Genomic DNA, 57671 nt, shown 5'->3' with positions numbered 1-57671 from the left:
GCGGGCCGGCATCAGAACCCGGTGCCGTTCGCCGACGTGGTGACGTCCACCACGCACAAGACGCTGCGCGGCCCGCGCGGTGGCTTCATCCTGACGAACCACGCCGAGGTCGCGAAGCAGATCGATTCGGCGGTGTTTCCGGGCTTGCAGGGCGGCCCGTTGATGCATGTCGTCGCCGGCAAGGCGGTGGCCTTCGCGGAAGCGCTTCGTCCAGAGTTCACCCGCTATATCGACCAGATGCTGCGCAACGCACAGGCGCTCGCGCACGTGCTGGCGGCCGGCGGTCTGACGCTCATCACGGGCGGCACCGACAACCACCTGCTGCTGGTCGACCTGCGGTCAAGACGCATTACCGGCACGCAGGCCGAGAAGGCACTGGAGCGCGCCGGCATCACGTGCAACAAGAACGGGATTCCGTTCGATACGGAAAACCCGTCCGTCACGTCTGGCATTCGGCTCGGCACGCCGGCCGGCACGACGCGCGGCTTCGGAACCGCGCAGTTCGAGCAGATCGGCGAAATGATTCTCGACGTGCTGGCAGCGCTGGGGCGCAATCCGGACGGCGATGAGGCGGTCGAGCGGGCGGTCCGGACCCGCGTGCGCGACCTGTGCAGCCAGTTCCCCATCTACGCGCCTGCGGAGGCGTTTGCCTGATCCTGGAGTCGGGCCTGGCGTAGGAAATCATACGGATCACGTATCGAATCGATCGGAAGCTGGCTGCGCGAATGCAGCGGCGTACCGATGACGTTTTGTCGAATTGCCGGTTTCATGCCTGACGGCTGAAACCTGGCGCAACCACTTGATTGAGGAATCGAAAATGAGCTTCGAGGGCGTACACACACCGCTGGTCACCCCGTTCGACGCGGATGGCGAAATCAACCACGAACTGCTGGGTCGCCACGCGGCCGATCTCGCCGGCCGGGTATCCGGTCTCGGCATCGGCGGGACGACAGGCGAATACTACGCATTGAGCTTCGACGAGCGTGTGCGCACGTTCGACACGGTTGCCGCCGCGGCCGGTGGCAAGACATTCCTGATCGCGGGTATCAACGCGACGACGACGAAGGAAGTGCTGCGCCTCGGCCGCGAAGCGAAGCGCGCGGGGCTGAACGCGCTGCTCGTTGCAGCGCCGTACTACGCGCAACCGACGCAGCAGGAACTGCTCGCGCACCTGCTCACGGTCGACGACGCGCTCGACATGCCGATCATGCTCTACAACTTCCCGGCCCGCACGGGCACCGAAATCGGAGACGACATTCTCGAGCAATTGCTCGAGCGAAAGAATTTCGTCGCGATGAAGGAAAGCACCGGCGACATCGCGCATCTGCATCATCTGTCGACGCACTTCAGCGGCCGGCTCGTGCTGAGCTGCGGGATGGACGACCAGGCGCTCGAGTTCTTCGCGTGGGGCGCGCGCAGCTGGGTCGGCGGCGCATCGAACTTCCTGCCCGAAGCGCACACCGATCTGTTCGACGCATGCGTGGAGCGCGGCGATTTCGCGACCGGTCGCAAGCTGATGGCACAACTGCTGCCGGTGCTCGAACTGCTCGAGCGCAGCGGCAAGTTCATTCAGTACGTGCGCTACGGCTGCGAGCTGGCCGGCTTGCCGGTCGGCGTCGCCCGTGCGCCGCTCGGTGCGCTGTCGGACGACGAGCGCGATGCGTTCGCGAAGCTCGTGAAGCCGCTGCTGCGCGACGGTCGGTAATTCACCATGAGCTCGACTCTGGAATTCGCGCGGTTTCCGGCGCCGGACGGGATGAACGGCTGGTGGGAGAGTCTGCCGCCGGCGCCGGAAGCGAGGACCGTGACGTCCGACAGCCGGTTCGACTGGGTGGTCGTCGGCGGCGGCATCACCGGGCTTTGCGCGGCGCGGCGGCTGGCGGAACTGGCACCCGGCGCGTCCGTCGCGCTCGTGGAGGCCGACCGGATCGGCCGCACGACGGCCGGGCGCAATTCCGGATTCTTCGTCGATCTGCCGCACGACATCAGCAGCGAAAGCTACTCGCGCAGCATCGAGGAGGATCGTGCGGACGTGCGGTTTCAGCGGCATGGCATCGACTATGTGCGCGAGATCGTGCGGCGCTTCGGCATCGATTGCGACTGGCGCGACGACGGCAAATTCCACGCGTCGGTCAACAAGAAGGGTGCCGCCGCGCTCGCGCATTTCGCCGACGGGCTGGCCCGCATCGGCGAAGCGTGCGAATGGCTCGACCAGGCCGGCATCCAGGGGGTGACCGGAACCGACTTTTACACGAGCGCGCTGTTCACGCCGGGCTGCAGCACCGTGCAGCCGGCGGCGCTGATGCGTGGCCTGGCGGCGACGCAACCGGACAACGTGACGGTGTTCGAACTCAGCCCGGTGACGCGGATCGAACCGCGCGGCGACACGCGCGTGCTGCATTTCGCCGGCGGCACGATCGTCGCGAAGCAGGTGATCCTGTGCACGAACGCATACGCGGCGACCTTCGGCATGCATTCGAACGGCTTGCTGCCCGTCTATACGTTCGCGTCGCTCACGCGCCCGATGAACCCCGACGAAGTGGCGAAACTCGGCGGCACGCGGTCGTGGGCGCTGATTCCGGCCGATCCGATGGGCACGACGGTGCGGCGTCTGATCACGAATCGCATTTGCGTGCGCAACCATTTCGCGTTCCGGCCGGACGTGAAGATATCGCAGGCCGATCTCGCGAAGTCCCGGCATCTGCATCAACGCTCGTTCGAGCGACGCTTCCCGATGCTCGGCGGCGTCGAGCTCGAATATACGTGGGGCGGGCCGCTGTGCCTGTCCGCGAACAACGGTGCGCTGTTCGGCAGGCGCGACGACGGCCTCTACGAGGCGATCGGCTGCAATGGCCTCGGCCTGAGCCGCGGGTCGGCCTCCGGCAAGCTGATTGCCGAATATGCGCTCGGCGAATCGAACAGCCTCGTGCAGCAGTTGCTCAAGCAGCCGCATCCGCGCCCGCTGCCGGTTCGACCGATCGTCGACCTGGCCGTGTCGGCGACAATCTGGGCCAAGGAATTCTCGGCCGGTGCCGAGCTTTGATTATTGAGGAAACAACATGACGACCCATCAGGATTGGAAGCAGAAAGCGAACGCGTTGTCGCTCGACGGTCGCGCGTTCATCGCGGGGCAGCGCGGCGCGTCGGCGTCGGGCGAGACGTTCGCGACGCTCAACCCCGCCTCCGGCGAGGTGCTCGCCGAGGTCGCGCGATGCGGCGAACGCGACGTCGACCGCGCGGTCGCGGCCGCGCGCGACGCGTTCGAATCCGGCGTCTGGTCGAAGGCCGCGCCCGCGCACCGCAAGGCGGTATTGCTGCGGGTCGCGCAACTGATCGACGAGCATGCCGAGGAACTCGCGCTGCTCGAAGCGCTGGAAGCCGGCAAGCCGATCGGCGAATGCCTGGGGCTCGACATTCCCGAGTCGGCCGCGTGCATTCGCTGGCACGCGGAGGTGACCGACAAGCGCTACGACGCGTTGTCGCCGTCCGGTGCGGGCGTGGTGAGCATGATCACGCGCGAGCCGATCGGCGTCGTCGGCGCGGTGCTGCCGTGGAATTTCCCGGCACTGATGCTCGCGTGGAAGATCGGCCCCGCGCTGTCGGTCGGCAACAGCGTGGTCGTGAAGCCGGCCGAACAGACGTCGCTGTCGACGCTGCGGATCGCCGATCTCGCGCTCGAAGCGGGCGTGCCGCCGGGCGTGTTCAGCGTCGTCACCGGGTTCGGCGGCGAGGCCGGCGAGGCGATCGGCCGCCACCGGGACGTCGATCTCGTCGCGTTCACCGGCTCGACGGCCACCGGCAAGCGGTTCCTGCACTACTCGGCCGATACGAACCTGAAGCGCGTCGTGCTCGAATGCGGCGGCAAGAATCCGCAGGTCATCCTGCCGGACGTCGCGAACCTTGACGCGGTGGCCGAGCAGGCGGTCGCGGCCGCGTTCTGGAACATGGGCGAGAACTGCAGCGCCGGCTCGCGGATCATCGTTCCGGCGAGCCGGAAGGCGGAACTGCTGGAGAAGGTCGAGGCGGTGCTCGCCGGGTGGAAGACCGGCGATCCGCTCGACCCGGACGTGAAGCTCGGCGCGCTGATCGAGCAGAAGCATTACGAGAAGGTGCTCGGCCATATCGAACAGGCGAAGGCGGAAGGCGCGCGCGTGGTGTGCGGCGGGCGCGCGATCCTCGCGGAGACGGGCGGCTGGTTCGTCGAGCCGACGATCTTCGATCAGGTGACGCCGGAGATGAGCATCGCGCGCGACGAGGTGTTCGGGCCGGTCGTGTGCTTCATCGAATACGACGACGTCGACGATGCGGTGCGGATCGCGAACGACACGTGCTATGGGCTGGCCGCGTCGCTGTGGACCGACAACGTGAACAGCGCGCACAAGGTCGCCGCGCGGATTCGTGCCGGAACCGTCACCGTGAACTGCTTCGGCGAAGGCGACCAGTCGACGCCGTTCGGCGGCTTCAAGCAGTCGGGTTTCGGCGGACGCGACAAATCCGTGTACGCGCACGATCAATATTGCGAGCTGAAGACCACCTGGCTGAAGCTGGACTGAGTGCACGCGCGGGCCGCGCGGCGGGGCCGACGAACATGCCGATCCGCCGTGCGCCTTGCAGTCCCCGTCATCGCTTCCGATAATGGCGACGCAGTGCACGATCGATCGAGAATGGCGTCATCGCAACGCTGCCCGGCCGACTCGCGAGCCGTAATATTCAGACAATCGAAAGGCTTGCGATGAAACTGTCCGCGGGCAGCCGATGGGGACGGTCGTCGACGAATGCGTCGACGCTGCGTCCGACCTCCGTTTTTGAGAGTGAACGCCATGTTGAAGAAGCAATTGTTTGCAGACCGACTCCTCGCGCAGATGCCGTCGCTTCGCGCGCTGCGGTGTTTCGTGACGGCGGCGCGCTACGAGAGCTTCACTCAAGCGGCCGAGGTGCTTTGCGTGACGCAGGCCGCGATCAGCCGGCAGATCAAGGAGCTCGAGGATTCGCTCGACGTCGCGCTGTTCGAGCGAACCGGCCGGCATATCGCGCTGACGGATGCGGGGCGCGTCCTCTACAACGCGTCGTACCTGTCGATCATGAACATCGCCGAGGCGGCGGAGGCCGTGCGCCGGACCGACAAGCATGCGTTGATGGTCTGCGTGTCGCATACGTTCTCGGCGCTGTGGCTGTCGTCGCGGCTGCCCGCGTTTCGCGAGCGGTTTCCGGATATCCGGCTGAACGTGATCGTCACCGAGCACTTCATGGAACTCGACGGGCTCATCGAGCCCGACGTGATCATCACGAAGAACCCGCCGCGCGAGCCCGAGTTCGAGGCCGAGCCGCTGTTTCACGACATCGTGTATCCGGTGTGCAGCCCGTCGTTTCACGAGCGGCATTTTCACGGCCGGTCGCTGAAGCCGCTCGACCTGCTTTCGAGCCCGACCCTGAACCTGTCGATGCTCGGCCGCGCGCAGGTCTGCGAGCACGTGGACTGGCGCGTGTGGCGCAACTGGTTCCAACAGAGCGACGGCACCGACATGCTGACCGGGAACAAGTATCTGGAAAGCAACGACTACCGGCTGCTCGTCGCGCAGGCCGAAGCCGGCGAGGGCACGCTGCTGGGCTGGCACCACCTCGTGCACCGTCAGATCGACCAGGGCATCCTGATGCGGCCGGTGCAGGACGTGCTGGTGTTTCGCGATCGCCATCACTATCTGATCACCCACCGGAATGCGCAGCCGCGCGAGGAATACCGGCTGTTCCGGAAGTGGCTCGGCGACGAGGTCGGCGTGATGATGCGCGGCTGGCTCGATGCCGGCGTCGAGATCGCTCAATAGCACGCCGCCCCGCATCGCGCGTTCGTCAGATGAAAGCTGCGTTGTCATCGCCCAAAGGTTATCGTCGTCTGATCCCGTCCGTGACCGCACTCGTCGAATTCGAGGCGGTTGCCCGCCTCGGCAGCTTCACGCTGGCCGCGCACGAGCTCGGCGTCACGCAGGCCGCGGTGAGCCGGCAGATCAGGTTCCTCGAGGAAGTGCTCGGCACGCGCCTGTTCCATCGGCTGCATCGCTCGATCGCGCTGACCGAAGAGGGGGAGGCGCTGTACCGGGTGGTCGCCGAGTCGATGCAGAAGATCGCCGGCGTGTTCGATCGCCTGACGAGCGGCCCGATCCGGCAGGAACTCGTCCTCGCGGCGACCTCCGCGTTCTCGCATTTCTGCCTGCTGCCGCGGCTTGCCGCGTTGAAGACCGCGCAGCCCGAACTGCAACTGCGTCTCGCGACGCTGATGTTTACCGCCGATCTTCGACACAACGAAATCGATATCGCGGTGCGCTACGGGAATGGTCGCTGGGCCGGTGGCACCGCGATCCTGCTGTTCGACGAGGAAGTATTTCCCGTCTGCTCGCCGGCCTGGCTGCGGCAGCACGGCACGCCGGAATCGCTGACGGAACTCGCCGCCGTCGCGCTGGTGGAGTCCGATTCGACATCGGAGGGCTGGATGGGGTGGGAGGCGTGGTTCCATGCCGTCGGCTTCCGGCCCGACCGCCTGAATTACGCGCTGCGCTGCAGCCTGTACACCGATGCGATCGACGCCGCGCGCTACGGTCATGGTGTCGCGCTCGGCTGGGGGCGGCTCGTTCATGACCTGCTCGACGCTGGGGAACTGGTGCGATTGCCGGTGGCATCCCTGCAGATGACGGACGCCTACTACATCGTGGTGCCGCACGGAAAGAGGATCACGCCGGCGATCGGCGGCCTCGTCGACTGGCTGCGGGCCGACGGCGGGCAGCGCTGACCCGGCTCGGTGACCGGATTTCCCCGGCACTTTTCCGCACACCCGATTCGCATGACGCAAGGTAATGCCAGAACGAAAATAAAGCGCGTTGATGCTCCTTTTCGGCAATCCAATACTGAAATCGACGCGGAACATTCGAAGCCGCGCGATTCCATCAACACCGGATTGGAGAAAGACGATGTCCGAAGTACAAGTCAAGACGCATGGCGAGCTGGTCCGCGGCCGCCAATCGGGCCACGGGATGCCCGGTGAGCTGTTCGGCCGTCAGGACGTATTCGAAACGGATGTCGAAGTCTTCTTCCGGAAGCACTGGATCCTGGTCGGCGTGACCGCCGACGTTCCGGAGCCCGGCGACGTGTCGACCGTCGACATCGGAAAGTCGTCGATCCTCATCGTGCGCGACGACGACGAGAACATCCGTGCCCACCGGAACGTGTGCCGCCACCGCGGCGCGCGCCTTAAGGAGGCCGGGAAGTCGACCGTCGGAATGCTCGTATGTCCTTATCATCAATGGACCTACGATCTCGATGGCACACTGCGCCACGCGACGCACATGGGCAAGGATTTCGACACGAAGTGCCGCAGCCTGATTCCGGTGAAGACCCGGATCATCGGCACGCACATCTTCGTATGTCTCGACGACGATGCACCCGAAGATATCTCGAAGCTCGAGGAGACGATGGCGCCACGCTTCGCGCCGTACGACCTGCGGCATACGAAGATCGCGTTCGAGCAGGAGATCGTCGAGAACGGCAACTGGAAGCTGGTGATCGAGAACAACCGCGAGTGCTACCACTGCGCTGGCACTCATCCGGAGCTGACCGCTTCGTTCCTGCCCGAGGATTTCGGCATCTGCCCGGAAAACCTCACGGAAGAACAGCGTCAGGCGTTCGAGGAATACCAGGCGCGCAATGCCACCTGCCAGGCGAACTGGGAGCGTGAAGGCTTCGTCGGCTCGACCGTCGAATGGCTCGACGAGGATGCCGTCACGCAGTTCAGGACGCAGCAGCTCGTGATCGCCGGCGAGGGGGAATCGCAGACGATGAGCACGAAGGTGGCGAGCACGAAGCTGTTCGGCGAGCTGGAGCGGCGCGATCTCGGCGATATGCATCTGTGGACGCACAATTCGTGGACCCACGTGATGAGCGACCACGCGGTGATCTCGTACATCATCCCGCTCGCACCGGACAAGACGCTCGTGCGCACGAAATGGCTCGTCCATGCCGACGCGGTCGAGGGCGTCGATTACACACTGTCGGATCTGACCGAGGTATGGGTCGCGACGAATACGCAGGACAAGCACCTCGTCGAGATCACGCACGCGGGCACGCAGGACCCCGCGTATGCGCCGGGTGTGTTTTCGCCGTTCACCGAGGCTTACGTCGATCGGTTCTCACGCTGGTATTCGGCGCGGTTGAGCGCACATGGAGTCTGACGCCGGTTGGACGCGCCGAGAGAGGATCGGAGTCGATCCGTCCCGGCGCGCAGGATTTCAGAATTGAAACTTCGATTCCATATCTGAGCCGATATGGCGCCGCGCTTCGCGTTCGGTCCCCGACCATCAACGCTGTCCGTTCGATATCGAACGTGGCCTGCTTTTTGCGTTAACCGGACGACATGCTCGATGTCCTCTCGTCTGACCGGTCTTTCCTGATGAAACGAAGCGGACAGTTCGAGAGGCGACTCGCTTTTCAATCGTAAGGTGAATGCAATGACTGGCAGCGGTAAACGAAACACGGTACCGGGCAACGACGCGCGCTGCGTAGCGCCGGAGCGCGAGGCGGACGCAGATCGATCCGCGACGACGCGCGAATCGTCCGGTGAACGACGACCCGATACGAACTGGGCATGGGCAAAGGGAACAGCGGGCTACGACTGGATGGATCACGCACCACTTTTCGATCACCGCGATTGATCCTGTCGCGAACGCAGGTCGTGCCACGGGATCGCCCCGTGGTTCGACCGACGACGATCGATGATCGACCTGCGAGCCGGTCCCTTATTTCCCGCTGGTCGGCTGGATGCTATTCGTCGTCGCGATGTCGATAGCGGCCATCCGGCGATCTGGCGAACATGTCGACTGGCGAAAGCCAGGGACGATGCAACCTCGAATGACCGACGCGCGAATCCGCACGCCGCCCAGCGAAGCAGGCGGGTGGAGGACGGCGCGTCGGCGAGCTCAATTCAACCATTCACTTTCCATGGCCGCCGTGACGCCTACCCCCATCCAGTCCATCCTGATCGCGAACCGCTCGGAAATCTCGATTCGCGTGATGCGTGCCGCCGCCGAACTGAACATGCGTACGGTCGCGGTGTATTCGAAGGAAGACCGCCTTGCGCTGCACCGCTTCAAGGCGGACGAGAGCTACCTGATCGGCGAAGGCAAGAAGCCGCTCGCCGCGTATCTCGACATCGACGACATCCTGCGCGTCGCGCGGCAGGCGAAGGTCGACGCGATCCACCCCGGCTACGGCTTCCTGTCGGAGAACCCCGATTTCGCGCAGGCGGTGATCGATGCCGGCATTCGCTGGATCGGTCCGTCACCGGACCTGATGCGCACGCTCGGCAACAAGGTGGCCGCGCGCAATGCGGCGATCGCGGCCGGCGTGCCCGTGATGCCGGCGACCTCGCCGCTGCCGGACGACCTCGACGCCTGCAAGGCGCTGGCCGCGGAAGTCGGCTATCCGCTGATGCTCAAGGCGAGCTGGGGCGGCGGCGGGCGCGGGATGCGCGTACTGGAAAACGATCAGGACCTCGAAACCCTGCTGCCGGTCGCGCGTCGCGAGGCGCTTGCCGCGTTCGGCAACGACGAGGTGTACGTCGAGAAACTCGTGCGCAACGCGCGGCACGTCGAGGTACAGATACTCGGTGACCTGCACGGCACGGTCGTGCATTTGTACGAGCGCGACTGCACGGTGCAGCGGCGCAACCAGAAGGTGGTCGAGCGCGCGCCGGCGCCGTATCTTGACGACGCAGGCCGGCAGGCGCTGTGCGAATCCGCGCTGCGCCTGATGCGCGCGGTCGGTTATACGCACGCGGGCACCGTCGAATTCCTGATGGATGCCGACACCGGCCAGTTCTACTTCATCGAGGTGAACCCGCGCATCCAGGTCGAGCACACGGTGACCGAGATGATCACCGGCATCGACATCGTGAAGGCGCAGATCCGCATCACGGAAGGTGGCCGGATCGGGCTTGCGGAGGACGTCGTGAACGGCGACGGCGCGATCGTCGAACGTGCGGCCGGCGTGCCCGCTCAGCAGGCGATTCCGCTGAACGGCAATGCATTGCAATGCCGGATCACGACCGAGGACCCGGAGAACGACTTCCTGCCCGACTATGGGCGGCTCACCGCGTACCGCAGCGCGGCGGGCTTCGGCGTGCGCCTCGACGCCGGCACTGCATACGGCGGCGCGGTGATCACGCCGTACTACGACTCGCTGCTCGTCAAGGTGACGACCTGGGCGCCGACGGCCGCCGAATCGATCCACCGGATGGATCGCGCGCTGCGCGAGTTCCGGATTCGCGGCGTCACGTCGAACCTGCAGTTCCTCGAGAACGTGATCAATCACCCGGCCTTCATCGCGGGCGACGTGACGACGCGCTTCATCGACAAGACCCCGGAACTGCTCGAATTCGCGAAGCGCGGCGATCGCGCGACGAAGCTGTTGCGCTATCTCGGCGAGCTGAACGTGAATGGGAACGCCGAGATGAGCGGCCGCACGCTGCCGGCATTGCCGTTGTCGAAGCCCGTGCTGCCGAAGGTCGATACGGCGATGCCAATTCCGGCCGGCACACGCGATCGCTTGCGCGAGCTCGGCCCCGAGAAATTCGCGACCTGGATGCTGGACCAAAAGCAGGTGCTGCTGACCGACACGACGATGCGTGACGCGCACCAGTCGCTGTTCGCGACGCGCATGCGCACCGCCGACATGCTGCCGATCGCGCCGTTCTACGCGCGCGAGCTGTCGCAGCTGTTCTCGCTCGAATGCTGGGGCGGCGCGACCTTCGATGTCGCGCTGCGCTTCCTGAAGGAAGACCCGTGGGAACGCCTTGCGCTGCTGCGCGAACGCGTGCCGAACATCCTGTTCCAGATGCTGCTGCGCGGCTCGAACGCGGTCGGCTACACGAACTACGCGGACAACGTCGTGCGTTTCTTCGTGCAGCAGGCCGCGAGCGCGGGCGTCGACGTGTTCCGCGTGTTCGACTCGCTGAACTGGGTGCGCAACATGCGTGTGGCGATCGATGCGGTCGGCGAGAGCGGGATGCTGTGCGAAGGCGCGATCTGCTACACCGGTGACCTGTTCGACACGTCACGTTCGAAGTACGACCTCAAATACTACGTCGGCATCGCACGCGAGCTGCAGCAGGCCGGCGTGCACGTGCTCGGCATCAAGGACATGGCCGGCATCTGCCGCCCTCAGGCGGTCGCCACACTTGTGAAGGCGCTCAAGGAAGAAACCGGGCTGCCCGTGCATTTCCATACGCACGACACGAGCGGGATCGCCGCGGCGTCGGTGCTCGCGGCAGTCGGTGCGGGCTGCGATGCGGTGGACGGCGCGCTCGACGCGATGAGCGGGCTCACGTCGCAGCCGAACCTGTCGAGCATCGCGGCGGCGCTGGCCGGCGGCGAGCGCGATCCGGGGCTGGACCAGGACCGCCTGCACGAAGCGTCGATGTACTGGGAAGGCGTGCGCCGGTATTACGCGCCGTTCGAATCGGAGATCCGCGCGGGTACGGCCGACGTCTACCGCCACGAGATGCCCGGCGGCCAGTACACGAACCTGCGCGAACAGGCGCGCTCGCTCGGCATCGATCACCGCTGGACCGAGGTGTCGCGCGCGTATGCGGACGTGAACCGCCTGTTCGGCGACATCGTCAAGGTCACGCCGACGTCGAAGGTGGTCGGCGACATGGCGCTGATGATGGTCGCGAACGACCTCGCCGTGGACGACGTGCGCAACCCGGACAAGGACATCGCGTTCCCCGAGTCGGTCGTGTCGCTGTTCAAGGGCGAGCTGGGCTTCCCGCCCGACGGCTTCCCGGCGGACCTGTCGCGCAAGGTGCTCAAGAGCGAGCCGCCGGCGCCGTATCGTCCCGGCGACCAGATTCCGCCGGTCGATCTCGATGCGGTGCGCAAGCAGGCCGAGGCCGCCTGCGAGCAGCCGCTCGACGACCGGCAACTCGCGTCCTACCTGATGTATCCGAAACAGACGGTCGACTATTACGCGCACGTTCGCGCGTATAGCGACACGTCGGTCGTGCCGACGCCGGCGTTCCTGTACGGACTGCAGCCGCAGGAGGAAGTGGCGATCGACATCGAGCCGGGCAAGACGCTGCTCGTGTCGCTGCAGGGCCAGCACGCCGATGCGCAGGACGGCATCGTGAAAGTGCTGTTCGAGCTGAACGGCCAGTCGCGTTCGGCGCTGGTCGAGCAGAAGAGCGTCGTGCAGGCGGGCAAGGAGCGTCATGGCCTGCAGCGTGCCGACCCGGCGAATCCGCTGCACGTGGCCGCGCCGATGCCGGGCTCGGTCGTGACGGTGGCCGTGCAACCGGGGCAGCGTGTGTCGGCCGGCACGACGCTGATCGCGCTCGAGGCGATGAAGATGGAAACGCACATCGCGGCGGAGCGCGACTGCGAGATCGCGGCCGTGCATGTGAAGCCGGGTGATCGGGTGGCGGCGAAAGATCTGCTGATCGAGTTGAAAGACCCGACGCAATGAGGGTTGCCGCGATCGGTCGTGCGTGGTGACCGAGCGGTGCATCGCAACCGGCATGCCGCCTGGCGGGGGAGGCGTGCCGAACTGTCCGGCGTCGGCTGGCTGCGCGCCGATGCGCGGCCAGCCGGCCCGCCACCGGTCAGTACGCCGCGTCGGTGCCGCCCTGGTCGGTGACGATCGCCACGCCGGAACTCGTGCCGAGCCGCGTCGCGCCGGCCTCGAGCATCGCAAGCGCGGTGGCGCGGTCGCGCACGCCGCCCGATGCCTTCACGCCGAGCACGGGGCCGACCGTGCGGCGCATCAGCGCGACGTCCTCGCGTGTCGCGCCGCCGTGCCCGAAGCCGGTCGACGTCTTCACGAACGCGACGCCGAGGTCGCGGCACATCTCGCACACGCGCACCTTCTCGTCGTCGGTCAGCAACCCCGTTTCGAGGATCACCTTGAGCGGCACCGTCCCGCAGGCGCGGTGCACCGCGTCGATGTCGGCCTTCACGTCGTCGTCGCGGCCGCTCTTCAGCGCGCCGAGGTTGATCACCATGTCGATCTCGCGTGCGCCCGCCGCGATCGCGGCCGACGCTTCGAACGCCTTCGCGGCGGACAGGCCCGCGCCGAGCGGGAAGCCGACCACCGCACACACGAGTACGCCGGTGTCGGCCAGCTCGCGCGCGGCGAGCGGCACGTTCGCCGAATTCACGCAGACCGAGTAGAAGCGATGCTCGGCCGCCTGGCGGCAGAGTTCGCGGATCTGCGCGTCGCTCGCGTCGGGCGCGAGCAGCGTGTGATCGATGGTTTGGGCGAGCTGGGCGTTGGAAAGCGGCATGTGTCGGGACTCCACGGATCGTGTGCCGAAAAGGTACACGGAAAGTTGATCTTCTCACATCGGTTTGTGACGAACGCGACATCGCTGATGAGGGTGCTGCGAGGGCATTCGTCGTCCCCGACGACCGTGCTCAGCCGAGGCTGACGCTGCATGAGGCGACGGTGTGAAAGATCGGGCGCGCCGCCGCTACACGTCGACGACCCCGCGCCCGAGTGCCACCACACGGCCGCCGACGCCGATCGCGCCGTGCTCGCTGACCGACAAGCGAAGCAGGCAAGGCCGGCCGACGGCTTCGCCTTGTTCGACCTGAAACGCGGCGGGCAGCGGATGGCCGGCTGCAAGCAGCCAGCCGCCGAGATTCGCGCAGGCCGACCCGGTACCCGGGTCTTCAAGAATCCCGCCGCCCTGTTTCGCAAAGAAATAGCGGGAGACCACTTTCCCGGGGCGATTCGCGTCGAACGCGAACACGTAGGCGGTCTTGCGGCCGAGGCTGCTGGTCGGCCAGATATCCAGGCAGGCGCTGTCGGGCCGGGCGCGGCGCACGGCAGCAGGGTCCTTGACCGCGACCAGCAACTGATCGGCGCCGGTATCGACCCAGCGGGGCGGCGCGAGCAAATCGTCCTGCGTCAGCCCCAGCATGGCGGCCGTTTCGGCATCGGACAATGCGCAGGGTGCCGTTTTCGGCACGCCGGCGTGCGGCGCGGTGAACGTCCACACGTCGTCGCTGGCCTTGACGTCGACCACGCCGGCCTTGAATTCGAGCGAGAACTCGTTGCCGACATTCAGCAGGTCGCGCACGACATGCGCGGTGCCGAGCGTCGGATGGCCCGCGAACGCCATTTCATGGCCGGGCGTGAAGATGCGCACGCGTGCACGCGCACGCTCCGACGGCAGCACGAAGGTCGTTTCCGACAGGTTGAACTGCACGGCCAGTGCCTGCATGGTCGCGTCGTCCATGCCGCGCGCATCCTCGAACACGCAGAGCGGGTTGCCGCCGAACGTGGATTCGGCGAATACGTTGAGCAGGCGGAACGCGTACTGTGTCATTGGGATCTCGCGTAGGTGGGTCTTGCCGGTCGGGACGCGCGAGCGTCGACGGCGTGTCGGGCTGCTTCGGCGCGATTCCGTATTTTGCCGGACGCATCGCGCCGATCGATGCGCGACCGATCGGAATTTCAGTTTTCATGCATCATCGGGTCTGTCCGATTCGTCGACGGCGATCGGGCCCGGGCATTCTCGAATACGCAACGATCGCGGATATTTTTTCGCCGGAGCACGAGGTCGCCCGAGAATCCGCAATCATTCGATTCGATCACGCCGCCGCCGTGCCCATGCAACGCACGACACTTGCCGAATCAGTCAGGCTGGAGGAAGACATGGCACTGCTGAATCCCCGATCTGCCGCGGCAATACCGTGACGGGGAACGCGCTGGCCCCCGGTACTGGGTGAACCAGACGCAGGACATCCGGGGCGTGACCGCGCTCATCCTGAAGTCGCTGGCGGGTCTGGTGCGCGACGCCGCGCGCGGCTCAGCCATTCAGTGCGACGACACGAACACCGCATCGTCGAACGCCGCCGGAATCGCGAACTGCGCGCGCATGCGCTTCGTTTCCTGCGCGGGCGTCTGGCCGAACAGCCGTTTGAATTCCCGGCTGAACTGCGACGCGCTTGCATAACCGACCGCATGGCCGGCCGCCTCCGCGGTCAGGTCCTGACGCACCATCAACAGGCGCGCCTGATGCAGCCGCGTCGACTTCAGGTACTGCATCGGCGACACCTGCGTGATCGCCTTGAAGTGGGCGTGGAAGCTCGGCACGCTCATGCCGGCTTCCGCGGCCAGTTGCGTCACGTCGAGCGATTGCGCGTAGTCGGCGTGGATCATGCGCAGCGAACGGCCGATCCGGCCGAACTGTCCACGCATCGCCAGCGCGTTCCTCATCGCGCCGCCCTGCGCGCCGGTGAGCACACGGAAATACAGTTCGCGCAGCAACCCGGGGCCGAGCACCGCCGCTTCGAGCGGGCGTTGCATCGCCTCGACGAAACGCAGCACGGTCGCGTGCATCGCGTCGTCCATCGGCGTCGACATCATGCTTTTCGGCGCCTGCACGGGTTCGGCGATTCCCTCGCGATCGATCCGCGCGGCCAGTTCGGCGGCCATCGCGAAATCGAGGTGCAGATACAGCGCGAGCAGCGGGCGCTCCGCCGTTGCGTCGGTTTCCATGCTGAACGGCACGGGCACCGATACGGCCAGGTAGTGATCCTCGTCGTACAGATAGCGTTCGCCGCCGAAATAGCCGCGCTTGCTGCCCTGGCACACGATCACGATGCCCGGGTCGTACAGCACCGGCGTGCGGGATAGCGCGCGGTTCGAACGCAGGATGCGCACGCTCGGCAGCGCGGTCAGGTTGTAGCCCTCGTCCGGCGCCAACGCATGCAGCAACGCGATCAGGCGTTTGCGGCCGCGCGCGGGCAGCGACGGCGAGCGGGGCGAGGAGGGTGCGTCGCTCATAATTTCAGGCAAGAAATTCAGCGGAATCGGGCTTATTCGACGTGGTTCGTCAGACTAGCATGCATGCTTCGATCGACATTCGGGAGAAGTTCACATGGCATCCGGCAACATCATGCTCATCACCGGCGTCAGCAGCGGCTTCGGCCTTGCGCTCGCGCAAGCGGCCCTGGCCGAGGGTCATACGGTGGTCGGCACCGTGAGAAGCGAAGCGGCAAAACGGGCGTTCGAGGCGCTGTCCCCGCGTGCGGCCATCGGGCGTGTGCTCGACGTGACCGACTTCGAGCGCATCGACGGCATCGTCGCGGAAATCGAGTCGAGCGTCGGCCCCGTCGACGTACTGGTGAACAATGCCGGCTACGGGCACGAAGGCATCATGGAGGAGTCGCCGCTGTCGGAGATGCGCCGGCAGTTCGACGTGAACGTGTTCGGCGCCGTCGCGATGATGAAGGCCGTCGTGCCGTTCATGCGCGAACGCCGGCGCGGCCGCATCCTGAACATCACGTCGATGGGCGGCCACATCACGATGCCCGGCATTGCCTATTACTGCGGCAGCAAGTTCGCGCTGGAAGGGATTTCCGAGGCGCTCGGCAAGGAGCTCGAGCCGTTCGGCATCGCGGTGACGGCGGTGGCGCCGGGCTCGTTCCGTACCGACTGGGCTGGCCGTTCGATGACGCGAACGCCGCGTTCGATCGCCGATTACGACGCGCTCTTCGATCCGATCCGCCAGGCGCGCGAGGAGAAAAACGGCCGGCAATCGGGCGATCCGGCGAAGGCGGCACGCGCGATGCTGGCGGTCATCGCGGCGGATCGTCCGCCGGCGCATCTGCTGCTCGGCAGCGATGCGCTTCGGCTCGTGCGCGCCAAATGGTCGGCGCTGGAAGACGAAATTCGCACGTGGGAGGCGGTAACCGTGTCGACGGACGGTTGACGCGCGATCGGCGCTGCGTGACGCGTCACACGGCGAGTTGCGTTGAAAGTCACACCTGCGGGCGCCGTTGCCCACCGGAGGCCGATGCATGACGGTATGTAATTGGCTTCATGACACGGTCGCGGTTTTCCGCTACAACACTGGGGTGCTGCGTCGACCGACGCGGTGTGCCACCGCGCCGCAGTTCGTGACCGACACCCGCCCGGGTGGCCGGCCGGCACGTGATGTTCACCTACCTCAAAGGAGCCTGCAGCCATGCCGTACATCACCACGAAGGACAACGTCGACATCTTCTACAAGGACTGGGGCCCGAAGGATGCGCAGCCGATCATGTTCCACCATGGCTGGCCGCTGTCTTCCGACGACTGGGATGCCCAACTGCTGTTCTTCGTTCAGAAGGGCTATCGCGTGGTCGCGCACGATCGCCGCGGCCACGGCCGGTCGACGCAGGTTTCCGACGGCCACGACATGGATCACTACGCGGCGGACGCGTTCGCGGTGGTCGAAGCGCTCGACCTGCGCAACGCGGTGCATATCGGTCACTCGACCGGCGGTGGCGAAGTCGCGCGCTACGTGGCCCGCCACGGCGAGCCGGCCGGACGCGTCGCGAAGGCGGTGCTGGTCAGCGCGGTGCCGCCGCTGATGCTGAAGACGGACGCGAACCCGGAAGGCTTGCCGCTCGAGGTGTTCGACGGCTTCCGCAAGGCGCTCGCCGACAACCGCGCGCAGTTCTTCCTGGACGTGCCGTCGGGTCCGTTCTACGGCTTCAACCGGCCGGGCGCGGTGGTGCACCAGGGCGTGATCCAGAACTGGTGGCGCCAGGGCATGATCGGCGGCGCGAAGGCGCACTACGAAGGCATCAAGGCGTTCTCGGAAACGGACCAGACCGAAGATCTGCGGTCGATCTCGGTGCCGACGCTCGTGCTGCACGGCGAAGACGACCAAATCGTGCCGATCGCGGACTCGGCGCTGAAGTCGGTCAAGCTGCTGAAGAACGGCACGCTGAAGACGTATCCGGGCTATTCGCACGGGATGCTGACGGTCAATGCCGACGTGCTGAACGCCGATCTGCTGGCCTTCATCCAGTCGTAATGCTAACGGCGCATGCCCGTTTTCGCGGGCTGCGCCGCACTGGCCGGTCACGCCGGCCGCCTCGGTTGCGATTTGCTTCGGCGTCCTGTGCGTTGTGCAGCGCGAGGACATCGCGTCGACTTGCCACCGAGCCGATGCGTCGGCGGCGTCGCGCGTGCGGCCGGACCGCGCCGCACGCGTCATACATCACGCATCGTTTGCGGCGCTGTCGCCGACATCGCCTTCGATCGCGGCCATCAGATCGTCGACGCCCACCATCAGCGCTCGAACCTGTCGCAGCGATTCGTACTGATGCAGCACCGCGCGCCACGACGGCAGTTCCAGCAGCGCTTGCCAGACGACACCGAGGCCGTGCGGATCGGCATCCGCGCACTGCGCCAGCGCGCTCGCGTATTCAAGGCTCGCCGACGCCGACAGCAGCTGCATCCGGCTCGCGGCCCCCAGCAGGCGCGGCGCAGGGTCTGCCGATGCATCGCAGCAGTACAGCACTTCGCGCTGCAGTGCCGCGTCGTCGATCGTCAGTGCGTGCAGCGACGCACCGTGCAGGCGTACCGCGCCTTCGCGCGTCTCGAACGCATAGACGGTGTCCGGATCGGCTTGCGCGAGCAGGCTCAGGCCGCGCAGCAGGCGCGGCAGGTCGGTGGTCGCGGCATCCGCGGACGCTTTCGCTTCGACGAGAAACAGGACGTGCCACGCGGCCGACGGATCGTCGCCGCGTGCGCGCTCGAGCAGCACCGCATCCCACTCGGTTTTCGCGCGGTCGTGCTTGCCGGGTATCGAGGCCGGAACGCGCATCGACGTGACCACGCGATACGTGCGATGCGCGTCGCTCGCATCGAGCTGCGCGGCCAGGGCGTCGAGCGCCTGCGCGGCCAGCGCTTCGACGGCCGCGCCCCGCTGTTGCGACGAGACGCCTTGCGCGACGGCGAGCGCGCTGCCTTCGAGCGGACCCTGGCGGCTCCACAACGTGCGGTATCGCTGGATGTCCGGATCCGGCGACAGTGCATCGAGACGCTGCAGCCGGGCGAGCGCGGCGCTGTCCTTCAGTTTGGCGATGTCCTGTTCGAACGCGGGATCGGTCGCCATCTCCGGTTGCGCGAGCAGGTGCCGCAGCGTGGCATCGAGATCGTCCCACGACGCGGCGGCCGCGGCCGCATGCAGCCGTGCGAGCGGCTCGCGTTGCCATGCCTGTGCACGCCGTTCGAGCCGGGCCGGATGCGCGATCGTGTTGACGGCCGAGCGCAGCGTGCGCCGATCCTGCTCGGCATGCGCGGCGAGCGATGCATATTCGCGCACGGCCGCGGCACCATGTCGAAGCACCGCGGCCTGGAATGCGGGGTCGCCGGATTGTGCGTCCATCGCGTCGCCGATCATTCGCGCGAGCGCGTCGATGAAGCGGCGTTGCAATGCCGGGGCGGGCGTGAGGCCGTCGGCCTGCATCCGGCGCGCTTCCTCGATCACGATGGCGATGATGGCGGCCGGGTTCGCGGCGTCGGTCAGCGACGATGCGCGCACGAACGGCGGCAGCCGGTAGCGGCGATCGACGGTTCTCAGGACTTCGTCCAGCAGGGCAGGCAACGGTGTCGGCGGCATGGCGAATGACGGGAGGGGCACGCGGTTCGCGCGTGACGGGCGATGTGCAACGGTATCACGCAGTGCCCGCATGCTGCAGCGTGTGTCGCGGCGAAGCTGCCGTTCGCGTGGCGCCCGCCGTACCCGCCGCGCGTTACGCGTGCAGCGCGTCGATCTGCTTGCGCGCGTTCGCCAACCCCGCTTCGAAGCCGTGCGGCTTCATGTCGAGCCCTTCCGCGTAGACGAACCGGACTTGATGGATGCCCATCAGGCCCAGCACGGCACGCAGGTACGGCGTGACGGCATCGGTCGCCTGGCCGACGTGCACGCCGCCGCGCGAACTGAACACGATCGCGTCGACGCTTTCGACGAGCCCCATCGGATAGGTGTCCGTGTAGCGGAACGTCACGTGTGCGCGTGCCACCAGGTCGAACCAGTTCTTCAACTGGGTCGGCACGTTGAGGTTGTACATCGGTGCGCCGATCAGCAGCAGGTCGCAGCCCTTCAGCTCGGCGACGAGTTCGTCGGACAGCGCGACCGCCTGCCGCGCACGCTCGCCCGGATTCGCCGCGCCGCGCAGCGCATGGAACAGTTCGCCGTCGAGCACCGGCAGGTCGAGATCGACGAGATCGCGCACGACCACGTCGTCCGCGTGCCCGCTGGCCTTGCGTTGGGCGAGGTATGCGTCGATCAGCGCGTTGGTTTGCGACTGGTCGCGGTTGATGCTGGACTTGAGTACGAGAATGCGGGCCATCTGGATTGCTCCGTTCATGCATGAAGAATGAAGCCGATCCTATCACCCACTTTTTGTCTCAAAAAGCGATAAGATTTCTCATTAATGTAGATTTTTTCGATCCAATTGCATGGGAAACAACCTCAACGGCATCGCCGTGTTCGTTGCCGCGGCGGAAGCCGACAACTTCGCGCAGGCCGCCGAGACGCTGCACATCACGCGTTCCGCGGTCGGCAAGAGCATCGCACGACTCGAGGCGCGGCTGGGCGTCGTGCTGTTTCAGCGCACGACGCGCAGCCAGAGCCTGACGAACGAGGGCGCGTTGTTCTATGAATACTGCCTGCGCGCGGTGGAGGAAATCCATGCGGGCGAGGCGCTGCTCGAAAGTGGCAAATGGCAGATGAAGGGGCGGCTGCGCGTGTCGATGCCGGCGCTGTTCGGGCATTTGTGCGTCGCACCGATCCTGATCGGGCTCGCGCGCGAGCATCCCGAACTCGATCTCGACCTGTCGTTCAGCGACCGGACGATCGACCTCGTCGAGGAGCGTGTCGACCTGGCGGTGCGGGTCGGCGCGCTGCCCGACAGCAGCGGCCTCGTCGCGCGTGCGCTCGGCGAGCACAAGATGGCCTTTTGTGCGTCACCGGCGTATCTGGAACGCTGCGGCGAACCCGCGACCGTCGACGCGCTCGCGCAGCACAAGGCGCTGGCCTATACGCATTACGGTCAGGTGCATCGCTGGCAAGTGGTCGTCGATGGCCGGACGGAGGAACTGCAACCGGCGGCCCGTCTGCTCTCCGACGACTTGCGCGCGGTGCTCGACGCGGCCGTCGCGGGGCTCGGTGTCGCGTGGCTGCCTTACTGGCTGGTTCGCGACGAGATTCGCCGCGGCGCGTTGCGCGAGCTGCTGGCTGACCGGCCGGGCGTGACCTATGGGATCCATGCAGTGTGGCCGCATAGGTCGCACCTGCCGCTGAAGGTGCGTGCGGCCGTCGATGCGCTCGTGAACCAGCTGCCGGCGCGACTGGCCGAGGTGGAAGCGCGGGCGTAGCGGCCCGCGAGCCGTACATGCGGCGAGCTCGCGGAAATGGCGCGACGTGCCGGGGCGAGCGATGAAGGCGTGACGGGTGCCGGCCGGTGTGAGTCGTTCAGCGCGTCGATGCCGGCACCTCACTGTGCGCGGGCGACGAAACGCACTGCGTGGCCCGTCGCCCGCCGCCGGACATCAGGCCGTCAGCGTCACCGACAGGCTGCCGAGTTCGCCGAAGCGCACCGTCAGCGCATCGCCGAGCGGCACGCCGATCGCGCCCGCATACGAACCGGTCGTCACGATCTGGCCGGCACGCGCGCCGTCGCCGCGCGATGCGAGGAAATTGACCAGCCACACGAGCGGCTTGAGCGGATCGCCGTCCGGATGACGGCCGTCGATCGTGCGATTCAGTGCGCCCTCGAACGACAGCGCGAGCGTCTCGAGCGGCACGTTCAATCCGTCGGGCACGACGGGACCCACGCACAATCCCTGGTTGAACTGCCCGTCGGCGAGCAGTTCGAACTTCGACGCGCGTGCGGGCTCCGCGTAACGGCAACCCAGCACCTCGAGCACGATGCGCACTTCGCGGATCGCGGCACGTACGTCGTTCTCATCGTATGGCTGCGCGCGGGCGGGCAGGTCGCGATCGAGCACGAACGCGATCTCCGGCTCGATCCGCACGATCGGGCCGCCGACGACGCGATACGGCGCATCGGCTTCGCGGATCGTCGACGCGAAGATCGGCGCGACGATCACGCGGTCGGGCGGCGGCAGCGCGCATTTCCATCCGCCGATGGCTTCGCCGAGCAGATCGGCGACGCGATGCTGGATCGCCAGCGCGGTATCGACGTTCTCGGGACGCAAGGCGTCGGGCAGCAGCGGGCCGGGCATGCCGGCATGGCGGGCGGCGACGAGATGCTGGGCGGCGCCGTCCACGCGTTCGGTAGTCGTTGTCATGTCGGTTGAGCGAGTTGAAAGTGAGCCGGCAAAAAAGGGCCGGACGAAGGTCGCAACGTCGATGATAGCGCCTTCGGCGCCATGGCCGCCCGGTTGCGCGGCGCGGCCGCGCGGACGGCGCGCCGTTTTTGCGCGTGGCGCTTTGCCGCACGCCGCGTTTTTGGTGGATCTTGATCGCCGTCAAGCTTCGAACCGGCTGTCCGCCGATGATGGGGACATGGCCGCACGCGACCGCGCGCGGCAACTCACCCCAGCGAGGTTCGCATGTACAAGAAGATCATGGTGGCCGTCGACGGCAGCGCTTCGTCGAAACAGGCGCTTGCCGAGGCAGTGAAGGTGGCAGTGGCTGGCGACACGCACGTCAGCGTCGTGTACGTGGTCGACAAGTCGGTGCTGTTCACGTACGCGGGTCGTTTCGATCCGCATGCGCTCATCGAGGAAATCCGCGACGACGGGCGCAAGGTGCTGCGTGAAGCCGAACAGGTCCTCGCGCAGGCTGGCGCGAAGGGCGAAGCCGAACTGGTCGAAACCGAGAGCATCGGCGAGGACGTCGCGGAGCGCCTGCAGCGTTACGTGAAGGAGCGCGGGATCGACCTCGCGGTGGTCGGCACGCACGGGCGGCGCGGCATCCGGCGCGTGCTGCTCGGAAGCGTCGCCGAGCGCTTCGTGCGTGGCTCGAAGTGCCCGGTGCTGCTGATTCGCGGCGACGATACCGGCGAGCCGGCGTCCGCCGCGGCAGCCTGACACGGCGGCGCGCGATGATACGCCGTCAATACCGGATCGTCGTCGCGGCGATCGCCGTATTCGTGTCGCTCGCGGGGATGATGGCCGTGGTGACGGGGCTGCTGTTCGACGAAACGATCGCGCTGCGTGGCGGCGCGGTCGCGTTGATCGTCGGCGTGGCCGGCTTCGTCATCATGCTCAACCCGGGGCCGAAGGGCGAGGGGTGACGCGCGGCACTTCCCCGGTTTCATGCAGGACCGGCACCGCAGCAGCACCGCCGGTCCGTCTTTCCGCGTCTCTCCGTCCGTCATGTCCGGCGCATTTGCACCATCCTGCCCGGCCGGCATCTCCCTCGCCGGCATGCCCGTATTTGATCCGGCCTGACACGGCAGCCGGTCGCGCGCATGCGGCCGCGACTCGTGCGTGATTGCATCGCGCCGCAAAAACGCGTGACGTCGCAACACTGCGGCTCTCATGCATAAACGCGTGACCGAGCGCCCGCCTGCAACCCGTCAAACCCTGACGCGAAAGTCCGGTGCCGGGCATGCCATTGGCACTCCTGTATCGATCCCCATTTAACACCGACGCGTACCAGGGCGGCGATATCGTGATTTGTATCAAGTCGTGATATGTCGATCCGAAAGAGAATTCATTCGACCCGGACGCAAGGGATGGAAGCGAACGCAACGAGTCGAATGCCGATCGTCCTTTACATCCGGGATTTCACCTCCTTAAATATTCAGGGTCTGCCAAAAGACCAGAAAAAAACGAGATCCCCATGAGCCATTTCCTGGATAGATTGCGTTATTTCTCCACCACGAGGCCAACCTTCTCCGACGGACACGGCGCCGTCACGGACGAGGACCGCAAATGGGAAGACGGCTATCGGCTGCGCTGGCAGCACGACAAGATCGTCCGTTCGACCCACGGCGTGAACTGCACGGGTTCGTGCTCGTGGAAGGTCTATGTGAAAGGCGGGATCGTCACCTGGGAAACCCAGCAGACCGACTACCCGCGCACGCGCCCCGACATGCCGAACCACGAACCGCGCGGCTGCTCGCGCGGCGCTTCGTACTCCTGGTATCTGTATAGCGCGAACCGTCTCAAGCATCCGATGGTGCGCAGCGCGCTGGTGAAGCTGTGGCGCGAACGCCGCCGCACGCTCGCGCCGGTCGACGCATGGCGCTCGATCGTCGAGGACGACGACGCGCGGCGCTCGTACCAGCGCCGGCGCGGGCTTGGCGGCTTCGTGCGCGCGAGCTGGGACGAGGTCAACGAGATAGTTGCGGCCGCAAACGTTTACACGGTCGAGCGGCACGGCCCTGATCGCGTGGTCGGCTTCTCGCCGATCCCGGCGATGTCGATGGTGTCGTATGCGGCGGGCTCGCGGTACCTGTCGCTGATCGGCGGCGTGTGCCTGAGCTTCTACGACTGGTATTGCGACCTGCCGCCCGCGTCGCCGCAGACCTGGGGCGAGCAGACCGACGTGCCGGAATCGGCCGACTGGTACAACTCGACGTTCATCATGATGTGGGGCTCCAACGTCCCGCAGACCCGCACGCCCGACGCGCACTTCCTCGTCGAGGCGCGCTATCGCGGCACCAAGGTCGTGTCGGTGTTCCCCGATTACTCGGAAGGCGCGAAGTTCGGCGATCTGTGGCTGCATCCGAAGCAGGGCACCGACGCGGCGCTCGCGCTCGCGATGGGTCACGTGATCCTGAAGGAGTTCCACCTCGCGGGTAAAAGCGACTATTTCATCGACTACTGCAAGCGCTATACCGACATGCCGGCGCTCGTGCGCCTCGTGCCGCACGGCGACGGCTACGTGCCCGAGCGCCTCGTGCGTGCGTCCGATTTCGACGATGCGCTCGACGAGGCCGCGCATCCGGAGTGGAAGACCGTGATGATCGACGACGCGACCGGCGAATTCGTCGTGCCGGTGGGCTCGATCGGCTTCCGCTGGGGGCAGCAGACCAAGGACGGATCGAGCGACAAGGGCAAGTGGAACCTGCGCGACGAGACGTCGAAGGGCGCGGCGCTGTCGCCGCGGCTGTCCTGCACGGCCGAGCACGACGACGTGGTCGACGTGCTGTTTCCGTACTTCGGCAACCAGCCGCACGCGCATTTCAACTCGACGCAGCACGGCTCCGAGCTGTCGCGCCGGATCGGCGTGCGGCGCGTGGCGACGCGCGACGGCGAGATGCTGGTCGCGACCGTCTACGACCTGTTCGTCGCGAACTACGGGCTCGACCAGGGGCTGGGCGGCCGCGACGTGGCCGCGAGCTACGACGACGATCTTCCGTATACACCGGCGTGGCAGGAAACGATCACGGGCGTGAAGCGTGCGGACGTGATCTCGGTCGCGCGGCAGTTCGCGGAGAACGCGCACAAGACGCAAGGCAAGTCGATGGTGATCATCGGCGCGGGGATCAACCACTGGTTCCACATGGACATGTCGTACCGCGCGATCATCAACATGCTGATCATGTGCGGATGCGTCGGCAAGCCGGGCGGCGGCTGGTCGCATTACGTGGGCCAGGAGAAGCTGCGTCCGCAGACGGGCTGGACCGCGCTCGCGTTCGCGCTCGACTGGAACCGCCCGCCGCGGCACATGAACGCGACGTCGTTCTTCTACGCGCAAACCGATCAGTGGCGCTACGACACGATGGACCCGGGCGCGCTGCTGTCGCCGCTCGCGGACAAGACGCAGTTCCACGGTTCGCCGATCGACTACAACGTGCGCGCCGAACGGATGGGCTGGCTGCCGTCCGCGCCGCAACTCGCGGTCAATCCGCTGAAGGTCGGCGCAAGTCTCGGCGACCCCGCGCAGGCGGGCGCCGATGTCGCGCGGCAACTGAAGGCCGGCATGCTGCGGATGGCGTGCGAGGACCCGGATTCCCCCGACAACTTCCCGCGCAATCTGTTCGTGTGGCGTTCGAACCTGCTCGGTTCGTCGGGCAAGGGTCACGAGTACTTCCTGAAGCATCTGCTCGGCACGACCAACGGCGTGCAGGGCGACGACCTCGGCGCGACGGGCGGCGCGCGCCCCGAGGAAGTGAAGTGGCGCGACGAAGCGCCGCGCGGCAAGCTCGACCTGCTCGTCACGCTCGACTTCCGGATGTCGACCACCTGCATGTATTCGGACGTCGTGCTGCCGACCGCGACGTGGTACGAGAAGGACGACATGAACACGTCCGACATGCACCCGTTCATCCATCCGCTGTCGGCCGCGGTCGATCCCGCGTGGGAATCGAAGAGCGACTGGGAGATCTTCAAGGGGATCGCGAAGCGCTTCTCCGAGCTGTGCGACGGGCATCTCGGTGTCGAACGCGACGTCGTGCTCGCGCCGATCGCGCACGATACGCCGGGCGAACTCGCGCAGCCGTTCGACGTGCAGGACTGGAAGCGCGGCGAATGCGAGCCGGTGCCGGGCCGCACGATGCCGGCGGTGATCGCCGTCGAGCGCGATTATCCGAACACCTATGCGCGCTTCACGTCGCTCGGCCCGCTGATGGACAAGCTCGGCAACGCGGGCAAGGGCATCGGCTGGGACACGAAGGACGAAGTGAGGCTGCTGGGCGCACTCAACTACACAGTCGCTCATGGCGCCGCGCAGGGGCGCCCGCGCATCGACACCGCACTCGACGCAGCCGAGGTGATTCTCGCGCTCGCGCCGGAAACCAACGGCGAAGTCGCTGTGAAGGCATGGCGCGCGCTGTCGGGCATCACCGGCATCGACCACACGCACCTGGCCGCCGCGCGCGAGGACGAGAAGATCCGTTTCCGCGACATCCAGGCGCAACCGCGCAAGATCATCTCGTCGCCGACGTGGAGCGGGATTGAATCCGAACATGTGTCGTACAACGCCGGTTACGTGAACGTGCACGAGCTGGTGCCGTGGCGCACGCTGACGGGCCGTCAGCAGCTGTACCAGGATCACGCGTGGATGCGCGCGTTCGGCGAGTCGCTGTGCGTGTACAAGCCGCCGATCGACACGGGCAGCTACGAACACATGGTCGGCAAGCGCCCGAACGGCAACCCCGAGCGCGTGCTGAACTTCCTGACACCGCACCAGAAGTGGGGGATCCACAGCACGTACACGGACAACCTGCTGATGCTGACGCTGTCGCGCGGCGGCCCGATCGTGTGGATGTCGGAGGACGACGCGAAGGCGATCGGCGCCGTCGATAACGACTGGATCGAGTGCTACAACTCGAACGGCGCATTGTGCGCGCGGGCGGTCGTGAGTCAGCGGATTCCGTCCGGGATGGTGATGATGTACCACGCGCAGGAAAAGATCGTGAACACGCCGGGCTCCGAGATCACCGGCACGCGCGGCGGCATTCACAACTCGGTCACGCGCATCGCGCTGAAGCCGACCCACATGATCGGCGGCTACGCGCAGCTGTCGTACGGCTTCAACTATTACGGCACGGTCGGCTCGAATCGCGACGAGTTCCTGATCGTGCGGAAGATGAGCAAGATCGACTGGCTCGACGGCGAGGAACCCGCGGTCGACCCGACAACACAGGCCGTACGGGATGGAGAAACGTCATGAAGGTACGCGCACAGATCGCGATGGTGCTGAACCTCGACAAGTGCATCGGGTGCCATACCTGCTCGGTGACCTGCAAAAACGTGTGGACCAGCCGCGAAGGGATGGAGTACGCGTGGTTCAACAACGTCGAGACGAAGCCGGGCATCGGCTATCCGAAGGACTGGGAGAACCAGGAGCGCTGGCGCGGCGGCTGGCAGCGCCGTGCGGACGGCAGGATCGAGCCGCGTCTGGGCGGCAAGTGGCGGCTGCTCGCACAGATTTTCGCGAACCCGCACCTGCCCGAGATCGACGATTACTACGAGCCGTTCACGTTCGACTACGGCCATCTTCAGGACGCGGGCAACACGCGCGCGATGCCTGTCGCGCGACCGCGTTCGCTGATCAGCGGCCAGCGGCTCGAGAAGATCGAGTGGGGCCCGAACTGGGAGGAAATCCTCGGCGGCGAGTTCGAGAAGCGCGCGAAGGACACCAACTTCGAGTCGGTGCAGAAGGAGATCTACGGACAGTTCGAGAACACCTTCATGATGTACCTGCCGCGCCTTTGCGAGCACTGCCTGAATCCGGCGTGCGTCGCGTCGTGTCCGTCGGGCTCGATCTACAAGCGCGAGGAAGACGGCATCGTGCTGATCGACCAGGACAAGTGCCGCGGCTGGCGCATGTGCGTGTCGGGTTGCCCGTACAAGAAGATCTACTACAACTGGCAAAGCGGCAAGGCCGAGAAGTGCATCTTCTGCTATCCGCGCATCGAGGCCGGCCAGCCGACCGTGTGTTCGGAAACCTGCGTGGGCCGCATCCGCTACCTCGGCGTGCTGCTGTACGACGCCGACAGGATCAGTGAAGCCGCGAGCGCGGAGAACGAGCAGGACCTGTATGAAGCGCAGCTGTCGCTGTTTCTCGATCCGGAGGACCCGGCCGTGATCGCGCAGGCCGAGCGCGACGGCGTGCCGGCCGCGTGGCTCGACGCCGCGCGCCGCTCGCCGACCTACAAGATGGCGATCGACTGGAAGATCGCGTTCCCGCTGCATCCGGAATACCGGACGTTGCCGATGGTCTGGTACGTGCCGCCGCTGTCGCCGATCAACTCGGCCGCGAACAGCGGCGCGCTCGGGATGAACGGCTACCTGCCGGACGTCGAATCGCTGCGCATTCCGCTGCGTTATCTGGCGAACCTGCTGACGGCCGGCGACGAGGCGCCCGTGAAGCTCGCGCTCGAGCGGCTGCTCGCGATGCGCGCGTTCATGCGCGCGCGTCACGTCGACGGCATCGATGCGCGCGGGGTGCTCGACCAGGTCGGTCTGTCGCTCGCGCAGGTCGAGGAGATGTACCGCTATCTCGCGATCGCGAATTACGAGGATCGCTTCGTGATCCCGACGACGCACCGCGAGTATGCGGAGAATGCATACGACCTGCGCGCGTCGTGCGGCTTCTCGTTCGGCAATGGCTGTTCCGACGGCCGTTCGGAGGGCAGCCTGTTCAGTCCGAAGAAGGGCACGAAAACCATTCCGATCCACGAGGCGTCCCGATGAGCACCGCATCCGATCCGACCTATGCCGCGTTCGCGGCGCTGCTCGACTATCCCGACGAAGCGTTCATCCACGTGCTCGATTCGATCGAAGCTCACCTGCGCGAAAACGTGCGCGTACCGAGGGCGGTGCGCGCGGGCCTCGACCGCTTCTTCGCCTACGTGCGCGAGCGCGACCTGTTGACGTTGCAGGAGAACTACGTCGCGCTGTTCGATCGCGGCCGCGCGACGTCGCTGCACCTGTTCGAGCACGTGCACGGCGAATCGCGCGACCGCGGGCAGGCGATGGTCGACCTGCTGCAGATGTACGAGCGGCATGGGCTGACGTTGAATCTGGGCGAGCTGCCCGACTACCTGCCCGTGTTCCTCGAATATCTGTCGCGGTTGCCGGCGGCCGATGCGCGCAACCTGCTCGGCGAGACCGGCGAGATCCTGCGCGCGCTGGCCGGCCAACTCGCGCAGCGCGGCAGTCATTACAGCTTCGTCGTCGGCGCGCTGCTGCCGATGGCAGGCCTCGCGCCGGTCGACGCGCCGGCTGCCGCGGACGACGACGTCGCCGCCGAGCGGCCGAGTGCCGACGACTACCGCGCGCTCGACGCGTCGTATGCGGACGAGGCGGTGCGCTTCGTCGGCGCGGCAACGCCGGCCGAGCAGACGGTGCGGTTCCACGACAAGCGGCCGGCCCGCGGCGCGTAAGCGCGGACCCAACTGGGGAAAGACATGAACGCTTATTTGCATCAGTTCCTGTTCGGGATCTACCCGTACATCTGTCTCGCTGTGCTGCTGGTCGGCAGCCTGATCCGCTTCGACCGCGAGCAGTACACGTGGAAGAGCGATTCGTCGCAGCTTTTGCGCCACGGCATGCTGCGGCTCGGCAGCAACCTGTTCCACTGGGGCGTGCTGGTCGTCGTGCTCGGGCACTTCGGCGGCTTCCTCGCGCCGCACTGGCTCGTGTCGCCGTTCCTGTCGGCGTCCGGGCACCAGCTCGTCGCGATGGTGGCGGGCGGTGCGGCCGGCGTCGCGGCGATCATCGGGCTGACGATCCTGATCTGGCGACGCCTCGGCGACCCGCGCATCCGCAAGAACAGTCGCAAGTCCGACATCCTGATCGTGCTGATGCTGTGGGTGCAGCTCGCGCTCGGGCTCGGCACCGTCGTGCTGTCGACGCGCCACATGGACGGCGTGATGTTCGAGCAGCTCACCGACTACGTGAAGGGCGTCGTCACGTTCAGGCCGGACATCGCGAGTCTGCTGGCCGGCGTGCCGCTGACGTACCGGCTGCATATCCTGCTGGGCTTCACGATCTTTCTCGTGTCGCCGTTCACGCGGATGGTGCACATCTGGAGCGGCATCGCGTCGGTCGCGTACCTGATCCGTCCGTACCAGCTCGTGCGCAAGCGCTGAGGAGGCCACATGAACGACGTATTCTCCGAAGTCGCGACGGTACCGCTGACGATCAACGGCATTGCGATCGACGACGCGGCCATCGCGGCCGAGGCCGCGCATCACGGCGACGCGCCCGATCCGCTCGACGCGGCACGGCATGCGCTCGCGGTGCGCGAATTGCTGCGGCAGCGCGCGGTGTCGCTCGCGCTGATCGACGCAGGCGCGCCGCTCGACGACGCGGCGGTCGACGCATTGCTCGAACGCGAGCTGACGCACGTGCCCGAACCGGATCGCGCCGATTGCGAGCGCTATTACGCGCAGCATCCGGCGCGCTTTCGCCGCAACGACATCGTGTATGCGAGCCACGTGCTGTTCGCGGTGACCGACCGCGTGCCGCTCGCCCCGCTGCGGCAGCGCGCGGAACGTGCGCTCGCCGACGTGGTGGCCGCGCCCGATACGTTCGAAGCGGTCGCGCGCGCGTCGTCGAACTGTCCGTCGGCGCAAGTCGGCGGGAGCCTCGGGCAGCTCCTGCGCGGCGACACCGTGCCGGAATTCGAGGCCGCGCTGTTCGACACGGACGGGCTCGGCGTGCTGCCGAAACTCGTCAATACCCGCTTCGGCTTCCACATCGTGCGCATCGAGCGCCGCGTGCCGGGCGACGTGGTGCCGTTCGACGAGGCCGCCGGCCAGATCGCCGCGTACCTGTCGGAACGCGTGCGGCAGCGGGCGATGCGGCAGTACGTGGCGATACTCGCGAGCGGCGCGCGGGTCGAAGGCGTGACCTTCGACGGCGCGAACGGGCCGCTCGTCCAATGAAACGAGGTTTTTCGTATGGCAACTCAACAAGGTAACGTTGGCCTGGACGCGGACACGCAGGCCATCCCGCTGCGCGCGTGGTCGGTGCTGGCCGCGAGCACGCTCGCGTTCATGGTGTGTTTCGTCGTGTGGATGATGTTCGGCGTGCTCGGTGTGCAACTGCGCACCGATCTCGGCCTGAACAGCACGGAATTCGGGCTGCTCACTGCGACGCCCGTGCTGACCGGCGCGCTGATGCGCTTGCCGCTCGGTACGTGGACCGACCGCTTCGGCGGCCGCATGGTGATGACGGTGCTGCTCGTCGTATGCGCGATTCCCGTCTACATCGTCAGCTATGCGACGCAGCTCTGGCAGTTCCTCGTGATCGGGCTGTTCCTCGGCTGCGTCGGCGCGTCGTTCGCGGTCGGCACGCCGTACGTCGCACGCTTCTTCCCACCGAAGCGGCGCGGGCTCGCGATGGGCGTGTTCGGTGCGGGCACGTGCGGCGCGGCGGTCAACCTGTTCGTCACGCCGCTGCTGCTGTCCGCTTACGGCTGGCGTTTCGTGCCGCGCGTCTACGCGGTTGCATTGCTCGTCACGGCGGCGATCTTCTGGGTCGCGTCGGCGCCGGATCCGGGGGCGGGCAAACGGGGCGGATCGATGCTCGACGCGTTCAAGGTGCTGCGCGATCCGCGCGTGTGGCGGCTCTGCCAGTACTACTCGATCACGTTCGGCGGCTTCACCGCGCTGTCGCTGTGGATCCCGCAGTACCTGAAAAGCGAATACGGGATGTCGCTCGTGATGGCCTCCGCGTTCGCGGCCGGCTTCTCGCTGCCGGGCTCCGTGCTGCGCGCGCTCGGCGGCGCGCTGTCCGACCGCTTCGGCGCGCATGCGGTCACCTGGTGGGGGCTGTGGGTCGCATGGATCTGCCTGTTCCTGCTGTCGTATCCGGCGACCGACTTCGTGATTCACACGATCGACGGCACCGCGTCGCTGAATCTGTCGATGCCGGTGGCAGGCTTCGTCGCGCTGACCTTCGTGCTCGGTGCGGTGTTCGCGTTCGGGATGGCGTCGACCTTCAAGTACGTCGCCGACGATTTCCCGGACAACATGGGCGTCGTCACGGGCATCGTCGGCCTCGCGGGCGGGCTCGGCGGCTTCCTGCTGCCGATCCTGTTCGGCCTGCTGCTCGACCTGCTGCGCGTGCGCACGACCTGCTTCATGTTCCTGTACGGGATCGTGTGGGTGTCGCTGATCCTGATCTATCTGTCCGAGGTGCGGCGCACGCCCGTGACGGGCTGAGCGTTCGTGTGCGATGCCGGTAGCCGCCGGCGTCGCGCACGCATCTTGCAGCGCGCCGGGCGTTTTCGAGCGTCCGCAGTTCTGTCAAACTGGCGCCCATGACACCGCGCCTCGCCTTACCGCCTTCCTCCGATTCCTCACCTGCGCCCGCGGGCTATCCCGACGCCGACGAACTGGCCGCGCTGCGTGCGTGGTACGCGGGCATGACCGTGCGTCAGGCGGTCGAACGCTATCTGCCCGACCGGCTCGGCGAACGGCGGTCGGCGCGCGGTGTGATCGGCGGAATTCGTCGCCGCCTCGTGCGCGTCGCGCGGCAGGTCGGGCGACCCGATCTCGCGGAGCAGCTCGCGCATGCAGACAGCGCGCGCGTCCAGATGGCGAAGGCCGCGACCGATGTGATCGGCCTGCTGCGCCATGCGCGTGCGCCGGTGCCGCAGATCAGCGATGACATCGGCTTGTGGCTGCCCGCACGCGCGGTCGTCGCGCTGCGTGCGCACGGGATCGCGACGCTGGCCGACCTGACCGTGCGGATTCCGCGGCGGCGTCAGTGGTGGCGCGCAATAGCGGGGCTCGGCATGGCGAGCGCGCGGCATATCGAGGCGTTCTTTTCCGCGCATCCGGACCTGACCGAGCGGGCGCGCGCGCTGATCGCGGCGACGCCGCGCAGCGCCATCGTGCCGTGGGAGCAACTGAAGCTGCCGCACGAGGTCGACGGGTCGGCCGGCACGTTCCGCGCGCCGCGCGCGACCAGCACGCTCGACGCGGACAACGATTACGCCGCAGTGCACGCTTGGCTGTCGCTGCACGAATCGGCCGCGACGCGCCGCGCGTACCGCAAGGAGGCCGAGCGCCTGATCCTGTGGGCGATCGTCGAGCGCGGGCGCGCGCTGTCGTCGCTGACCACCGAGGATGCGGTCGCGTATCGCGCGTTCCTGCGCAACCCGACGCCGCACGAACGCTGGATCGGCCCGGTGCGGCCGCGCGGCGCGCCGGACTGGCGGCCGTTTTCGGGCGGATTGTCCGCGCGTTCGGCCGCGTACACGCTGTCGGTCCTCGGCGCGCTGTTCCGCTGGCTGATCGAGCAGCGCTATCTGCTCGCGAATCCGTTCGCGGGCGTCAAGGTGCGCGATACGCGCGGCGCGAATGCGCTGGACACGTCGCATGCGTTCACCGAAGGCGAGTGGCTGCTCGTGCGCACGATCGCGGACGGGCTCGAGTTTCGCAAGAGCAAGCCGTCCGGCGCACCGCAGTCCGGCTGGGCGCCGGCGGCCGCGCAACGGCTGCGCTTCATCCTCGATTTCGGCTATGCGACCGGGCTGCGTGCGAGCGAACTGGTCGGCGCGACGCTCGGCGACATCGAAACGGACGCGCACGGCGATGCGTGGCTGAAAGTGATCGGCAAGGGCAGCAAGGCCGCGCGCGTCGCGCTGCCGCCGCTCGCGCGCACGGCGCTCGATCGTCATCTGGTCGCGCGGCGGCTGCCGGTGACGCCGGTGCGCTGGCGGCCGGATACGCCGCTGATTCCGAGCCTTGCGGAAGACGGGGCGGCCGGGATCACGAGCGTGCGGCTGTGGAAGGTGATGCAGCGTTTCTTCACGCAGACGGCCGCGCTCGTCGATGACGACAACCCCGCGCTCGCGCAGAAGCTGCGCCAGGCGAGCCCGCACTGGATGCGTCATACGCATGCGACGCATGCGCTCGCGCGCGGCGCGGAGCTGACGACGGTGCGCGACAACCTGCGGCATGCGTCGATCTCGACGACGTCGATCTATCTGCACGGGGACGACGTGAAGCGGGCGCGGCAGATGTCGAGTGCGTTTTCGGCTGACAAATGAGCACGGCGCACGCGTGATCGCATGAGATTTGAACGGAACGGCACCGCGTCGGTGACGGTCAGAAGGGTTATTCGGTAACGGAGCGGATGGATGGCATCGAGTCAGGGAACCGTCGATTTCGTCGTCGAGCAGATGGCTGCGGCGGGCGCCGTGTCGGCGCGCAAGATGTTCGGCGAATACGGCATCTACTGCGACGGCAAGATGGTCGCGCTGGTGTGCGACGACCGGTTGTTCGTCAAGCCGACGCCTGACGGGCGTGCGTTTCTCGGCACCTGTGACGAAGCGCCACCGTATCCGACGGCGAAACCGCATCTCGTCATCGGAGGCGAGCGCTGGGACGACCGCGAATGGCTGTCGACGCTGATCCGGATCACTGCCGCGCAACTGCCGGTGCCGGTGAAGCGGAGTCGATAGCGGTCGGCGTATTCTGTGAACCATGTGCGCGACCACCGCGCCCCCGCTGGAGCACAAGAATGGAGACATCCCAACATCCGCCAACACCGCGCTACGCGCGCCGCGCATGGCATGCGCTCGTCGCGGCCGTGTGCCTCGGCTGGAGCGCGCTGTCGTTCGGCGCGGACGGCGCGGCGGCGCTGCTCGACCGCTATCACAGCCTCGGCGAGCAACTGAAGAACAACTCGTTCCATCGCCCGCTGTACCTCGAATCGTCCGAGGCGTCTTCGTCGCTGAAGGGCGACATCTATGCCGTCGTCGACTATCCGTTCTCCGTCGTGAACGGCAAGCTCAACGACCCCGCGCAAGGCCCCGCGAACTGGTGCGCGATGCTGATCCTGCACCTGAACACGAAGTACTGTCGTGCGTCGACCGGCAGCGACGGCCCGGTGCTCGACGTGAACCTCGGCCGCAAGATCGAACAGAAGCTGTCGGATACCTATCGCGTGCAGTTCCGCTACCGCGTGGCCGCCGCGACACTCGACTATTTCCAGGTCGACCTGGCTGCCGACAGCGGCCCGATGGGCACGAAGGACTACCGGATCGTGCTGGAAGCGGTGCCGGTCGGCGGATCGCGCACGTTCCTGCACCTCACGTATTCGTACGGCTTCGGCACGGTCGGCCGCATGGCGATGAAGACCTACCTCTCGACGGTCGGCAGCGACAAGGTCGGGTTCACGGCAGCCAGCGGCGCATCGGCGGCGCAGCCGCAGTACATCGGCGGCGTGCGCGGATTGCTGGAGCGCAACACGATGCGCTACTACCTCGCGATCGACACGTACCTCGCGACGCTCGACAAGCCGCTCGACCAGCGCCTTGCGCGCTGGTTCGACGCGACCGAGCAGTATCCGAAGCAACTGCACGAAGTCGAGCGCGGCGCGTATCTGCAGATGAAAGCGCAGGAGGTGCAGCGGCAACAGGCGGCGCGATGACGCCGCCCGCTGCCGGGCTGCCCGGCGTCGATCAGTTCGACGCGCCGCCGACCGTGCGAATGCTGTGCCACTGCCCCTGTTCGACGCGGAACAGCGTGTAGGGCGGCTTGATCAGGTCGCCGCGCTCGTCGAACGAGATCTTCCCCGTCACGCCCGTCACCGACACGCCGGGCAGGCTCGCGACGACCTTGCCGCGGTCGACCGAATCCGCCTTGCGGACCGCCGCGATCATCGCGAGCGCCGCGTCGTACGCGAACGGCGCATACAGCTCGACATCCTGGTTGAAGCGCGCCTTGTAACGCTGCGCGAACGCGATGGCGGACGGCAATTTGTCGAGCGCCGGGCCCGGCTCGAGATCCTGCGTGCCTTCGCCCGCGTTGCCGGCGATCTTCAGGAATGCATTGCTTTTCAACGCGCCGGCGCCGAACAGTTGCGCGCGGATGCCGAGCGAGCGCATCTGCTTGACGAGCATCGCGCCCTGTTCGTCGAGGCCGCCGAAGAACAGCAGGTCAACGTTGTTGCTCTTCATCGTCGTCAGGATGCCGCGGAAATCGACGGCCTTGTCGTTCGTGTATTCGCGGCCGACGATGCTGCCGTGTGCGTCCTTCACGCCTTTCTCGAATGCGTCGGCAAGCCCCTGGCCGAAGGCGGTGCGGTCGTCGATGATGCCGATGCGCTTCGCCTTCAGCTGCTCGACCGCGAAACGGCCGGCGACCACGCCGCCGACACCGTCGTGCCCCATCGTGCGGAACACGTTCTTGAAGCCCTGCATCGTCAGTTGCGGATTGGTCGAGCCGGGCGTGATCATCGCGACGTTTGCCTGCTTGTAGACGGCCGACGCGGGGATGCTGCAGCCCGAGTTGTAGTGGCCGATCACGCCGACCACGCCGTCGTCGACGAGCTTCTGCCCGACCTGGATCGCGATGCGTGGATCGGCCTGATCGTCCTGCACGTCGAGCACGAAGCGCACCGGCTTGCCGCCGATGGTCGGGTGTTTCGCGTTCTCCTCGTCGAGTGCGAGTTGCGCGCCGTATTGGAGATCCTTGCCGACGCGCGCGACCGGCCCCGTCAACGGGCCGGCGAAGCCGATCTTGACGGTTTCCGGGTCGGCGCCGTATGCGGAAGCGGCCGTGCCGAGCGAACAGACGGCCAGCCATGCCAGCCAGTTACGACGATTCATGATGCCTCCTTGCAGTGGTGGAAATCGTGGCGCGCGTCAGAATCGCGCGGCCCGGTATGGCGTGAGATCCAGCGGCGGCGCGCGTTGCGCGACGAGATCGGCGACGATCCGCCCGGTGATGCCGGCGAGCGTGACGCCGAGATGCTGGTGGCCGAATGCGTGGATCACGCGCTCGCTGCGCCGTGCGCGGCCGATCACCGGCACGCCGTCCGGCAGCGTGGGCCGAAAGCCGAGCCAGCTTCGCGTCGGCGCGCCGAGCGACGGCAGCGCCTCGCGCGCGGAACGCGTGAGCAGCGCGACCAGCGAGCGGTTCATGCCGGCGTCGAAGCCGCCGAGTTCGACGGTGCCGGCCGCGCGCAATCCTTCGTCGAGCGGCGTCATGTAGAACCCGCGCTCGGCCCAGCCGACCGGCCGCGTGACAATCTGCTCATGCGCGGCGAACTGCACGTGGTAGCCGCGCTCGGTATCGAGCGGCACGGTGTCGCCGCACGCGGCGGCGAATGCGCGCGAGCGGGCGCCAGCGGCAATCACCACATGATCGAAGGGACGCACCGCACCGCCTGCATGAAGGTTCACGCCGTCGCCGACGGGCTCGATCCGGTCGACCTGCGTGCGTTCGAGCGTCGCGCCGCCGGTTGCCAGATGCGCGAACAGTTCGCCGAGAAACCCGCACGGGTCGGAGAAATGCCAGCTTCCGTGGAACAGCACGCCGCGCGTGAAGATCGGCGCGAGCGCGGGCTCGAGCCGGCGGATCGCGTCCGCGTCGAGCGTGTCGAACGGCACGCCGAGCCGGCGCCGCAGTGCGAGCGACGGTTGCGCCGCGTCAAACGACGCCTGCCGTGCATACAAGTACAGGCATTCGCGCGGCCGGACGAATGCCGCGAGCCGCGACGGGGCGAGCAGCGGCGCATAGCCGTCGGCGGCGCGCGACAGCAGCGCGGCCAGCGCGTTCGCGCTGCGCGCGTGGTGCGCCGGCGTCGACGCGACGAGGAACCGCGCGAGCCACGGCGCGCCGCGCAGCAGGTATGGCCAGCGGATGCGCAGCGGGCTGTCTGCGGCGAACAGGAAGTGCGGCATGTCGCGGAACACGGACGGGCCGTTCACCGGCACGCAGCCATACGGCGCGAACGTTGCGGCGTTGCCGAACGACGCACCGTGCCCCACGCCGGCCGGATCGAACAGCGTGACGCGGTGCCCGTCGCGCTGCAGCCATGCCGCCGCGCCGAGCCCGATGAAGCCTGCACCCACGATGGCGATGTCCGCCATGACGCCTCTCCTTCACCGCACCTGATTCACACAAAGATGGGATCAAGAATCACACAGTAAATTTTTGTGTGCAATCAAAAAGAGATTGTGTGGTGCTAGCGTTTACCCGATTTCAACTGACTGATTCGACTGACCTTTCGGCAGATGGTTGACCTGAAGGGGATGTCATATACAATCGCTGGACGGATTTAGACGGCAGACAAACGTTTTTTGTGTGGGTGCGAACGATACATGGCAGCAGACAAACTTTCCGGAGCGCGCGACGATGATGGGCCGGCGCAGGCAAAGCGGCCGACCTATGTCGAGGTATCGAGTTCGATCGAGGCGGAAATCCGCAACGGCATGTACCCGCCAGGCAGCCGTCTGCCGCCGCAGCGCCAACTCGCGACCGAGCTCGGCATCAACGTGTCGACCGTGTCGCGCGCCTATAAGGAACTGCAGCTGCGTGGCCTCGTGATCGGCAGCAAGCGGCGCGGTTCGCTCGTCACCGGCGGCGCGATGCCGAGCATCGAGCCGGCCCGTGCGTCGCTCGCGGCGGGCAGCGGGGTGATCGACCTGACGGTGAACCGGCCGGCGACCGGCGAATTCCTGGCGAGTCTCGCGCAGACGTTCGGCACCTTGGCGGCCGATCCGCGTTTCGCGTCGCTGCAGGAATACCAGCCGCCGCAAGGCCCCGACTGGGCGCGCGCCGCGGGCGCGCAGTGGCTTGCCGCGCCGGGCTTCACGCCGTCGCGTGACCAGGTGGTCGTGACGAGCGGCGCGCAGCATGGGCTCTACGCGGTGCTGAACAGCCTGATCGGCACCGACGGCGTGATCGTCGCCGACCGGCTCACGTATTACGGGCTGAAGGCGCTCGCGCCGGTGTTCCAGTTCGAGATCGTCAGTGCGCCGGCCGACGACGACGGCCTGCTGCCCGACGAGATCGAGCGGATCTGCCAGCGCATGCCCGTCAAGGCGATCTTCGTCGTGCCGAACCTGCAGAACCCGACCGTGACAACGATGAGCCTCGCGCGCCGCATGGCGCTCGTCGACGTCGCGCGCCGCCATCACGTGACGATCATCGAGGACGACGTGTACGGGCCGCTCGTGCGCGACCGGCTGCCGGCAATCGCGGGGCTGTGTCCCGAGCTCACGTTCCATATCGGCGCGACGTCGAAGATTCTCGCCCCCGGGCTGCGTCTCGGCTACCTGAGCTGCCCGCGCGACAGCGTCGCGTTGTGCGCGGAAGCGGTGCGCACCACCGCGTGGATGCCCGCGCCGACGTCGATGCTGATCGCGACATTGTGGATCGAGAACGGCACCGCCGAGCGGATCATGAGCGCGCAGTTGGCCGAGATCCGCGCGCGCGTCGATCTTGCGCGGGAACTGCTGCCGGCCGGTCACCTGAAGTCGGACCCCGCGTGCATGTTCGTGTGGCTGCGGCTGCCGCAGCCGTGGCGTGCCGACGACTTCGCCGCGAACGCGAAGGCGCGCGGCGTGATCGTGATGCCGTCGTCGACGTTTGCGGTCGATCGCGCGGAAATCGAGCACGGCGTGCGCATCAACCTCGCGTGCCCGGCGACGCGTGACGAACTCGTGAACGGGCTGCGGATTCTGGCCGGCACGCTGAAGGACCGGCCGCGCGCGCTGTTCGGGTCGATCTGACGCGCGCCGCGTGCGCCGGCAACCTTGCGGCAGCGCTTCGTCCAAGGTCGCCACGGCGCCGCGCGCAGCGGCGAAGGCTGCCGGCTCGCTTCCCGTATCGGGCAGACGGGCGTCGATGCTCGCACCGGGCACAGGCGAACAGCCGCACCGCGTCGCTCCACCGGACAGCGTCCGCATTTCACCCCAAGCGCTTCATCGGTCGACTTGCTGACGCCCGTGCGGCACGCCCCGTCGCTCTGGTGTCATGTTCCTGGCGGTACAGCTCGGGCCGCCTCGACCTTTTCCTGTCAGGCCGGCCGGACATGACCAGCCAGCGCCGACAGCGCTGCGCGTCACGTCGCACGGGTCTCCGATCGCCGCTCCCCGCACCAAATTCGTAAGACGTACAGTTCGCCCGAAGTCGCGAATTCGCGCCGAACTGTACTCTTATGTGCATATCCGATGTGTGTGCTCCGTCTCAACTGTTCTGCTCTTACGATTCCATCATCAAGTGCACAGTGCCGCAGGCCCAGACATCACGGGCCTGACGGCGCATCTTCAAAAGCGAGCCACGACGATGGAAAAGGCAAAACCGGAGGGAGCAATCAGGCATCACGACAGCCCGGTCGGCGGGCGGCACATGCGCGGATCGGGCGTGCGCGGGGCGGCGGCGCGCAGGCGCAGGCCGGCGGGGAGCACGCGATGAAGCTCTACGAAAAACTCGCGGACGACATCGAACGCCTGATCCGCCAGGGCGTGTACCGGCACGGCGACCGGATTCCGTCGGTGCGGCAGGCGAGCCAGCAGCACCGGATCAGCATCACGACCGTGCTGCACGCCTATCTGCTGCTCGAAAGCCGGGGAATGCTGGAAAGCCGTCCGCAGTCGGGCTACTTCGTGAACCTGCGGCGCGACGACAACCACGCGCCGGTGCGCGAACTGCGGCCGTCGAAGCCGATCGCGATTTCGTCGTCGGTCGACATGAGCCGGCTCGTGCTGTCGACGTTGCGCTCGATCGGCACCGACGACGCGGTGCCGCTCGGTTCGCCGTATCCGGACCCGAGCCTCTTTCCGTTCGAGAAGCTGAACCGCTACGCGTATGCGGCCGGCCGGGACAAGTCGCTGTGGGGCGTGACCGACGGGCTGCCGCCCGGCCATCCGCGTCTGATCCGGCAGATCGCACGACGCTACCTGGAAAACGGGATGTCGGTCGATCCGAACGAGATCATCGTGACGGTCGGCGCGACCGAGGCGATCAACCTGTGCCTGCAGGCGGTCGCGAAACCGGGTGACACGATCGCGGTCGAGTCGCCGACGTTCTACGCGATGCTGCACGCGATCGAGCGGATGGGGATGAAGGCGATCGAGGTCGCGACGCATCCGGAATACGGGATCGATATCGCCGCGCTGGCAGCGATTGCAAAGTCGCAGCCGATCGCCGCGTGCATGGTGATGCCGAATTTCCAGAATCCGCTGGGCTTCCAGATGCCCGACGAGCGCAAGCGCGAACTGGTGGAATTCGCGACCCGCGTCGACATGCCGCTCATCGAGAACGGTGTGTATAACGAACTGTATTTCGGCGAGTCGCATCCGAGCGCGCTGAAGTCCTACGATCGCAACGGGATCGTGCTGCATTGCGCATCGTTCTCGAAGAGCCTGACGGCGGCTTACCGGGTCGGCTGGGCGCTGCCGGGCCGCTATCGCGATCAGGTCGAGAAGCTGAAGTTCCTGAACACGCTGGCCACGCCGTCGCTGCCGCAGCTCGCGATCGCCGAGTTTCTCGAACGCGACGGCTACGAGCATCACCTGCGACGCTTGCGCAAGGCATATGCACAGCAGGCGAACCTGATGCGCGCGATGGTGTCGCGATTCTTCCCGGAAGGCACGCGCATCTCGAGCCCGGCCGGCGGCTACGTGCTGTGGGTCGAGTTGCCGGTGCAGGTCGACGCGATGCGGCTGTATCAGCTCGCGCTGGAGCAGGGAATCACGATCGGCCCCGGCTACATGTTCTCGATCACCGACAACTACCGGAACTTCATCCGGCTGAACTACAGCAGCCCGTGGTCGTCGGAGATCGAGCAGGCGGTGATCGCGGTCGGGAAGCTCGCGGCGTCGTGCATGCGATGAAGCGACGGCCGGTGCGCGTCGCATGCACCGGCCCGGATGACGTCGCGCGGCGTGATGCTCAGCGACTGCCGCGCGCAACGGCCAGCAAGATCCCGAAGCCGACGAGCAGAACGCCAAAGGTGCGGTCGATCCAGTGACGTAAGGACAGCAAACGATCGCGGACGGCCTGGGCGGAGAAGCAGACGGCCACCAGGCTGAACCAGCCCGCATGCGCCAGCGCGATGAACAGGCCGTAGCCGATCTGCACGATCAATGGCGTGTCGGGGCGTACGGCCTGCATGAACAGGCTGACGATGAACACGGTGGTTTTCGGATTCAGCGCGTTGGTCAGGAAACCGGTGCGCAGAGCGGCCAGATCGGACAGCGGCGCGGCATGCGTTGCGGGCTGTCCGTCAGCGGGCCTGGTCGTGAGCATCCTTGCGCCGAGGTAGATCAGGTAGATCGCGCCGACGAGCTTGACGGCATTGAAGAGCCACAGGGATTGACGGATCAGCAGGCCTACGCCGAGCAACGTATAGCTCACGTGTACCGTCACGCCCAGCCCGATCCCGCATGCGGTGAGCAAGCCCGACCGGCGCGACAGCATCAGGCTGTTGCGCGTGACCATCGCGAAATCGGGCCCGGGGCTGATGACCGCGAGCAACGTGATGGTGACTACGACTATCCATTCCGTCATTGCATCGTCCTTTTTATTTTCACCATGATGCTCCAATATTAGGGATAACGTTTCACCAGGAAAAGCGATGATTTCTGACCAGGATGGTGAGTTGGATTCACAGAATGTCCGAGCCGGTCTGCCGTCGTTGATGGCTTTGCGCTGCTTCGAGGCGGCGGCGCGTCATGAGCATTTCAGCCGTGCCGCCGATGAACTTCACGTGACGCACGGCGCCGTCAGTCGCGCGGTGCGTCTGCTTGAAGACGATCTGGGCGTGGCATTGTTCGAGCGGCGCAGTCGTCGGGTGTTCCTGACCGATGCGGGCCGCAAGCTGGCGCAGGCTGTCCATGACGGTCTGCATCTGATGAAGCAGGCCGCGCATGAATTGCGGACCGACGCGGCCCGTGCGCAGCGTTCGGTGCTGTCGTGCGAACCCACGCTGCTGATGCGCTGGCTGATTCCGCGCTGGCCGAACTTCCAGGCCATGTACCCGGGCATCGACATCCACCTCGCCGCGGCGGGCGGCCCGTTCTCGTTCGACAACGGCATCGACATGGCGATCCGGCGCAACGACTTTGCGTGGCCCGACGGCTATCACGCGGAGAAACTGTTCGCGGAAAGGGTGGGGCCGGTGTGCCGGCCCGACAAGGTGGACATGTGGTTTTCCGGCAGTCGAGACAGTCGCGCGCTGAAGCGCGGCGCGCCGCGGCTGCATACCCGGACACGACCGGACGCGTGGAAGGAATGGGCGGCGGCCGCGCAACAATCACCGGGCAGCGGGCGCGGGCAGGTGTTCGAGCATTTCTATTTCAGCCTTCAGGCGGCCGTCGCGGGGCTGGGTGTCGCGATCGGCCCGTGGCATCTCGTTCGCGATGACCTCGAGAGCGGCGTGCTGGTCGCGCCGATGGGTTTCGCCGAAGACGGCACGCACTATTGTCTGCTGACGCCGGCGCCCGTGAAGGACGGGAGCGCGCAGTGGGCTCTGCGCGACTGGCTGAGGACGATAGCCTGACGTGTGAGCCGGATCGATGCGCGACGCCGGCAGCATAAAAAATGGCGCCGCAGGCATTCAGCCCGCGGCGCCATCGCGTGTCGCCACGACGGGCTCAGCCCGCCGCAGCTCGACCGCATGCTTAGATCTGCACGGTGTCGGCGACTTCCTTGAAGTCTTCGATCTGGTCGAAGTTCATGTACTTGTAGATCTTGTCGCCGTTGGCATTGAGCACGCCCATGTCGGCCATGTACTCGTCCTTGGTCGGGATCTTGCCGAGACGCGAGCAGATTGCCGCCAGTTCCGCCGAGCCGAGGTACACGTTCGTGTTCTTGCCCAGACGGTTCGGGAAGTTACGGGTCGACGTCGACATCACCGTCGCGCCTTCGCGCACCTGTGCCTGGTTGCCCATGCACAGCGAGCAGCCCGGCATTTCGGTGCGCGCGCCGGCCGTGCCGAACACGCCGTAGTGGCCTTCTTCCGTCAGTTGCTTCTGGTCCATCTTGGTCGGCGGCGCGACCCACAGCTTGACCGGGATGTCGCGCTTGCCTTCCAGCAGCTTCGACGCGGCACGGAAGTGACCGATGTTGGTCATGCACGAACCGATGAACACTTCGTCGATCTTCGCGCCGGCGACGTCGGACAGCGTCTTCACGTCGTCCGGATCGTTCGGGCACGCAACGATCGGTTCATGGATGTCGGCCAGGTCGATCTCGATGACGGCCGCGTATTCGGCGTCGGCATCCGGCGACAGCAGTTGCGGGTCGGCCAGCCACTGTTCCATTGCCGCGATACGGCGCTGCAGGCTGCGCGGATCCTGATAGCCCTGCGCAATCATCCACTTCAGCAGCGTGACGTTGCTGTTCAGGTACTCGATGATCGGTTCCTTGTTCAGGTGCACCGTGCAACCGGCTGCCGAACGCTCGGCCGACGCATCCGACAGTTCGAACGCTTGCTCGACCTTCAGATCGGGCAGGCCTTCGATTTCGAGGATGCGGCCCGAGAAGATGTTCTTCTTGCCTTGCTTGGCGACCGTCAGCATGCCCTGCTTGATTGCGTACAGCGGAATCGCGTTGACGAGATCGCGCAGCGTGACGCCCGGCTGCATCTTGCCCTTGAAGCGGACCAGCACCGATTCCGGCATGTCCAGCGGCATCGTGCCGGTGGCGGCCGCGAACGCGACCAGGCCCGAGCCTGCCGGGAAGCTGATGCCGATCGGGAAGCGCGTGTGCGAGTCGCCGCCGGTGCCGACGGTGTCGGGCAGCAGCATGCGGTTCAGCCACGAGTGGATCACGCCGTCGCCCGGGCGCAGCGCGATACCGCCACGGGTGCTGATGAAGTTCGGCAGCGTCTGGTGCGTCTTCACGTCGACCGGCTTCGGATAAGCGGCGGTGTGGCAGAACGACTGCATCACGAGGTCGGCCGAGAAGCCGAGGCAGGCCAGATCCTTCAGTTCGTCGCGGGTCATCGGGCCCGTGGTGTCCTGCGAGCCGACCGAGGTCATCTTGGGTTCGCAGTACGTGCCCGGACGCACGCCCTGGCCTTCCGGCAGACCGCATGCGCGGCCGACCATCTTCTGCGCGAGCGAGAAGCCCTTGCCGCTGTCGGCCGGCTGGTGCGGCAGGCGGAACAGCGTCGACGGCGCGAGGCCGAGCGCTTCACGCGCCTTCGCGGTCAGGCCGCGGCCGATGATCAGCGGAATGCGGCCGCCGGCGCGAACTTCGTCGAACAGCACGTCGGACTTGACCTGGAATTCGGCGATCACGTTGCCGTCCTTCAGCGCCTTGCCTTCGTACGGGCGCAGTTCGACGACGTCGCCCATGTTCATCTGCGACACGTCGAGCTCGATCGGCAGTGCGCCGGCGTCTTCCATCGTGTTGTAGAAGATCGGGGCGATCTTGCCGCCGAGGCACACGCCGCCGAAACGCTTGTTCGGGACGAACGGGATGTCTTCGCCGGTGAACCACAGCACCGAGTTGGTGGCCGACTTGCGCGAGGAGCCGGTGCCGACCACGTCGCCGACGTAGGCGACCAGGTGGCCCTTGTCCTTCAGCGATTCGATGAACTTGACCGGGCCGCGCTTGCCGTCTTCTTCCGGCGTGATGCCGGGGCGCGCGTTCTTCAGCATCGCCAGCGCGTGCATCGGGATGTCCGGGCGGGTGGTGGCGTCCGGGGCCGGCGACAGGTCGTCGGTGTTGGTTTCGCCCGTGACCTTGAACACGGTGATGGTCAAGCTTTCCGGCACTTCCGGACGGCTCGTGAACCATTCGGCGTCGGCCCAGCTCTGCAGCACGGCCTTCGCGTGCGCGTTGCCCTTGTCGGCGAGTTCCTTCACGTCATGGAACTGGTCGAACATCAGCAGGGTTTTCTTCAGCGCGTCGGCTGCGACGGCCGCGACTGCTTCGTCGGACAGCAGCTCGATCAGCGGCTGGATGTTGTAGCCGCCCAGCATCGTGCCGAGCAGTTCGGTGGCGCGTTCGCGCGAGATCAGCGGGCAGGCCGTCTCGCCCTTCGCGACGGCGGCCAGGAAGCCGGCCTTCACGCGCGCGGCTTCGTCGACGCCGGCGGGGACGCGGTGGGTGATCAGGTCGAGCAGCGTCTGCTCTTCGCCTGCGGGCGGGTTCGCCAGCAGTTCCACCAGTTCGGCGGTTTGCTGAGCCGTCAGCGGCAGGGGAGGAATACCGAGCGCGGCGCGGGCGGCCACGTGAGCACGAAAGTTTTCAAGCATGGGGGGACCTGCTGAGATTGCGTTTCAGGGGAAGGGCTTTCCAGGCACGCCGAGGCTGCTGTTCCGGACACTGCTTCACTGCTTGGACGGGATTTTAATCGCAATATAGTCAGGCGTCAAATGTCTTATGTCTTATATAAGAGTTGTATATGGGACCTGGAAAGGCGAGTGCTGTAGCGGTGCACTTTGCGGAAGAATTCGGTGGATTGAGTTGGGGCTTGGTGCAGAGAGTGGCCGCGAATCCGGGCGCAGCGGGGCATATGGCCGGTCGCAGATGCGGCGTTCGCCCGACCGGCGCGGTTTCATCATGTGGAAAATCCCGCACGCGCCGTCCACATCGGCAAAAACGCCAATCGAAAAAGCCGAGGAGTTGCGAATTTGCGAAAAATTGGGCGAATGAAAGCAGAAATGCCGACATCCTGCGCAACGAAGCTTCAAGATCCCAACGCAAGATAGGCAAGAAAAAGACACCGATGCCGATTCCGGCGATCTCGGCGGGCAGTGTCTTCGAGGAATGCGCCCATCACGACGGAGTGCGCGATGAAGGCCGTGAGTGCGACCAGCTTCGCTCCGATCACGCCGCGAATGTTGGTGCGTCGTCGATGGTCGGCGGCGCGGGTGAGTACAGCGCCTTCATCGCTGCAACCTCGTCGGTCAATCGAGCCACGAGTTCCCGCGGCCCGAGCACTTTCAACTCCGCACCATATCCAAGCAGCTTGCGCGCACCGTGCTCGATCGATTCGATCAGCATCAGGAATTCTTTCCATCCCGGTGGGACCGCGCTGCTGCCGGCGCTATTCGAGACGGGCGCGACCTTGACGCGCGCATTGATCAGCCAGCTCTCCGCACGCGCCGACACCGCGACGTGCGCGCTCAACCGGTAAAGCTCCGCTTCATACCGGCTCATCGCATCACGCCAGTGCCGGGCCAGATCGAACCGCGCGGGCCGCTTGAATCGCCGGCGCGACGCCGCGAGTTCCCGAATGTTCGCGAGCCGAAAAGTCAGTGCATCGCGCTTGCCGGCGACCTTCGCCACCACGTACCACGCACCGCCCTTGAGCACCAGCCCGAGCGGATCGAGTGCGCGGCGCGACACACCGCGCCAGCTTTCGTACGTCACCTCGATCCGCTGCGACTGCCACACGGCATCGGCGACTTCACGCAGAAACGCCGGCGTTTCCTGCGCCCGATACCAATCCACGGTATCGACATGCAGCCGGCTCGCGACACGATCGGCATGTTCGCGCGAGTCCGGCGGCAGGCTGGCGATCATCTTCAGCCGCGCGGACGCAGCCATCCCGTCGAGCCCGAGTTCTCCCGCCGGCCCCGGCAGACCGGCCAGAATCAACGCATGCGCCTCCTGCTCGGTCAGCCCCGTGAGATCGGTACGCCAGCCGTCCTGCAATTGAAAGCCGCCGTTGCGTCCGCGATCGCCCCAGATCGGCACGCCGGCCGTCGACAGTTGATCGATATCGCGCAGGATCGTCCGCTCGGACACTTCCAGTGCGGCGGCCAGCGCCGGCGCGGTCATGCGGCCGCGCGCCTGCAGCATCATCATGATCGACAACAGCCGGCTGGCTTTCATGTGTGGCACCTCATCCGGAATACATGACACGAGATGTCATGTTATCGGATCTATGATCCGACACATCCGCGATCGGCTGGCGCGCAACGGAGTCGGGCGCGGGCTTGCCGACACGCGGGCGGTGCTCATGTGAGGGCCGCTGCGCGAAACCCGACGAGGAGAGCGATACATGAAAATCATGACCGGTCCGCTGAGCATGTTCGGCGCGAAAGTCGAGATCGCGGCGCACGAGAAGGGCATCGCCTTCGAGCGCGTGCTGGTGCCGTTCAGCCAGCAGCGCGGCTACGATCCGAAGCATCCGGACGTCTTGCGCATCAATCCGAAGCGTCAGGTGCCGGTGCTGATCGACGGCGACCTGGAGATTTTCGATTCCACGCAGATCTTCGAGTACCTGGAAGACCTGAAGCCCGATCCCGCGCTATGGCCCGCGCAGCCGAAAGCGCGCGCGGTGGCGCGTCAACTCGAGCACTGCAGCGACGAGGTTTATTTTCCGCACGTGATCCGGCTGATGGGCCTCGAAGAGACGCCGGATCATCCAGCGGCACGGGCCGCACGCGACGAAGCGCGGCAATACTATCGACGCATGGAACGCGTGCTGGCGGACCGGAAATTCCTTGGCGGCACCTATTCGTACGCCGACATCGCGTTCTACATGGCGCAGTTGTTCGGCGCGCGCAAGGGCGCGCCGATGACGGCGGAGACGCCGAACCTGCTCGCCTGGCGCGAACGGATGACCGCGCGTCCGGCCGTGCGGAAAGTGGCTGGTGCGATGGCGGGTTATCTTGCTTCGATCGACCATCCGGTTCCGGATTTTCTTCGTGGGCTCCATTAGCCAACCCGTCGCGCGTCGAACGGCTACGATCCGTCAGTCGCCGCCGGATGTGAACGCATCACCCGCCAGTCACCGGCGGAAAGAACGCCACCTCGCTATCCTCCCGCACGACGAATCCGCCGGTCACCATCTCGAGGTTCACGGCTGCGCGCACGGGTCGATCCAGCCGCAGCGCTTCGCCACAGCGCGCGTCGCGTGCGGCGAGCGCGGCGAGCGCGGCGCGCAGCGCGTCGACGGTGAGGTCATGCGCATCGATCTCGACAACTTCCTCGTCGGTATGCAGTTGTTCGCGAATGCTCGCAAAGTATTTGATCGTCAGTTTCATTACGATGTCCTGAGCGAAATCGGTGCAATCGGCGGGATCGGAAAGGCGTTGGCCGACACGTTCATCCCCAGCGGCGCATCGCCTGATCGTCATGCGCCTTCGGCTCGACCCAGCCGGCCATGCCGTCGTGCCGGATCTCCTTCTTCCAGAACGGCGCATGCGTCTTCAGGAAGTCCATGATGAATTCGCACGCATCGAACGCCGACGCGCGATGCGCGGCGGCCACCACGACGATCACGACCGCATGGCCCAACGGAATGCGCCCGACGCGATGCACGACCTTGACCGCCTCGAGCCGCCACCGCGCGCTGGCCTCCTCGACGATGCTCCACAGCGCCTGCTCGGTCATCGTCGGATAGTGTTCGACTTCCAGCGCGATCACGTCGTCGACGTCGCCTTCGTTGCGCACGACACCGAGGAAATTCACGACCGCACCGACATTCGGATTGCGAATGATCGGCGCGATCTCGGCGCCGGCGTCGATCGCCGTGTACTGCACACGCACCTCGAATCCGGCTGCGATCGCCGGCGGCGGCTCGGTGTGCGAGTCGACGGGTTCGGACTGTCCGCCGTCACGCGGCGGCTCGTTTGATGACGCGGCACGGGATTCGGTGAAACTGGTCATGACGGTTCTCCAGTATGCGGTTCGCTCCGCTTCGCGCGGCAGCAGCCCGTCAGCCGCCGACGAGCGACATGCGCACGGTCGGGTAGGTCTTGCCGGACGGCCTGGCCGCGTTCGTGGCCCGCCGTTCGGAATAGCGGTCGTCGCGCCGTGTCCATCGTGCGCGCACGGTGTCGGCGAGGCCGTCGATCGATGTGGCGTCATCGAGCCACGGCCGCAGGTCGGTGCCATGCATCGCGAACAGACACGTATAAAGCTGGCCGTCGGCCGACACGCGGGCGCGCGAGCATGTGCCGCAGAACGGATGCGACACGCTCGCGATGAAACCGACCTCACCCGCGCCGTCGATGTGCCGGCAGCGGATCGCGGTGGCATCGTGTCCCGGTTCGCCGACGAGGACGAGCGGATAGCTCGCTTCGATGAGCTCGCGCATCCGCGCGGCCGGCACGACCTTGTCGCCGGACCACGCGCTCGCGCCGCCGACGTCCATGTATTCGATGAAGCGCACGGCCACGCCGCTATGACGGAAGTGACGCACGAGCGGCAGGATCTGGTCGTCGTTCGCGCCGCGCTCGATCACCGCGTTGACCTTCACGGGCGCGAGCCCGGCCGCCTGCGCGGCCTCGATGCCGGCCAGCACGCGCGGGACCGGCACGTCGGTGTCGGTCATCCGGCGGAATATGGCATCGTCGATCGCGTCGAGACTCACGGTCACGCGCGACAAGCCTGCATCGCGCAGCGTGCGGGCCTTGGCGGCGAGCAGCGAACCGTTGGTCGTCAGCGCGATTTCGACGGGCTTGCCGTCGACGGTCGTCAGCGTCGCGAGCCGTTCGACCAGCGCTTCGAGGTTGCGGCGCAGCAGCGGCTCGCCGCCGGTGAGGCGAATCTTTTCGACGCCGAGCGAGACGAACGCACGCGCGATCTTCTCGAGTTGCGCGAACGACAGCCGCTCGGACGACGGCATGAACGCATAGTCGGGGCCGAAGCTGTCGCGCGGCATGCAGTAGCCACAGCGGAAATTGCACTGGTCGATGACGGACAGCCGGAGGTCGCGCAGCGGCCGCGCGAGCGTGTCGAGCGGGCGGGAGAAGACACCGGGCGATGCGCCGCCGGTTGCGGCGGCGACTGGCGCGGAAGCGATGGCATTCACGATGGGTTCGGCTGCCTGCATGAAGTGATCGGAACGGCATCGGCGATCGGCCGTGCGTGCGCAAAGGTGTCGGCGCACGGGTCGTGACGAGCCTCATCGTGAGGATAGGCCGCTGGATTCCATCGGCAGAGACACAATCCCGCACGAAATGCAGGAATACAGTTCGTCATCCCGGATGCGCGAAAGGTGGGCATGACGCGCCAATCCATGCTCATGTTCGTGCTCACGCGAGCCAGTGCGCGAAATCGTAATACGGGGTACGGGCGTTCGGCCGTGACGCGGATGCACAGCGTCGCAGTGCGGAAAGCAGTACAGCTGACAGCCTCGCGGCCCCGCAACGGGTTTTCCGTGCACACATCTTCGGCCCCGGGGAAAGCACAGTTTCAGCGCACGTTCGCGCGATTGCGAGTATCGTCGGAAACGCGATATCGTCATTCACGCTTCGTTGCCGCGCCCCGCGATCCGTTCTTGTCTGCACGTGCCGTCGCGAAGCCGTCGCGCGATTTCCTGCTTCGAGCTGACGTCCTCACAATCACGAGCAAATTACGGTCATGGAAATCTTCGATGCGTTCCATCTCGCCCGATTGCAATTCGCGTTCACGGTGTCGTTCCACATCGTGTTTCCGGCGATCAGCATCGGCATGGCGAGCTTCCTGGCGGTGCTGGAATGGCGCTATCTCGTCACCGGCGACGCCGCCTATAAATCCATGTTCCAGTTCTGGTCGAAGATCTTCGCGATCGGCTTCGGAATGGGCGTCGTCTCCGGCGTCGTGATGGCGTACGAGTTCGGCACGAACTGGGCGGGCTTCTCGCGCGTCGCGGGCAACATCACCGGCCCGCTGCTCACTTACGAAGTCCTGACGGCCTTCTTCCTCGAGGCCGGCTTTCTCGGCGTGATGCTGTTCGGCTGGCAGCGCGTCAGCCCGCGGGCGCATTTCTTCGCGACGCTGATGGTCGCGGTCGGCACGCTGATCTCGACGTTCTGGATCCTCGCGTCGAACAGCTTCATGCAGACGCCGCAGGGCTACAGGATCGAGAACGGTCTCGTCGTGCCGGTCGACTGGTTCAAGGTCATCTTCAACCCGTCGTTCCCGTATCGCCTCGTGCACATGACGATCGCCGCGTTCATCGTCGCGGGCTTCATCGTCGCCGCGTGCGGGGCGTGGCACCTGCTGAAGGGGCGCCGCGACGAGCCGGTTAAGCGCAGCTTCTCGATGGCGCTGTGGATGTTGCTGCTGCTCGCGCCGATCCAGATCGTCGTCGGCGATGCGCACGGGTTGAACACGCGCGAATACCAGCCGGCGAAGATCGCGGCGATCGAGGGGCTGTGGGAAACCGAGAAGGGCGGCACCGCGCTGAACCTCGTCGGTCTGCCCGACATGCAGGCCGAGACGACGCGCTATGCGATCCAGGTGCCGCACCTCGGCAGCCTGATCCTCACGCACAGCTGGGACGGCGAGATTCGCGGGCTGAAGGAATTCCCGGCGCAGGACCGCCCGTATTCGCCGATCGTGTTCTGGACCTTCCGGATCATGGCCGGCCTCGGGATGCTGATGCTGCTCACCGCGCTGCTCGGCCTGCTGCTGAGAAAGGGCGGACGCCTGTATGAAACGCGCTGGTTCCAGTGGTTCGTCGTGTGCATGGGGCCGTCGGGCATCGTCGCGCTGCTGGCCGGATGGATCACCACCGAAGTCGGGCGGCAGCCGTGGACCGTATACGGCGTGCTGCGCACCGTCGATTCGGTCGCGCCGCTCAGCGCGCAGCAGGTCGGCGTGTCGCTGCTGATCTTCGTGGTCGTGTATTTCCTGGTGTTCGGAACGGGGATCTACTACATGATGCAATTGATGAAGCGCGGGCCGGCCGCCCAGGCCGGATACATCGAGCTGCACCGGCATCCGGGGCTGCGCAAGAGTGCGCTGTCCACGCCGCTGAACGTCACCGAAGCGGAGTAAGCGATGCACATCGATCTTCCTGTCGTGTGGGCCGCGATCATCGGCCTCGGCGTGTTCATCTACGTGATGCTCGACGGCTTCGACCTCGGCATCGGCCTGCTGTTTCCGTTCTTCGACGCGAAGGCCGAACGCGAAGTCATGCTGAATACCGTCGCGCCGGTATGGGACGGCAACGAGACCTTTCTCGTGCTCGGCGGCGCGGGCCTGTACGGCGCGTTTCCGGTCGTCTACTCGACGCTGCTGCCGGCGAACTACCTGCCGCTGATCCTGATGGTGGTCGGGCTGATCTTCCGCGGCGCCGCGTTCGAATTGCGTGCGAAGGCGAACCGCACGCAGCACCTGTGGGATCTCGCGTTCATCGGCGGCTCCGCGCTGGCCGCGTTCTGCCAGGGGATCACGCTCGGTTCGTTGCTGCAGGGCATCCGGATCGTGAACAACCAGTTCGCGGGCGGGCCGTTCGACTGGCTGTCGCCGTTCAGCCTGTTCTGCGGGATCGGCGTGCTCGTCACCTATGCGACGCTCGGCTGCGGCTGGCTGATCCTGAAAGTCGACGGCGAACTGCAGCGCAAGATGCGCCTGCTGATGAAGCCGCTCGCGGGCGTGCTGCTCGCGGTGATGGGCGTGGTCAGCCTGTGGACCGTGATCGGGCTGCCGGCGGTCGCGCATCGCTGGTTCGGCAGCGGCAACCTCGGCTGGTTCCTGCCGGTGCCGATCCTCGTCGTCGCGTGCGTGTGGGGCATCTTCCACACGGTGAAGCGCGAGCACGAGGCGACGCCGTTCCTGCTGACGCTCGCGCTCGTGTTCCTCGGCTACACCGGCCTCGTGATCAGCATCTGGCCGAACATCGTGCCGCCGTCGCTGACGATCTGGGACGCGTCGTCGAGCCATTCGAGCCAGCTCTTCGCGCTCGTCGGCACCGTGATCGTGCTGCCGATCATCCTCGTGTACAACGCGATGCAGTACCGCGTGTTCCGCGGCAAGGTGCGCGAGGGCGACGCCGGCTATCACTGACCGGCGCGCCCCGGTGACGGGGCAGGGCGTGCGCGGGCGTATCATCATGCGCAAGCGCGGTGAAGCGCGTCACCCGGCCCGGCATCGACCGGGCAACGGCCCGCCACGCGCGGGCCGTTGCACATCGGGCTGCGGCGATCCGCATGGCGTATTTCATCGGCAGTCGAGACAACACCATGATCGTCAGACCACGACAAAACTGGCTCAGGATGCTGTTCATATGGAACGGCTCCGTGCTGCAATCGATCATTCCGCAACTCGTGTTCATGGCGATCGTCAGCACGCTGGCGGTCTTCACGAACGGGCGCATCTTCGGCGAGAAGATACCGCTGAACACTGCGCCGTTCACGCTGTTCGGGCTGGCCCTCGCGATCTTTCTCGCGTTTCGCAACAACGCGAGCTTCGAGCGCTTCAAGGAGGCGCGGCTTCTGTGGGGCAACCTGCTGATCGCGGCGCGCACCGTCACGTCGCAGCTGCGGCGCTACTTGCCGGACAGCGTCGGCGATGCGGAGCGCGACCGGCTCGCCGATCTGCTGATCGCGTTCACGTATGCGTTGAAGCATCAGTTGCGTCATACCGATCCGGCGCAGGACCTGCAGCGCATTCTCGGCGCCGAGCGCGCCGCCGCGTTCGCGCACAAGTGCTACCAGCCCGTCGCGATTCTCGATGAACTGCGCGGCGGAATCGTCCGCGCGCTGGGTCGCGCGCCCGGCAGCGAAGCAACGTGCTGGATGTTCGATACGCAACTGGCCGAGTTGGGCAAGGCCGTGGGCGGCTGCGAGCGCATCCTGACGACGCCGATCCCGTTCTCGTACAGCGTGCTGCTGCATCGCACCGTCTATGCTTATTGCGTGCTGTTGCCGTTCGGCCTCGTCGATTCGACGGAATACTTCACGCCGCTGATTTGCGTGTTCATCTCGTACACGCTGATCGCGCTCGAAGCGATCGCGAACGAGGTGGCCGAGCCGTTCGGCCTTGCGCCGAACGCGCTGGCGCTCGATGCGATGGCGCGCACGATCGAGCGGTCGGTGCTCGAGCTGGGCGAGCGCGCGATGCCGGAGGAGTTCGTGCCGGCATCGACGTATCAGATCACGTAAGCGGCACCGCGACGCGCGTCGCGGCGCGCACGATTGGGAGAACTTCGCATGCGCATCTACGTGACGAGTATTTTTGTCGACGATCAGGACAAGGCACTCGCGTTCTATACCGACATCCTCGGCTTCCGGTTGAAGAACAACGTGCCGGTGGGCGCGTACCGCTGGCTGACGGTCGTGTCGAAGGATCAACCCGACGGTACCGAGCTGATGCTCGAACCGAGTCATCATCGCGCGGTCGGCCCTTATCGTCAGGCGCTGTACGAGGACGGCATCCCGGCGGCGTCGTTTCAGGTCGACGATCTCGACGCCGAGTACGCGCGGCTCGACGCGCTCGGCGTGCACTTCACGCTGGCGCCGATGGACGCGGGGCCCGTGCGGGTTGCGGTGCTCGACGATACGTGCGGCAACCTCGTGCAGCTCATGCAGATGAAGTGACGCGTTGTCCGCGAGGAGCCGCTCGGGTTCGTTTCAGTCGCGTCGGTCGATCATTTTGTGGGGCGTCATGATGGCGTGAAAGGGCGCAGGCGCGACATCGGTGGAGTCGACCAAGGAAGATTGTGTAGACTCGTGCTCGTTCAATGGAGCCAACATCATGCAACTTCTTGACCACGTGTCCATCGGCGTTCCGGATATCGATCAGGCCCGCCCCTTCTACGACGGTGTCATGGCCGCGCTGGGCGCGACCAAGGTTTATGACCGCGGCACCGCGCTCGGTTACGGCGAACGTTGCAGTGCCACCGACACCGCATCGACCTTCCTGGCGATTTATCTGGATCCCGCCGAAGTCGGGACGAGCAAGCGACACTGATGCTTCAAGGCGGCCTCCCGCCAGCAGGTGCATGCATTTTTCGAGGCGGGGCTGTCCGCGGGCGGGCGGCCCGACGGCGACCCCGGCTTGAGGCCGCACTATCACGCCGACTACTACGCGGCCTTTGTCGTCGATCCGGCCGGCAACCGGATCGAGGCCGTGTGCCACGCGGCGCCAGCGGCGCACGAGCGGCCGTGACGACACTTGCCGACGACTGATCGCCCGCGGCACGGTGTCGTGCCGTCGGGTCGCGGACAAGCGCGGCGCCGGCATGCCGCCGCGTCACGCCGTCGGTCGCGTTTGCTGCGCGCGCGGCTCAATCGAAGTACGTCAGCCCTATCGCTCCTTTCACCTCGGCCAGCGTCGCGCCGGCCACCTCGCGCGCGTGCAACGTGCCGCGCTTCAGGATCGCCATCACCTCTGCCTTGTCCGCTTCGAATTCGCGACGACGCGCGCGGATCGGCTCGATCAGCGCCTGCAGCCGCTCGTTCAGCACGCGCTTGACGACGCTGTCGCCGAGGCCGCCACGGCGATAGTGCGCCTTCAGTTCGTCGACTTTCTGTACGTCGGGCTCGAATGCGTCGAGGAACGTGAACACGACGTTGCCTTCGACCTGGCCGGGATCGTTCACGCGCAGGTGGTTCGGGTCCGTGTACATGTCCTTCACCGCTTGCGCGATCTCGTCGGGCGTCGAGCCGAGTGTGATCGCGTTGCCGAGCGACTTGCTCATCTTCGCCTTGCCGTCGATGCCGGGCAGCCGCGTGACCGCCGACAGCACGGCCTCGCATTCCACCAGCACCGGCTTATCGACCGTCGCGTTGAAGCGGCGCACGAGTTCGTTGGTCTGCTCGATCATCGGCAACTGGTCGTCGCCGACCGGCACGTGCGTTGCCTTGAACGCGGTGATGTCGGCGGCCTGGCTGACGGGGTAGGTCAAGAAGCCGGCCGGGATGTCGCGCTCGAAGCCGCGCAGGCGGATCTCTTCCTTGATGGTCGGATTGCGCTCGAGGCGCGCGACCGTCACGAGGTTGAGCAGGTATTGCGACAGCTCGGCGAGCTCAGGCACCTGCGACTGGACGACGATCGTCGAGATCGCTGGATCGATGCCGACGGCCAGGTAGTCGAGCGCGACTTCGATTACGTTCTCGGTGACGCGCTGGCGGCGGCCCATGTTGTCGGTCAGCGCCTGCGTATCGGCGAGCAGCAGGAACTGCGTCGCTTCGTGCTGCATCTGCACGCGCGCGCGCAGCGAGCCGATGTAATGGCCGAGATGCAGCGGGCCGGTCGTGCGGTCGCCGGTGAGAATGGTCGGTCGGGTCGGGTGCGTCATGGTGTGGATTGGCTCCGGGTTATCGAAGCCACCAGCCATGACGTGAGCGCAGAAACGACAATGCCGCCATGGCTGGCGGCATCACGTTCGGGACATGCAAAAGGAAACGGGCCGCCTGGGTCAGGCGCGCCACCAGCGATGCACGTTCGGCGAGGCAGGTTTGGTTTCCATTGCGCGAGTATAGCGTAGCGGCGGCGAGCCGTGCGTCAGCGCACGACCGATTCCAGCGCGAGGCGCGCGACTTCGGCCGACGGCCACAGCAGGTACAGCAGGCCGGCCATCAGCAGCAGCGCGCAGACGCGTGCCAGCGGCGTGCTGTCCATATCGCTCAGGGTGCGGATGTGCTGCTTCAGTTTCTTCATTACTTGCAGGCGCGACGTGCGCCACTCCAACGGTTGCTGCAACGGGGCCGGGTGGCGGCGCCGTGGTGTTGCGGGGTTCAACGGGGGCGGGGTGCGGTTGGGGAACCGTGTCGTCTGGACGGGGCGGCGGGGCTGGCAGGTTGTGGTCAAAAAAGGGACAGTTGAACGCCGTTTGGCTGCCGTCCATTCCAGGTGACGGGCATCCTACCAGTTCGGCGATACGGACACAGTCAAGAATTGTCGGGACAGGCGTCGAAGCGCTTTCCAATGGAACAGGAGCCTGGACGAGGGTCTGCACTGGCTCTTGCGTAGCGCTTTCGGCGCGTTTCCAATGCAAAAGAGCCTGTTGTTGGCCCGACACGCGCGAGTTGACCGACACCG

Annotated in this window: 47 protein-coding genes and 1 pseudogene (1 of these 48 running past the window's edge); 32 read left to right on the top strand and 16 right to left on the bottom strand. The window is 66.3% G+C overall.

Annotation, left to right across the window (positions count from 1 at the left end; genetic code table 11):
- From glyA to HWX22_RS27100, 8 genes are all read left to right on the top strand, one after another.
- Positions 1 to 654, top strand: partial view of a serine hydroxymethyltransferase gene (glyA, locus tag HWX22_RS27135; RefSeq protein WP_175910189.1) — the 3' portion only. The gene continues 639 nt to the left of window position 1, outside the view; only the last 654 of its 1293 coding nucleotides appear in the window; its start codon lies beyond the left edge, outside the window; its stop codon occupies positions 652 to 654.
- A 163-nt stretch (positions 655 to 817) separates the two neighbouring features.
- Positions 818 to 1705, top strand: coding sequence for a dihydrodipicolinate synthase family protein (locus HWX22_RS27130; RefSeq protein WP_175916753.1), 888 nt, complete (start codon positions 818 to 820; stop codon positions 1703 to 1705).
- A 6-nt stretch (positions 1706 to 1711) separates the two neighbouring features.
- Positions 1712 to 3043 (top strand): FAD-binding oxidoreductase, encoded by a 1332-nt coding sequence (locus HWX22_RS27125; RefSeq protein ID WP_175910185.1) that lies wholly within the window; start codon positions 1712 to 1714, stop codon positions 3041 to 3043.
- Between the two features lie 16 nt (positions 3044 to 3059).
- Positions 3060 to 4553 (top strand): aldehyde dehydrogenase, encoded by a 1494-nt coding sequence (locus tag HWX22_RS27120; protein ID WP_175916752.1) that lies wholly within the window; start codon positions 3060 to 3062, stop codon positions 4551 to 4553.
- Between the two features lie 267 nt (positions 4554 to 4820).
- Positions 4821 to 5822, top strand: coding sequence for a LysR substrate-binding domain-containing protein (locus tag HWX22_RS27115; protein WP_175910182.1), 1002 nt, complete (start codon positions 4821 to 4823; stop codon positions 5820 to 5822).
- 29 nt (positions 5823 to 5851) lie between these two features.
- The gene (locus tag HWX22_RS27110) at positions 5852 to 6781 is read left to right on the top strand and encodes a LysR substrate-binding domain-containing protein (RefSeq protein ID WP_175916751.1); all 930 of its coding nucleotides are present in this window, start codon (positions 5852 to 5854) and stop codon (positions 6779 to 6781) included.
- Between the two features lie 178 nt (positions 6782 to 6959).
- Positions 6960 to 8216, top strand: a complete 1257-nt coding sequence (locus tag HWX22_RS27105) for an aromatic ring-hydroxylating dioxygenase subunit alpha (RefSeq protein WP_175910180.1) — start codon at positions 6960 to 6962, stop codon at positions 8214 to 8216.
- Between the two features lie 766 nt (positions 8217 to 8982).
- A complete protein-coding gene (locus HWX22_RS27100) occupies positions 8983 to 12504 on the top strand; it encodes a pyruvate carboxylase (RefSeq protein WP_175910179.1) in 3522 nt (1173 codons plus the stop codon).
- A 136-nt stretch (positions 12505 to 12640) separates the two neighbouring features.
- Here HWX22_RS27100 and deoC read toward each other — a convergent pair whose 3' ends face one another.
- Together deoC and HWX22_RS27090 are read right to left on the bottom strand one after the other, a co-directional pair.
- Entirely contained in the window at positions 12641 to 13321 is a 681-nt protein-coding gene (gene deoC / locus HWX22_RS27095; protein WP_175916750.1) for a deoxyribose-phosphate aldolase, read from the bottom strand.
- A 186-nt stretch (positions 13322 to 13507) separates the two neighbouring features.
- Positions 13508 to 14368 (bottom strand): PhzF family phenazine biosynthesis protein, encoded by an 861-nt coding sequence (locus HWX22_RS27090; protein WP_175916749.1) that lies wholly within the window; start codon positions 14366 to 14368, stop codon positions 13508 to 13510.
- Between the two features lie 53 nt (positions 14369 to 14421).
- Here HWX22_RS27090 and HWX22_RS27085 point away from each other — a divergent pair, with 53 nt between their 5' ends.
- On the top strand, positions 14422 to 14739 hold the full coding sequence (locus HWX22_RS27085; protein ID WP_175916748.1) for a hypothetical protein: 318 nt from the start codon (positions 14422 to 14424) through the stop codon (positions 14737 to 14739).
- Positions 14740 to 14859: 120 nt separating this feature from the next.
- Here HWX22_RS27085 and HWX22_RS27080 read toward each other — a convergent pair whose 3' ends face one another.
- Positions 14860 to 15831, bottom strand: coding sequence for an AraC family transcriptional regulator (locus tag HWX22_RS27080; RefSeq protein WP_175916747.1), 972 nt, complete (start codon positions 15829 to 15831; stop codon positions 14860 to 14862).
- Positions 15832 to 15925: 94 nt separating this feature from the next.
- On the opposite strand from HWX22_RS27080, the gene HWX22_RS27075 reads away from it, so the two are divergent.
- Entirely contained in the window at positions 15926 to 16759 is an 834-nt protein-coding gene (locus HWX22_RS27075; protein WP_175916746.1) for an oxidoreductase, read from the top strand.
- A gap of 255 nt (positions 16760 to 17014) precedes the next feature.
- The gene (locus HWX22_RS27070) at positions 17015 to 17851 is read left to right on the top strand and encodes an alpha/beta hydrolase (protein ID WP_175916745.1); all 837 of its coding nucleotides are present in this window, start codon (positions 17015 to 17017) and stop codon (positions 17849 to 17851) included.
- 186 nt (positions 17852 to 18037) lie between these two features.
- On the opposite strand, the gene HWX22_RS27065 is transcribed toward HWX22_RS27070, so the two are convergent.
- Both HWX22_RS27065 and HWX22_RS27060 read right to left on the bottom strand, forming a co-directional pair.
- Positions 18038 to 19444 carry a 3-deoxy-D-arabino-heptulosonate 7-phosphate synthase gene (locus HWX22_RS27065; RefSeq protein ID WP_175916744.1) on the bottom strand — a complete coding sequence of 469 codons (1407 nt, stop codon included), beginning with the start codon at positions 19442 to 19444 and terminating at the stop codon, positions 18038 to 18040.
- A gap of 133 nt (positions 19445 to 19577) precedes the next feature.
- Positions 19578 to 20177, bottom strand: coding sequence for an NAD(P)H-dependent oxidoreductase (locus tag HWX22_RS27060; protein WP_175916743.1), 600 nt, complete (start codon positions 20175 to 20177; stop codon positions 19578 to 19580).
- 109 nt (positions 20178 to 20286) lie between these two features.
- Here HWX22_RS27060 and HWX22_RS27055 point away from each other — a divergent pair, with 109 nt between their 5' ends.
- A complete protein-coding gene (locus HWX22_RS27055; RefSeq protein WP_175910166.1) occupies positions 20287 to 21204 on the top strand; it encodes a LysR family transcriptional regulator in 918 nt (305 codons plus the stop codon).
- 174 nt (positions 21205 to 21378) lie between these two features.
- On the opposite strand, the gene HWX22_RS27050 is transcribed toward HWX22_RS27055, so the two are convergent.
- Positions 21379 to 22140 (bottom strand): fumarylacetoacetate hydrolase family protein, encoded by a 762-nt coding sequence (locus HWX22_RS27050; protein ID WP_175910164.1) that lies wholly within the window; start codon positions 22138 to 22140, stop codon positions 21379 to 21381.
- A gap of 264 nt (positions 22141 to 22404) precedes the next feature.
- On the opposite strand from HWX22_RS27050, the gene HWX22_RS27045 reads away from it, so the two are divergent.
- From HWX22_RS27045 to HWX22_RS26995, 11 genes are all read left to right on the top strand, one after another.
- A complete protein-coding gene (locus HWX22_RS27045) occupies positions 22405 to 22884 on the top strand; it encodes a universal stress protein (RefSeq protein ID WP_059692769.1) in 480 nt (159 codons plus the stop codon).
- Positions 22885 to 22898: 14 nt separating this feature from the next.
- On the top strand, positions 22899 to 23090 hold the full coding sequence (locus tag HWX22_RS27040; RefSeq protein WP_059537270.1) for a DUF2964 family protein: 192 nt from the start codon (positions 22899 to 22901) through the stop codon (positions 23088 to 23090).
- 551 nt (positions 23091 to 23641) lie between these two features.
- Positions 23642 to 27421 (top strand): nitrate reductase subunit alpha, encoded by a 3780-nt coding sequence (locus HWX22_RS27035; protein ID WP_175916742.1) that lies wholly within the window; start codon positions 23642 to 23644, stop codon positions 27419 to 27421.
- Positions 27418 to 28947, top strand: a complete 1530-nt coding sequence (gene narH, locus HWX22_RS27030) for a nitrate reductase subunit beta (protein ID WP_175916741.1) — start codon at positions 27418 to 27420, stop codon at positions 28945 to 28947. Before HWX22_RS27035 ends, narH begins: the two co-directional genes overlap by 4 nt.
- Positions 28944 to 29639 carry a nitrate reductase molybdenum cofactor assembly chaperone gene (narJ, locus tag HWX22_RS27025; protein ID WP_175916740.1) on the top strand — a complete coding sequence of 232 codons (696 nt, stop codon included), beginning with the start codon at positions 28944 to 28946 and terminating at the stop codon, positions 29637 to 29639. Before narH ends, narJ begins: the two co-directional genes overlap by 4 nt.
- A 24-nt stretch (positions 29640 to 29663) precedes the next feature.
- Positions 29664 to 30347 (top strand): respiratory nitrate reductase subunit gamma, encoded by a 684-nt coding sequence (gene narI / locus HWX22_RS27020; RefSeq protein ID WP_175910156.1) that lies wholly within the window; start codon positions 29664 to 29666, stop codon positions 30345 to 30347.
- A 9-nt stretch (positions 30348 to 30356) separates the two neighbouring features.
- Positions 30357 to 31145 carry a peptidylprolyl isomerase gene (locus tag HWX22_RS27015; protein ID WP_175916739.1) on the top strand — a complete coding sequence of 263 codons (789 nt, stop codon included), beginning with the start codon at positions 30357 to 30359 and terminating at the stop codon, positions 31143 to 31145.
- A 15-nt stretch (positions 31146 to 31160) separates the two neighbouring features.
- Complete coding sequence (locus tag HWX22_RS27010; RefSeq protein ID WP_175916738.1) at positions 31161 to 32426, top strand: nitrate/nitrite transporter; 1266 nt, start codon at positions 31161 to 31163, stop codon at positions 32424 to 32426.
- Between the two features lie 98 nt (positions 32427 to 32524).
- Positions 32525 to 34261, top strand: coding sequence for a site-specific integrase (locus HWX22_RS27005; RefSeq protein ID WP_175916737.1), 1737 nt, complete (start codon positions 32525 to 32527; stop codon positions 34259 to 34261).
- A 90-nt stretch (positions 34262 to 34351) separates the two neighbouring features.
- The gene (locus tag HWX22_RS27000) at positions 34352 to 34675 is read left to right on the top strand and encodes a TfoX/Sxy family protein (protein ID WP_175910148.1); all 324 of its coding nucleotides are present in this window, start codon (positions 34352 to 34354) and stop codon (positions 34673 to 34675) included.
- A gap of 59 nt (positions 34676 to 34734) precedes the next feature.
- Positions 34735 to 35646, top strand: a complete 912-nt coding sequence (locus HWX22_RS26995; RefSeq protein WP_175916736.1) for a hypothetical protein — start codon at positions 34735 to 34737, stop codon at positions 35644 to 35646.
- Between the two features lie 31 nt (positions 35647 to 35677).
- Here HWX22_RS26995 and HWX22_RS26990 read toward each other — a convergent pair whose 3' ends face one another.
- Positions 35678 to 36826, bottom strand: coding sequence for a branched-chain amino acid ABC transporter substrate-binding protein (locus HWX22_RS26990; RefSeq protein ID WP_175916735.1), 1149 nt, complete (start codon positions 36824 to 36826; stop codon positions 35678 to 35680).
- Between the two features lie 36 nt (positions 36827 to 36862).
- Complete coding sequence (locus tag HWX22_RS26985; protein WP_175916734.1) at positions 36863 to 38092, bottom strand: FAD-dependent oxidoreductase; 1230 nt, start codon at positions 38090 to 38092, stop codon at positions 36863 to 36865.
- A 231-nt stretch (positions 38093 to 38323) separates the two neighbouring features.
- Between HWX22_RS26985 and HWX22_RS26980 the strand changes: the two genes are divergently transcribed.
- Together HWX22_RS26980 and HWX22_RS26975 are read left to right on the top strand one after the other, a co-directional pair.
- On the top strand, positions 38324 to 39736 hold the full coding sequence (locus tag HWX22_RS26980; RefSeq protein WP_175916733.1) for a PLP-dependent aminotransferase family protein: 1413 nt from the start codon (positions 38324 to 38326) through the stop codon (positions 39734 to 39736).
- 681 nt (positions 39737 to 40417) lie between these two features.
- Positions 40418 to 41842 (top strand): PLP-dependent aminotransferase family protein, encoded by a 1425-nt coding sequence (locus HWX22_RS26975; RefSeq protein ID WP_175916732.1) that lies wholly within the window; start codon positions 40418 to 40420, stop codon positions 41840 to 41842.
- 58 nt (positions 41843 to 41900) lie between these two features.
- Here the strand turns inward: HWX22_RS26975 and HWX22_RS26970 are convergent, their stop codons facing one another.
- Positions 41901 to 42518 carry a LysE family transporter gene (locus HWX22_RS26970; protein ID WP_175916757.1) on the bottom strand — a complete coding sequence of 206 codons (618 nt, stop codon included), beginning with the start codon at positions 42516 to 42518 and terminating at the stop codon, positions 41901 to 41903.
- A 67-nt stretch (positions 42519 to 42585) separates the two neighbouring features.
- Here HWX22_RS26970 and HWX22_RS26965 point away from each other — a divergent pair, with 67 nt between their 5' ends.
- Entirely contained in the window at positions 42586 to 43509 is a 924-nt protein-coding gene (locus HWX22_RS26965) for a LysR family transcriptional regulator (protein WP_175916731.1), read from the top strand.
- Between the two features lie 121 nt (positions 43510 to 43630).
- Here HWX22_RS26965 and acnB read toward each other — a convergent pair whose 3' ends face one another.
- Together acnB and HWX22_RS26955 are read right to left on the bottom strand one after the other, a co-directional pair.
- The gene (gene acnB / locus HWX22_RS26960) at positions 43631 to 46216 is read right to left on the bottom strand and encodes a bifunctional aconitate hydratase 2/2-methylisocitrate dehydratase (RefSeq protein ID WP_175910135.1); all 2586 of its coding nucleotides are present in this window, start codon (positions 46214 to 46216) and stop codon (positions 43631 to 43633) included.
- 574 nt (positions 46217 to 46790) lie between these two features.
- A complete protein-coding gene (locus tag HWX22_RS26955) occupies positions 46791 to 47801 on the bottom strand; it encodes a YafY family protein (RefSeq protein WP_175916730.1) in 1011 nt (336 codons plus the stop codon).
- A gap of 169 nt (positions 47802 to 47970) precedes the next feature.
- Here HWX22_RS26955 and HWX22_RS26950 point away from each other — a divergent pair, with 169 nt between their 5' ends.
- The gene (locus HWX22_RS26950) at positions 47971 to 48633 is read left to right on the top strand and encodes a glutathione S-transferase family protein (RefSeq protein ID WP_175916729.1); all 663 of its coding nucleotides are present in this window, start codon (positions 47971 to 47973) and stop codon (positions 48631 to 48633) included.
- Positions 48634 to 48691: 58 nt separating this feature from the next.
- On the opposite strand, the gene HWX22_RS26945 is transcribed toward HWX22_RS26950, so the two are convergent.
- The 3 genes from HWX22_RS26945 to moaA form a co-directional block, all read right to left on the bottom strand.
- A complete protein-coding gene (locus HWX22_RS26945; RefSeq protein WP_175916756.1) occupies positions 48692 to 48958 on the bottom strand; it encodes a MoaD/ThiS family protein in 267 nt (88 codons plus the stop codon).
- A gap of 61 nt (positions 48959 to 49019) precedes the next feature.
- Complete coding sequence (locus tag HWX22_RS26940; protein ID WP_175916728.1) at positions 49020 to 49583, bottom strand: molybdenum cofactor biosynthesis protein MoaE; 564 nt, start codon at positions 49581 to 49583, stop codon at positions 49020 to 49022.
- Positions 49584 to 49632: 49 nt separating this feature from the next.
- Entirely contained in the window at positions 49633 to 50751 is a 1119-nt protein-coding gene (gene moaA, locus HWX22_RS26935) for a GTP 3',8-cyclase MoaA (RefSeq protein WP_175916727.1), read from the bottom strand.
- A 530-nt stretch (positions 50752 to 51281) separates the two neighbouring features.
- Between moaA and HWX22_RS26930 the strand changes: the two genes are divergently transcribed.
- From HWX22_RS26930 to HWX22_RS26910, 5 genes and pseudogenes are all read left to right on the top strand, one after another.
- Positions 51282 to 52682: a cytochrome ubiquinol oxidase subunit I gene (locus tag HWX22_RS26930; RefSeq protein WP_059692819.1), complete on the top strand. Its 1401-nt coding sequence runs from the start codon at positions 51282 to 51284 to the stop codon at positions 52680 to 52682.
- A gap of 3 nt (positions 52683 to 52685) precedes the next feature.
- Positions 52686 to 53693 (top strand): cytochrome d ubiquinol oxidase subunit II, encoded by a 1008-nt coding sequence (cydB, locus tag HWX22_RS26925; RefSeq protein WP_175910128.1) that lies wholly within the window; start codon positions 52686 to 52688, stop codon positions 53691 to 53693.
- Positions 53694 to 53869: 176 nt separating this feature from the next.
- Positions 53870 to 54790 (top strand): bestrophin family protein, encoded by a 921-nt coding sequence (locus HWX22_RS26920; protein ID WP_175916726.1) that lies wholly within the window; start codon positions 53870 to 53872, stop codon positions 54788 to 54790.
- 48 nt (positions 54791 to 54838) lie between these two features.
- Complete coding sequence (locus HWX22_RS26915; RefSeq protein WP_059537183.1) at positions 54839 to 55225, top strand: VOC family protein; 387 nt, start codon at positions 54839 to 54841, stop codon at positions 55223 to 55225.
- Between the two features lie 157 nt (positions 55226 to 55382).
- Positions 55383 to 55796, top strand: a pseudogene (locus HWX22_RS26910) (VOC family protein).
- 118 nt (positions 55797 to 55914) lie between these two features.
- Here HWX22_RS26910 and trpS read toward each other — a convergent pair.
- Entirely contained in the window at positions 55915 to 56928 is a 1014-nt protein-coding gene (gene trpS, locus HWX22_RS26905; protein WP_175916725.1) for a tryptophan--tRNA ligase, read from the bottom strand.
- A gap of 206 nt (positions 56929 to 57134) precedes the next feature.
- On the bottom strand, positions 57135 to 57290 hold the full coding sequence (locus HWX22_RS26900) for a hypothetical protein (protein WP_175916724.1): 156 nt from the start codon (positions 57288 to 57290) through the stop codon (positions 57135 to 57137).
- Positions 57291 to 57671: the final 381 nt, after the last annotated feature.

The sequence above is a fragment of the Burkholderia sp. BCC1638 genome (genome assembly GCF_902833195.1).
Taxonomy (GTDB): domain Bacteria; phylum Pseudomonadota; class Gammaproteobacteria; order Burkholderiales; family Burkholderiaceae; genus Burkholderia; species Burkholderia diffusa.
This window is presented reverse-complemented; position numbering and strand designations above follow the sequence as displayed.

What these genes read in the sequence shown, in the direction of transcription:
- HWX22_RS26920 (WP_175916726.1), top strand. Translation starts at nt 53,870, where the DNA reads ATGATCGTCAGACCACGACAAAACTGGCTCAGGATGCTGTTCATATGG.
- narJ (WP_175916740.1), top strand. Translation starts at nt 28,944, where the DNA reads ATGAGCACCGCATCCGATCCGACCTATGCCGCGTTCGCGGCGCTGCTC.
- HWX22_RS27100 (WP_175910179.1), top strand. Translation starts at nt 8,983, where the DNA reads ATGGCCGCCGTGACGCCTACCCCCATCCAGTCCATCCTGATCGCGAAC.
- HWX22_RS26985 (WP_175916734.1), bottom strand. Translation starts at nt 38,092, where the DNA reads ATGGCGGACATCGCCATCGTGGGTGCAGGCTTCATCGGGCTCGGCGCG.
- cydB (WP_175910128.1), top strand. Translation starts at nt 52,686, where the DNA reads ATGCACATCGATCTTCCTGTCGTGTGGGCCGCGATCATCGGCCTCGGC.
- HWX22_RS27055 (WP_175910166.1), top strand. Translation starts at nt 20,287, where the DNA reads ATGGGAAACAACCTCAACGGCATCGCCGTGTTCGTTGCCGCGGCGGAA.
- HWX22_RS27005 (WP_175916737.1), top strand. Translation starts at nt 32,525, where the DNA reads ATGACACCGCGCCTCGCCTTACCGCCTTCCTCCGATTCCTCACCTGCG.
- HWX22_RS26990 (WP_175916735.1), bottom strand. Translation starts at nt 36,826, where the DNA reads ATGAATCGTCGTAACTGGCTGGCATGGCTGGCCGTCTGTTCGCTCGGC.
- HWX22_RS26970 (WP_175916757.1), bottom strand. Translation starts at nt 42,518, where the DNA reads ATGACGGAATGGATAGTCGTAGTCACCATCACGTTGCTCGCGGTCATC.
- narH (WP_175916741.1), top strand. Translation starts at nt 27,418, where the DNA reads ATGAAGGTACGCGCACAGATCGCGATGGTGCTGAACCTCGACAAGTGC.
- HWX22_RS27115 (WP_175910182.1), top strand. Translation starts at nt 4,821, where the DNA reads ATGTTGAAGAAGCAATTGTTTGCAGACCGACTCCTCGCGCAGATGCCG.
- HWX22_RS26995 (WP_175916736.1), top strand. Translation starts at nt 34,735, where the DNA reads ATGGAGACATCCCAACATCCGCCAACACCGCGCTACGCGCGCCGCGCA.
- HWX22_RS27075 (WP_175916746.1), top strand. Translation starts at nt 15,926, where the DNA reads ATGGCATCCGGCAACATCATGCTCATCACCGGCGTCAGCAGCGGCTTC.
- HWX22_RS27090 (WP_175916749.1), bottom strand. Translation starts at nt 14,368, where the DNA reads ATGACACAGTACGCGTTCCGCCTGCTCAACGTATTCGCCGAATCCACG.
- HWX22_RS27040 (WP_059537270.1), top strand. Translation starts at nt 22,899, where the DNA reads ATGATACGCCGTCAATACCGGATCGTCGTCGCGGCGATCGCCGTATTC.
- HWX22_RS26975 (WP_175916732.1), top strand. Translation starts at nt 40,418, where the DNA reads ATGAAGCTCTACGAAAAACTCGCGGACGACATCGAACGCCTGATCCGC.
- HWX22_RS27110 (WP_175916751.1), top strand. Translation starts at nt 5,852, where the DNA reads ATGAAAGCTGCGTTGTCATCGCCCAAAGGTTATCGTCGTCTGATCCCG.
- HWX22_RS26980 (WP_175916733.1), top strand. Translation starts at nt 38,324, where the DNA reads ATGGCAGCAGACAAACTTTCCGGAGCGCGCGACGATGATGGGCCGGCG.
- HWX22_RS26965 (WP_175916731.1), top strand. Translation starts at nt 42,586, where the DNA reads ATGATTTCTGACCAGGATGGTGAGTTGGATTCACAGAATGTCCGAGCC.
- HWX22_RS27080 (WP_175916747.1), bottom strand. Translation starts at nt 15,831, where the DNA reads ATGAGCGACGCACCCTCCTCGCCCCGCTCGCCGTCGCTGCCCGCGCGC.
- HWX22_RS27045 (WP_059692769.1), top strand. Translation starts at nt 22,405, where the DNA reads ATGTACAAGAAGATCATGGTGGCCGTCGACGGCAGCGCTTCGTCGAAA.
- HWX22_RS27120 (WP_175916752.1), top strand. Translation starts at nt 3,060, where the DNA reads ATGACGACCCATCAGGATTGGAAGCAGAAAGCGAACGCGTTGTCGCTC.
- HWX22_RS27050 (WP_175910164.1), bottom strand. Translation starts at nt 22,140, where the DNA reads ATGACAACGACTACCGAACGCGTGGACGGCGCCGCCCAGCATCTCGTC.
- trpS (WP_175916725.1), bottom strand. Translation starts at nt 56,928, where the DNA reads ATGACGCACCCGACCCGACCGACCATTCTCACCGGCGACCGCACGACC.
- narI (WP_175910156.1), top strand. Translation starts at nt 29,664, where the DNA reads ATGAACGCTTATTTGCATCAGTTCCTGTTCGGGATCTACCCGTACATC.
- HWX22_RS26915 (WP_059537183.1), top strand. Translation starts at nt 54,839, where the DNA reads ATGCGCATCTACGTGACGAGTATTTTTGTCGACGATCAGGACAAGGCA.
- HWX22_RS27130 (WP_175916753.1), top strand. Translation starts at nt 818, where the DNA reads ATGAGCTTCGAGGGCGTACACACACCGCTGGTCACCCCGTTCGACGCG.
- moaA (WP_175916727.1), bottom strand. Translation starts at nt 50,751, where the DNA reads ATGCAGGCAGCCGAACCCATCGTGAATGCCATCGCTTCCGCGCCAGTC.
- HWX22_RS26950 (WP_175916729.1), top strand. Translation starts at nt 47,971, where the DNA reads ATGAAAATCATGACCGGTCCGCTGAGCATGTTCGGCGCGAAAGTCGAG.
- HWX22_RS27065 (WP_175916744.1), bottom strand. Translation starts at nt 19,444, where the DNA reads ATGCCGCCGACACCGTTGCCTGCCCTGCTGGACGAAGTCCTGAGAACC.
- HWX22_RS27000 (WP_175910148.1), top strand. Translation starts at nt 34,352, where the DNA reads ATGGCATCGAGTCAGGGAACCGTCGATTTCGTCGTCGAGCAGATGGCT.
- HWX22_RS27010 (WP_175916738.1), top strand. Translation starts at nt 31,161, where the DNA reads ATGGCAACTCAACAAGGTAACGTTGGCCTGGACGCGGACACGCAGGCC.
- acnB (WP_175910135.1), bottom strand. Translation starts at nt 46,216, where the DNA reads ATGCTTGAAAACTTTCGTGCTCACGTGGCCGCCCGCGCCGCGCTCGGT.
- HWX22_RS27105 (WP_175910180.1), top strand. Translation starts at nt 6,960, where the DNA reads ATGTCCGAAGTACAAGTCAAGACGCATGGCGAGCTGGTCCGCGGCCGC.
- HWX22_RS27125 (WP_175910185.1), top strand. Translation starts at nt 1,712, where the DNA reads ATGAGCTCGACTCTGGAATTCGCGCGGTTTCCGGCGCCGGACGGGATG.
- HWX22_RS27035 (WP_175916742.1), top strand. Translation starts at nt 23,642, where the DNA reads ATGAGCCATTTCCTGGATAGATTGCGTTATTTCTCCACCACGAGGCCA.
- HWX22_RS27060 (WP_175916743.1), bottom strand. Translation starts at nt 20,177, where the DNA reads ATGGCCCGCATTCTCGTACTCAAGTCCAGCATCAACCGCGACCAGTCG.
- HWX22_RS27015 (WP_175916739.1), top strand. Translation starts at nt 30,357, where the DNA reads ATGAACGACGTATTCTCCGAAGTCGCGACGGTACCGCTGACGATCAAC.
- HWX22_RS26930 (WP_059692819.1), top strand. Translation starts at nt 51,282, where the DNA reads ATGGAAATCTTCGATGCGTTCCATCTCGCCCGATTGCAATTCGCGTTC.
- HWX22_RS26955 (WP_175916730.1), bottom strand. Translation starts at nt 47,801, where the DNA reads ATGAAAGCCAGCCGGCTGTTGTCGATCATGATGATGCTGCAGGCGCGC.
- HWX22_RS27070 (WP_175916745.1), top strand. Translation starts at nt 17,015, where the DNA reads ATGCCGTACATCACCACGAAGGACAACGTCGACATCTTCTACAAGGAC.
- HWX22_RS26945 (WP_175916756.1), bottom strand. Translation starts at nt 48,958, where the DNA reads ATGAAACTGACGATCAAATACTTTGCGAGCATTCGCGAACAACTGCAT.
- HWX22_RS26900 (WP_175916724.1), bottom strand. Translation starts at nt 57,290, where the DNA reads ATGAAGAAACTGAAGCAGCACATCCGCACCCTGAGCGATATGGACAGC.
- deoC (WP_175916750.1), bottom strand. Translation starts at nt 13,321, where the DNA reads ATGCCGCTTTCCAACGCCCAGCTCGCCCAAACCATCGATCACACGCTG.
- HWX22_RS26940 (WP_175916728.1), bottom strand. Translation starts at nt 49,583, where the DNA reads ATGACCAGTTTCACCGAATCCCGTGCCGCGTCATCAAACGAGCCGCCG.